We start from the raw sequence: 43,784 nt of genomic DNA, 5'->3' as shown, positions 1-43,784 counted from the left end.
GGGGGGGGGGGGAGCCTTTCCTCCCCCCAAAAAAAAAAACCCTGGAAAACATCCCCCCCCCCCCCCCCCCCCCCCCCCCCCCCCCCCCACCCCTCCCTCCTCCCCCCCCCCCCCCCCCCCCCCCCCCCCCCCCCCCCCCCCCCCACGTTTCTGCTGAGCTGTCCCTAGGGGATTCAGCCCTCGTCGTGGGCGACGGCGCGGCGCGCGTCCGCGTCCAGGACGCCCCAGCTGATGAGCTGCTCGGTCAGGACCGAGGGGGACTGGTCGTAGATCACGGCGAGGGTGCGCAGGTCGTCCTGGCGGATCGACAGCACCTTGCCGTTGTAGTCGCCGCGCTGCGACTGGATCGTCGCCGCGTAGCGCTGCAGCGGGCCCGCCTTCTCGGCCGGCACGTGCGCGAGCCGCTCAAGGTCGAGGACCAGCTTCGGCGGCGGCTCGGCGGCCCCGCCCGGAGTGGTGCCCGGCAGCAGCTCCTGGACCGGAACCCCGTAGAAGTCCGCCAGCTCGGCAAGACGCTGCACGGTGACGGCGCGGTCGCCGCGCTCGTACGAACCGACCACGACCGCCTTCCAGCGGCCCTGCGACTTCTCCTCCACGCCATGGAGGGAAAGGCCCTGCTGGGTGCGGATCGCGCGGAGCTTGGCCCCGAGCTGTTTGGCGTATTCGCTGGACATATAGCTCCCCGGACGCTGTATCAACGTGCGGCTCCGCCGCGCGGCTGGTGACTCACTGTGAGGTTACGCAGCGTTACTCTCCCCCGTCAAGCCGAAGGATTTTCGACCGCTCCCCGGCGGGCGTCACCGGGGGTGGCTCAAACCGATGTGATCAGCCGCGTTGCCGGGCTGGTACCGTTGATGGCGCAAATCCGACGTCCTTTAATGATCCGTCCCGTGAGGCGGAGAAGGAGGTCCGTTTCCCATGGACACCCAGCACGACCAGCAGCACGACGAAACCGATGCGCGGCCCGTTCTCGAGGCGCCCGACATCGCGCGGGTACTGACCCGCATCGCCCACGAGATCGTCGAACGCGCCAAGGGCGCCGACGACGTGGTGCTCCTCGGCATCCCGACGCGCGGCGTCTTCCTCGCCCGCAGGCTCGCCGACAAGCTCGAGGAGATCACCGACCGCAAGATCCCGGTCGGATCCCTCGACATCACGATGTACCGCGACGACCTGCGCATGCACCCGCCGCGCGCGCTGGCCCGCACCGAGATCCCCGGTGACGGCATCGACGGCCGCCTCGTCGTCCTCGTCGACGACGTGCTCTTCTCCGGCCGCACCATCCGCGCCGCCCTCGACGCGCTGAACGACATCGGACGCCCGCGCGCCGTGCAGCTCGCCGTCCTCGTCGACCGCGGCCACCGCGAACTGCCCATCCGCGCCGACTACGTCGGCAAGAACCTCCCCACGTCGTTGCGGGAGACGGTCAAGGTCCAGCTCGCCGAGGAGGACGGTCGCGACACCGTGCTGCTCGGTGCCAAGCGGACCTCCCCGGGCGAGCGCCAGTAGCACTCCGGCCCACGCCGCGATGTGCGCCCCCGCGCGCCCGCATGCCCGAATCCTCCCTGAACTTCCTTACGGAGCCTGACAGATGCAGCGTCATCTCATCTCGGCCGCCGACCTCACCCGCGACGACGCCGTCCTGATCCTCGACACCGCCGAGGAGATGGCCCGGGTCGCCGACCGGCCGATCAAGAAACTGCCGACCCTGCGCGGCCGCACCGTCGTCAACCTCTTCTTCGAGGACTCGACCCGCACCCGGATCTCCTTCGAGGCCGCCGAGAAGCGGCTGTCCGCGGACGTCATCAACTTCACCGCCAAGGGGTCGAGCGTCTCCAAGGGCGAGTCCCTCAAGGACACCGCCCAGACCCTGGAGGCGATGGGCGTCGACGCCGTCGTCATCCGGCACGGCGCCTCCGGAGCCCCCTACCGGCTCGCCACCTCCGGCTGGATCGACGCCGCCGTCATCAACGCGGGCGACGGCACCCACCAGCACCCCACGCAGGCCCTGCTCGACGCCTTCACCATGCGCCGCCGGCTCGTCGGCCGGGACGCCGGGCTCGGCCAGGACCTGTCCGGCAAGCGCATCACGATCGTCGGCGACGTCCTGCACAGCCGCGTCGCCCGCTCCAACGTCGACCTGCTGCACACCCTCGGGGCCGAGGTCACCCTCGTCGCGCCGCCCACCCTGGTGCCTGTCGGCGTCGAGAACTGGCCCTGCGAGATCTCGTACGACCTCGACAGCACCCTCTCCAAGTCCGACGCCGTGATGATGCTGCGCGTGCAGCGCGAGCGGATGAACGCGGCGTTCTTCCCGACCGAGCGCGAGTACTCGCGTCGCTACGGGCTCGACGGCGACCGCATGGCGAGAATGCCGGAGCACGCCATCGTGATGCACCCCGGCCCGATGGTCCGCGGCATGGAGATCACCGCCGAGGTCGCCGACTCCGAGCGCTGCACCGTCGTCGAGCAGGTCGCCAACGGTGTCTCCATCCGCATGGCCGTCCTGTACCTGCTCCTGGGCGGCAACGAGCCCGCCGTCACCCACACCCGTACCGAGGAGAAGTAAGACCATGAGCAAGATCCTTATCCGTGGTGCGCGGGTGCTCGGCGGCGAGCCGCAGGACGTCCTCATCGACGGCGAGGTCATCGAGGCCGTCGGCACCGGTCTGTCCGCCGAGGGCGCCGGTCGTGCCGGAGGCGCGCAGGACGTGACCATTGTGGAGGCCGACGGCAAGGTGCTGCTGCCGGGCCTGGTCGACCTGCACACGCATCTGCGCGAGCCGGGCCGCGAGGACTCCGAGACCGTGCTGACCGGCACCCGCGCGGCGGCGAGCGGCGGCTTCACGGCCGTGTTCGCCATGGCCAACACCTTCCCGGTCGCCGACACCGCCGGTGTGGTCGAGCAGGTCTACCGGCTGGGCCAGGAGCACGGCTACTGCGACGTGCAGCCCATCGGCGCCGTCACCGTCGGCCTGGAGGGCAAGAAGCTCGCCGAGCTCGGCGCCATGCACGAGTCCGCCGCCGGCGTCACCGTCTTCTCCGACGACGGCAAGTGCGTCGACGACGCGGTGATCATGCGCCGCGCGCTGGAGTACGTGAAGGCCTTCGGCGGAGTCGTCGCCCAGCACGCCCAGGAACCCCGCCTCACCGAGGGCGCCCAGATGAACGAGGGCGTCGTCTCCGCCGAGCTGGGTCTCGGCGGCTGGCCCGCGGTGGCCGAGGAGTCGATCATCGCCCGGGACGTCCTGCTCGCCGAGCACGTCGGCTCCCGCGTCCACATCTGCCACCTGTCGACCGCCGGCTCCGTCGAGATCGTCCGCTGGGCCAAGTCCCGCGGCATCGACGTCACCGCCGAGGTCACCCCGCACCACCTGCTCCTCACCGACGAGCTGGTGCGCTCGTACAACCCGGTCTACAAGGTCAACCCGCCGCTGCGCACCGAGCGGGACGTCATGGCGCTGCGCGAGGCGCTCGCCGACGGCACGATCGACATCGTCGCCACCGACCACGCGCCGCACCCGCACGAGGACAAGGACTGCGAGTGGGCGGCCGCGGCCATGGGCATGGTCGGTCTGGAGACCGCGCTGTCCGTCGTCCAGCAGACGATGGTCGAGACCGGACTGCTCGACTGGGCAGGCGTCGCCGACCGCATGTCCGTGAAGCCCGCCGCGATCGGCCGCGCCACCGGCCACGGACGTCCCGTCTCGGCAGGTGAGCCCGCCAACCTCACGCTCGTCGACACGGCATACCGTGGGACCGTGGACCCCGCCGGCTTCGCCTCGCGCAGCCGCAACACCCCCTACGAGGGCCGTGAGCTGCCGGGCCTGGTCACCCACACCTGGCTGCGGGGCAAGGCCACCCTCGTCGACGGGAAGCTCGCGTGACACCTCACCTCTCCATCGCCGCCGCCCAGAAGTCCGCGGAAGTGACCGACTGGTCCGCCCGGATCGGCTGGCTGGTCGGCCTCGCCCTCTTCGTCGCGCTCGTCTACTGGCTGATGCGCGAGGGCTGGAAGTGGCGCGGCACCCTCCAGGGCGACCTGCCCGAGCTTCCCACCGCGCCGGAAGACACCGGCCCGGCCAGACTGAGCATGAGCGGCCGCTACCACGGCTCCACCACCGCCGGGCAGTGGCTCGACCGCATCGTGGCGCACGGCCTGGGCACCCGCAGCCGGGCCGAGCTCACCCTGACGGACGCGGGACTGGACGTCGTACGCCCCGGAGCGGACGACTTCTTCATCCCGGCCGCGCAGCTCCGCGAAGCCCGGCTCGACAAGGGCATCGCGGGCAAGGTCCTCACCGAGGGCGGCCTCCTGATCGTGACCTGGGCGCACGGCGACCGGCTCCTCGACTCCGGATTCCGCTCGGACCGCGCGGCCGAGCACAACGAATGGGCCGACACCCTGAACGACATGATCAACAAGACGGAAACGGAAGGCGCACGATGACGACCTCCACTCAGGGGAACGCCTCACAGAAGGAAAAGGCGCTTCCCGCCGTACTCGTCCTGGAGGACGGCCGGGTCTTCCGCGGCCGTTCCTACGGGGCCGTGGGGGAGACCTTCGGCGAAGCGGTCTTCTCCACCGGCATGACCGGCTACCAGGAGACCCTCACCGACCCGTCGTACCACCGACAGGTCGTCGTCATGACCGCCCCGCACGTCGGCAACACCGGCGTCAACGACGAGGACCCCGAGTCGAAGCGGATCTGGGTCGCCGGATACGTCGTCCGCGACCCCGCGCGCGTGTCCTCCAACTGGCGCGCGCGCCGCTCGCTCGACGAGGAACTGCGCAACCAGGGCGTCGTCGGCATCAGCGGCATCGACACCCGCGCCCTGACCCGCCACCTGCGCGAGCGCGGCGCCATGCGCGTCGGCATCTTCTCCGGCAACGCGCTGCCCGACGCGGGCACCATGCTCGCCCAGGTGCGCCAGGCGCCCGAGATGCAGGGAGCGGACCTCGCCGCCGAGGTCGCCACCAAGGAGACGTACGTCGTCCCCGCCATCGGCACGAAGAAGTTCACCGTCGCCGCCGTCGACCTCGGCATCAAGGGCATGACCCCGCACCGGATGGCCGAACGCGGCATCGAGGTGCACGTCCTGCCCGCGACGGCCACCGCCGAGGACGTCTACGCCGTGAACCCCGACGGCGTGTTCTTCTCCAACGGCCCCGGCGACCCGGCGACCGCCGACGGTCCCGTCGCCGTCATGAAGGAAGTCCTCGCCCGCAAGACCCCGCTCTTCGGCATCTGCTTCGGCAACCAGATCCTCGGCCGCGCCCTCGGCTTCGGCACGTACAAGCTGAAGTACGGCCACCGCGGCATCAACCAGCCCGTGCAGGACCGTACGACCGGCAAGGTCGAGGTCACCGCGCACAACCACGGCTTCGCCGTCGACGCACCGCTCGACGAGGTCTCCCAGACCCCCTTCGGCCGCGCCGAGGTCTCCCACGTCTGCCTCAACGACAACGTGGTGGAGGGCCTCCACCTGCTCGACCAGCCGGCCTTCAGCGTCCAGTACCACCCCGAAGCGGCGGCAGGACCGCACGACGCCGCCTACCTGTTCGACCGCTTCGTTTCCCTGATGGAGGGCCAGCGTGCCTAAGCGCACCGATATCCAGTCCGTCCTGGTCATCGGCTCCGGCCCGATCGTCATCGGCCAGGCCGCCGAGTTCGACTACTCCGGCACCCAGGCGTGCCGCGTCCTGCGGGCCGAGGGCCTGCGGGTCATCCTCGTCAACTCCAACCCGGCGACGATCATGACCGACCCGGAGATCGCCGACGCCACCTACGTCGAGCCGATCACCCCCGAGTTCGTCGAGAAGATCATCGCCAAGGAGCGCCCCGACGTCCTGCTGCCGACGCTCGGCGGCCAGACGGCCCTCAACACCGCGATCTCCATGCACGAGCAGGGTGTGCTGGCCAAGTACGGCGTCGAGCTCATCGGCGCCAACGTCGAGGCCATCAACAAGGGCGAGGACCGCGACCTCTTCAAGGGTGTCGTCGAGGCCGTGCGCCAGAAGATCGGCCACGGCGAGTCCGCCCGCTCGGTCATCTGCCACTCCATGGACGACGTTCTCAAGGGCGTCGACACGCTCGGCGGCTACCCCGTCGTCGTGCGCCCCTCCTTCACCATGGGCGGCGCCGGCTCCGGCTTCGCCCACGACGAGGACGAGCTGCGCCGCATCGCCGGCCAGGGCCTCACGCTCTCCCCGACCACCGAGGTGCTCCTGGAGGAGTCCATCCTCGGCTGGAAGGAGTACGAGCTGGAGCTGATGCGCGACAAGAACGACAACGTCGTGGTCGTCTGCTCCATCGAGAACTTCGACCCGATGGGCGTCCACACCGGCGACTCCATCACCGTCGCCCCGGCCATGACGCTCACCGACCGCGAGTACCAGCGGCTGCGCGACATCGGCATCGCGATCATCCGCGAGGTCGGCGTCGACACCGGCGGCTGCAACATCCAGTTCGCGGTCAACCCCGAAGACGGCCGCATCATCGTCATCGAGATGAACCCGCGCGTCTCGCGGTCCTCGGCCCTCGCCTCCAAGGCGACCGGCTTCCCGATCGCCAAGATCGCGGCCAAGCTCGCCGTCGGCTACACGCTCGACGAGATCCCGAACGACATCACCGAGAAGACCCCGGCCTCCTTCGAGCCGACCCTCGACTACGTCGTCGTGAAGGCCCCGCGCTTCGCCTTCGAGAAGTTCCCCTCCGCCGACTCCACCCTCACGACCACCATGAAGTCGGTCGGCGAGGCCATGGCGATCGGCCGCAACTTCACCGAGGCACTCCAGAAGGCGCTGCGCTCGCTGGAGAAGAAGGGCAGCCAGTTCACCTTCGTGGGGGACCCCGGCGACAAGGCCGAGCTGCTGCGCGAGGCCGTCCGCCCCACCGACGGCCGCATCAACTCCGTCATGCAGGCCATCCGCGCGGGCGCCACGCCCGAGGAGGTCTTCGAGTCCACGAAGATCGACCCGTGGTTCGTCGACCAGCTCTTCCTGATCAAGGAGACCGCGGACGAGCTGGCCGCCGCCGACAAGCTCTACCCGGAGCTGCTCGCCGAGGCCAAGCGGCACGGCTTCTCCGACGTCCAGATCGCCGAGATCCGCGGGCTGCGCGAGGACGTCGTCCGCGAGGTGCGGCACGCGCTGGGCGTGCGCCCGGTCTACAAGACGGTCGACACCTGCGCCGCCGAGTTCGCCGCGAAGACCCCGTACTTCTACTCCTCCTACGACGAGGAGACCGAGGTCGCGTCCCGCGAGAAGCCCGCGGTGATCATCCTGGGCTCCGGCCCCAACCGCATCGGCCAGGGCATCGAGTTCGACTACTCCTGCGTCCACGCCTCCTTCGCGCTCAGCGACGCCGGCTACGAGACCGTGATGGTCAACTGCAACCCCGAGACCGTCTCCACGGACTACGACACCTCCGACCGCCTGTACTTCGAGCCGCTGACGCTGGAAGACGTGCTGGAGATCGTCCACGCGGAGCAGCAGGCGGGACCGGTCGCCGGTGTCGTCGTCCAGCTCGGCGGCCAGACCCCGCTCGGCCTGTCGCAGGCGCTCAAGGACAACGGCGTGCCGATCGTGGGCACCTCGCCCGAGGCGATCCACGCCGCCGAGGACCGCGGCGCCTTCGGACGGGTCCTCGCCGAGGCCGGCCTGCCGGCCCCCAAGCACGGCACCGCCACCACCTTCTCCGAGGCCAAGGCCATCGCCGACGAGATCGGCTACCCCGTCCTGGTCCGCCCCTCCTACGTCCTCGGCGGACGCGGCATGGAGATCGTCTACGACGAGACCCGGCTGTCCTCCTACATCGCCGAGTCGACCGAGATCAGCCCCTCCCGGCCGGTCCTCGTCGACCGCTTCCTCGACGACGCGATCGAGATCGACGTCGACGCGCTGTACGACGGCGAGGAGCTCTACCTCGGCGGCGTCATGGAGCACATCGAGGAGGCCGGCATCCACTCCGGCGACTCGGCCTGCGCCCTGCCCCCGATCACGCTCGGCGGCTTCGACATCAAGCGGCTGCGCGCCTCGACGGAGGCCATCGCCAAGGGCGTCGGCGTCCGCGGCCTGATCAACATCCAGTTCGCGATGGCCGGGGACATCCTCTACGTCCTCGAGGCCAACCCGCGCGCCTCGCGCACCGTCCCCTTCACCTCGAAGGCGACCGCGGTGCCGCTCGCCAAGGCCGCCGCCCGCATCTCGCTGGGCGCGACCGTCGCCGAGCTGCGCGCCGAGGGCCTGCTCCCGGCGAACGGCGACGGCGGCACCCTGCCGCTGGACGCGCCGATCTCCGTCAAGGAGGCCGTCATGCCGTGGTCGCGCTTCCGCGACATCCACGGCCGCGGCGTCGACACGGTGCTCGGCCCGGAGATGCGGTCCACCGGCGAGGTCATGGGCATCGACTCCGTCTTCGGCACGGCGTACGCCAAGTCGCAGGCCGGCGCGTACGGCCCGCTGCCCACCAAGGGCCGCGCGTTCATCTCGGTCGCCAACCGCGACAAGCGCTCGATGATCTTCCCGGCGCGTGAACTCGTCGCCCACGGCTTCGAGCTGATGGCCACCTCCGGCACGGCCGAGGTGCTCAAGCGCAACGGCATCCACGCCACGATCGTGCGCAAGCAGAGCGAGGGCGAGGGCCCGAACGGCGAGAAGACCATCGTCCAGCTCATCCACGACGGCGAGGTCGACCTCATCGTCAACACCCCGTACGGCACCGGCGGCCGCCTCGACGGCTACGAGATCCGCACGGCGGCCGTGGCCCGCTCGGTCCCGTGCCTGACGACGGTGCAGGCGCTCGCCGCGGCCGTCCAGGGCATCGACGCGCTCAACCACGGCGACGTGGGCGTGCGCTCGCTCCAGGAACACGCCGAGCATCTGACCGCGGCGCGCGACTAGCGGCCCCGAGGGGGACACCGGAAACGGTGTCCCCCTCTTCATGAGCCCCCCGCCCCTTCCAGAGGTGCCCTCACCGGGCTCTTCAGAGGACACGATCATGTACAAGCTGTTCTTCGACCTCGTCTTCAAGCGGATGGACCCGGAGCAGGCCCACCACCTCGCCTTCCGCTGGATCCGGCTCGTCGCCCGCGTCCCCGTCCTGCGCACCTTCGTCGCCGCCGTGCTCGCGCCCCGCCACAAGGAGCTGCGCACCGAGGCGTTCGGCCTGCGCATGCACGGGCCCTTCGGCCTCGCGGCGGGCTTCGACAAGAACGCGGTGGCCATCGACGGGATGTCGATGCTCGGCTTCGACCACATCGAGATCGGCACCGTCACCGGGGAGGCCCAGCCCGGCAACCCCAGGAAGCGTCTCTTCCGCCTCGTGCCGGACCGCGCGCTGATCAACCGCATGGGCTTCAACAACGAGGGCTCCGCGGCCGTCTCCGAGCGCCTGGCGGCCCGTACGCCCGTGTTCAGGACCGTCGTGGGCGTCAACATCGGCAAGACCAAGGCCGTCCCCGAGGAAGAGGCCGTCGGCGACTACGTGAAGTCGACCGAGCGCCTCGCCCGGCACGCCGACTACCTCGTCGTGAACGTGTCGTCCCCGAACACCCCCGGCCTGCGCAACCTCCAGGCCACCGAGGCGCTGCGGCCCCTGCTCAGCGCCGTGCGCGAGGCCGCCGACCGCTCCGTCACCGACCGGTGCGTCCCGCTGCTCGTCAAGATCGCCCCCGACCTCGCGGACGAGGACGTCGACGCGGTCGCCGACCTCGCCGTCGAACTCGGCCTGGACGGGATCATCGCCACGAACACCACCATCGCCCGTGAGGGACTCGGGCTGACCTCCGACCCCTCCGTGGTGAAGGAGACCGGCGGTCTCTCCGGCGCGCCGCTCAAGGCACGCTCCCTGGAGGTCCTCAGGCGCCTCTACGCGCGCGTGGGCGACCGGATCACCCTGGTGGGCGTCGGCGGCGTCGAGAACGCCGAGGACGCCTGGCAGCGCATCCTGGCCGGCGCCACGCTGGTCCAGGGCTACAGCGCCTTCGTCTACGAGGGTCCCTTCTGGGGCCGTGCCATCCACAAGGGTCTCGCCGCCCGCCTGCGGACGAGCCCGTACGCCACCCTCGCCGACGCGGTCGGCGCCGACGTGAGGAAGCCCGTATGAGCCTGGAACCCTTCGGCGCGCGCCTTCGCCGCGCCATGGACGAGCGCGGTCCCCTGTGCGTGGGCATCGACCCGCACGCCTCCCTGCTCGCCGACTGGGGGCTCGGCGACGACATCGCGGGCCTGGAGCGCTTCAGCCGCACGGTCGTCGAGGCGCTCTCCGAGCGCGTCGCCGTCCTCAAGCCCCAGAGCGCGTTCTTCGAGCGGTTCGGCTCGCGCGGGATCGCCGTCCTGGAGAAGTCCGTCGAACAGGCGCGGGCGGCCGGCGCGCTCGTCGTGATGGACGCCAAGCGCGGCGACATCGGCTCGACCATGGCCGCGTACGCCGAGACCTTCCTGCGCAAGGACGCGCCGCTCTTCTCGGACGCGCTGACGGTGTCGCCCTACCTCGGCTACGGCTCGCTGAAGCCGGCGGTCGAGCTGGCGCGCGAGAGCGGGGCCGGGCTCTTCGTGCTCGCGCTCACCTCCAACCCGGAGGGCGGCGAGGTGCAGCACGCCGTGCGCGCGGACGGGCGGAACGTCGGAGCGACGATGCTCGGGCATCTGGCCGCCGAGAACGCCGACGAGAGGCCGCTCGGATCCTTCGGGGCGGTCGTCGGCGCGACCCTGGGCGATCTCTCCTCGTACGACCTGGAGATCAACGGCCCGCTCCTCGCGCCCGGCATCGGCGCCCAGGGAGCGACCGCGGCCGATCTGGCGGGCGTGTTCGGGTCCGCGGTGCGCAACGTCGTCCCGAACGTGAGCCGGGGTGTCCTGCGTCACGGCCCCGACGTCATGGCCCTGCGGGAGTCGGCCGAGGGGTTCGCGGAGGAGATCAGGGCGGCCGTCGCGGCCGCCTGAGCCTTCCGACAGCCGTTCGAGAGTCCTCCGAGGGGTGCCTTCGGAGGACTCCGAGTCTGGATACACCCTCAAATCCGGGGAGGTATGTCGTAAATGTCGGGCTCCAGGGAGGCTGACCAGGACTTTTCCTCTGTTCTCGCTGACTCCGGCGCACTTGCCCGCTAGTCTCCGTCGAGTGGGAGCACCTCCCTGGCCGTCAAGGCAGCAGGGAGAACGGGCGAGCGTGTTGCCCGGGGCTCCCCAGGTGTGGGGCGACTAGGTTCCTCACCGGTCCGTATCCGACAGTTCGACATCCGAGGTGACGTAGGCGTGGCTCTTCCGCCCCTTACCCCTGAACAGCGCGCAGCCGCGCTCGAAAAGGCCGCCGCGGCTCGCCGGGAGCGGGCCGAGGTCAAGAATCGACTCAAGCACTCCGGCGCCTCTCTTCACGAGGTCATCAAGCAGGGTCAGGAGAACGACGTCATCGGCAAGATGAAGGTCTCCGCTCTCCTGGAGTCCCTGCCGGGCGTGGGCAAGGTCCGCGCCAAGCAGATCATGGAGCGACTCGGGATCTCCGAGAGCCGCCGCGTACGCGGTCTCGGCTCGAACCAGATCGCCTCTTTGGAGCGCGAGTTCGGTGGTTCCGGCGCCTGAGTCCTGGACACACCGGGATTGCTGGAATAATCGCTGCATGGCTGTAACACCCCGGGGGACGTCCCCCGTACCCCCGGACGCACGTCCGCGGCTGACCGTGCTCTCCGGCCCCTCGGGGGTCGGCAAGAGCACGGTCGTCGCTCATATGCGCAAGGCACACCCCGAACTCTGGCTCTCGGTGTCGGCGACGACCCGCAGGCCGCGTCCCGGTGAGAAGCACGGAGTCCACTACTTCTTCGTCTCCGACGACGAGATGGACAAGCTGATCGCCAACGGCGAGCTCCTGGAATGGGCCGAATTCGCCGGCAACCGCTACGGCACCCCGCGTGCCGCGGTCGCGGAGCACCTGGAGTCGGGCAAGCCGGTCCTCCTGGAGATCGACCTCCAGGGGGCCCGGCAGGTCCGCGAGTCCATGCGGGACGCGCTGCTCGTGTTCCTGGCCCCGCCCTCCTGGGAGGAACTGGTCCGCAGGCTCACCGGTCGGGGCACCGAACCGCCCGAGGTGATCGAGCGCCGCCTGGAGGCGGCCAAGGTCGAACTGGCCGCCGAGCCGGAGTTCGACGTCACCCTGGTCAACACCTCCGTCGAGGACGTGGCGCGCGAGCTGCTAGCCTTGGTGGAAGTTGTTTGATCTTTCAGGTCAATTTCCACCTTTCGGAAGGCAGAGCGTGTCCTCTTCCATCACTGCTCCCGAGGGCATCATCAACCCTCCGATCGACGAGCTCCTCGAGGCCACCGACTCGAAGTACAGCCTCGTGATCTACGCGGCCAAGCGAGCCCGCCAGATCAACGCGTACTACTCGCAGCTCGGCGAGGGCCTCCTCGAGTACGTCGGTCCGCTCGTCGACACCCACGTCCACGAGAAGCCGCTGTCGATCGCCCTGCGCGAGATCAACGCGGGTCTGCTGACCTCCGAGGCCGTCGAGGGCCCCGCTCAGTAGTCGTTTCAAAGCTCATCCCAGGCCCGGCGGCGCGACTGCCGGGCCTGTGGTGTGTCATGGAGTCGTACGTTTCCGAGCCCGGGGAGAGACGGTGTCCAAGCCGAAGGTCGTTCTGGGGGTCAGCGGTGGCATCGCCGCCTACAAGGCCTGTGAGCTGCTGCGACGACTGACCGAGTCCGGTCACGACGTACGGGTCGTGCCCACCGCCTCCGCGCTGAACTTCGTCGGCGCCGCCACCTGGTCCGCGCTCTCGGGCCACCCCGTGTCCACCGAGGTCTGGTCGGACGTCCACGAGGTGCCGCACGTCCGCATCGGGCAGCACGCCGACCTGGTCGTGGTCGCCCCCGCGACGGCCGACATGCTCGCCAAGGCCGCCCACGGGCTGGCCGACGACCTCCTCACCAACACCCTGCTCACGGCCCGCTGCCCGGTCGTCTTCGCGCCCGCCATGCACACCGAGATGTGGGAGCACCCCGCGACGCAGGAGAACGTGGCGACCCTGCGGCGCCGCGGCGCCGTCGTCGTCGAGCCCGCCGTGGGCCGCCTGACCGGCGTCGACACCGGCAAGGGGCGGCTGCCCGACCCGGGGGAGATCTTCGAGGTCTGCCGCCGTGTCCTCGCCCGCGGGGTCACCGAGCCGGATCTCGCCGGACGGCACGTCGTCGTCAGCGCCGGCGGCACCCGTGAGCCCCTCGACCCGGTCCGCTTCCTCGGCAACCGCTCCTCCGGCAAGCAGGGCTACGCGCTCGCCCGCACCGCCGCCGCGCGCGGCGCCAGGGTCACCCTGATCGCCGCGAACACGGGCCTGCCGGACCCGGCCGGAGTCGACGTGGTCCAGGTCGGCACCGCCGTGCAGATGCGCGAAGCCGTGCTGAAGGCGGCCCCGGACGCCGACGCCGTGGTCATGGCGGCCGCGGTGGCGGACTTCCGGCCCGGCACGTACGCGACCGGGAAGATCAAGAAGAAGGACGGCACGGAACCGGAACCCATCGTTCTGGTCCGTAATCCGGACATCCTCGCGGAGATCTCCGCGGACCGCGCCCGCCCCGGCCAGGTCGTGGTGGGATTCGCCGCCGAGACCGACGACGTCCTGTCCAACGGACGGACCAAGCTGGAGCGCAAGGGTTGCGATCTGCTGGTGGTGAACGAGGTGGGGGAGCGCAAGACCTTCGGTTCCGAGGAGAACGAGGCGGTCGTGCTCGGAGCCGACGGGAGTGAGACCCCGGTGCCCCATGGACCCAAGGAAGCCTTGGCCGAGACGGTGTGGGATCTGGTGACACGCCGACTGGTGTGAATCCTCTCGCGTCACACCTGTCACACAAATAGCGCAAAATCGGGCGTGGCGACCCTGGCGGAGACCCATGGCCATGGCGCAGAATGCCCGTGCCGCAGGTCACAGGCCTTCCGAGAGGCGAGACAGGGGTCCCGCGGCCGAGTGCGACCGATAAACTGTTCTCGGACGACGCCGGGCGCAGCCCCCGGCCGTCCACCAATGATCAGCCAGCAGCCGCTGCAACCACAGGGAGCGTTGTGTCCCGTCGCCTGTTCACCTCGGAGTCCGTGACCGAGGGTCACCCCGACAAGATCGCTGACCAGATCAGCGACACCATTCTCGATGCCCTCCTGCGCGAGGACCCGACGTCCCGGGTCGCCGTGGAGACGCTCATCACCACCGGCCTGGTGCACGTGGCCGGAGAGGTCACGACCAAGGCGTACGCGCCGATCGCCCAGCTCGTCCGCGACAAGATCCTGGAGATCGGCTACGACTCGTCGAAGAAGGGCTTCGACGGGGCGTCCTGCGGTGTGTCGGTGTCGATCGGCTCCCAGTCCCCGGACATCGCGCAGGGTGTCGACACGGCGTACGAGTCCCGTGTCGAGGGCGACGAGGACGAGCTGGACCGGCAGGGCGCGGGCGACCAGGGCCTGATGTTCGGGTACGCCACCGACGAGACCCCGAACCTGATGCCGCTCCCGATCCACCTCGCGCACCGGCTCTCGCGCCGGCTGTCCGACGTCCGCAAGAACGGGACCATCCCGTACCTGCGCCCCGACGGCAAGACCCAGGTCACCATCGAGTACGACGGCGACAAGGCGGTCCGTCTGGACACCGTCGTCGTGTCCTCTCAGCACGCCTCGGACATCGACCTGGACTCCCTGCTCGCTCCCGACATCCGCGAGTTCGTCGTGGAGCCGGAGCTGAAGGCCCTCCTGGACGACGGCATCAAGCTGGAGACCGAGGGCTACCGCCTGCTGGTGAACCCGACCGGCCGCTTCGAGATCGGCGGCCCGATGGGCGACGCCGGCCTCACCGGCCGCAAGATCATCATCGACACGTACGGCGGCATGGCCCGCCACGGCGGCGGTGCCTTCTCCGGCAAGGACCCGTCCAAGGTCGACCGCTCCGCCGCCTACGCGATGCGCTGGGTCGCGAAGAACGTCGTCGCCGCGGGCCTCGCCTCGCGCTGCGAGGTCCAGGTCGCGTACGCGATCGGCAAGGCCGAGCCGGTGGGTCTGTTCGTCGAGACCTTCGGTACGGCCAAGGTGGACGCCGAGAAGATCGAGACCGCCATCACGGACGTCTTCGACCTCCGCCCGGCGGCCATCATCCGCGACCTCGACCTGCTCCGCCCGATCTACTCCCAGACCGCCGCGTACGGCCACTTCGGCCGTGAGCTGCCCGACTTCACGTGGGAGCGCACGGACCGGGTGGACGCGCTGCGCAAGGCCGTCGGCCTGTAGTCCGCGAAGGCTTCGGCACCGCCGTGAGGCCCGGTACCCCTCGGGGTGCCGGGCCTCACGGCTGCCCGGAGGACGGTGGCCGGTCCGGGCGGGCCCTGGAGCGGCTAGGCCGTGCCGGGCAGGCCTTGGAAGAGCATCGGTCGTGCCGGGCAGGCCGCGGAAAAGCGGTGGCCCGTCCGGGTCCCGGTTCGTACGCTGATGATCTCCCGGTGCGAAGGCCGCGGTTACTTCGGTGGAGTACGCCCATGGCGTGCGGTGAATCTGGAAACACGTACCGCTGCCGTCCTGATCTCGGGAGAACTCCGTGCCGCCCCGCCGGGGCCGAAGCCTCGTCGAGGCGTTCACGATCCGAGGCGGGGCGGGCCCGATCCCGGCCGGGCGGCGCTGTCGGTGCCGTCTGGTAGGAATACTGCTGTGAGCAGCGCGAACGGGCGATCCGACGACAGCGCGGGCGGCGCGGACGGCGCACCGCCCGAGCAGCTCGCGCTGATCCGGGAGGCCGTGCGGCAGGCCAAGGCGCCGAAGGCCAAGCCGCGGACCTGGCGGGGCGCCCCGCTGGCGAAGGACCTTCCCGTCGCGCGGGTGCTCGTCGACAAGGGCGTGCTGCACCTCGACCGCTACTTCGACTACGCCGTGCCCGAGGACCTGGACGAGGCCGCTCAGCCGGGCGTGCGGGTGCGGGTCCGCTTCGGCGCCGGCGGACGCAACGTACGGGAGGGGCGGCGCGAGGGCGGCGGTCTCATCGACGGCTACCTCGTCGAGCGGGTCGCCGAGTCCGACTACTCCGGGCCCTTGGCCGCCCTCGCCCAGGTGGTCTCGCCCGAACCCGTCCTCGGACCCGAACTGCTGGGTCTGGCCCGTGCCGTCGCCGACCGGTACGCGGGATCACTGGCCGACGTGCTCCAGCTCGCCGTGCCGCCCCGGCACGCCCGCGCCGAGGCGCGGGAGTCGCCCGCGCCCCCGCCGCCGCCCGCCGCACCCGAGCCCGGTACCTGGCGGAGGTACGGACGAGGGGCCGACTTCCTCGCCTCGCTCGCCTCCGGCGGCGCCCCGCGCGCCGTGTGGACGGCGCTGCCAGGGCCCGAGTGGGCCGAGGAGATCGCCCGCGCGGTGCAGGCGACACTCGCCTCCGGGCGCGGAGCGCTCGTCGTCGTCCCGGCCGGCCGGCCCGCCTCCCGCGTCGACGCGGCCCTCAAGGCCCTGCTGGGGGAGGGGCAGCACGCCGTGCTGACCGCCGACGCCGGACCGGAGCGGCGCTATCGCGACTGGCTCGCCGTACGCCGCGGGTCGGTACGCGCGGTGGTGGGCACCCGGGCCGCCATGTTCGCTCCCGTACGGAATCTGGGCCTCGTCGCCGTCTGGGACGACGGGGACGAGGCGCACAGCGACGACAACGCTCCCTTCCCGCACGTCCGGGAAGTGCTGGAGCTGCGTGCCTCGCGCGACAAGTGCGGCTTCCTGCTGGGGAGTTGGACGTGCACGGTGGAGGCCGCGCAACTGGTCGAGAGCGGCTGGGCGCTGCCGCTGGCCGCCGACCGGGACCAGGTGCGCGCCACCGCGCCGCTCGTGCGGACCGTCTCGGACGGCGATCTCGCCCGCGATGAGGCCGCCCGGGCGGCCCGGCTGCCGACGCTCGCCTGGCAGGCCGTCAGGGAGGGGCTGAAGCTGGGGCCCGTGCTGGTCCAGGTGCCCCGGCGGGGCTATGTGCCCCGGATGGCCTGTGCGCGGTGCCGGGAGCCCGCGCGCTGCCGGCACTGCGCGGGACCGCTGGAGGCGCAGGACGCCCAGGCGCTGCGCTGCGGCTGGTGCGGGCGGGACGAGGCCGCGTGGCACTGCCAGGAGTGCGGCGGGTTCCGGCTGCGGGCGCAGGTCGTGGGCGCCCGGCGGACCGCCGAGGAGCTGGGGCGGGCCTTCCCGGCCGTTCCCGTGCGCACGTCCGGGCGGGAGCAGGTGCTGGACACGGTGCCCGCGACGCCCGCCCTGGTGGTCAGCACGCCGGGGGCCGAACCGGTCGCCGAGGGCGGGTACGCGGCGGCCCTGCTGCTCGACGGCTGGGCCATGCTCGGACGGCCCGATCTGCGGGCCGGTGAGGACGCGCTGCGCCGGTGGACGGCGGCCGCCGCGCTGGTCCGCCCGCAGGGGGCGGGCGGCACGGTGGTCGTCGTGGCGGAACCGACCCTGCGGCCCGTCCAGGCGCTCGTGCGGTGGGATCCGGTCGGGCACGCGGTGCGTGAACTCGCCGAGCGGGCCGAACTGGGCTTTCCGCCCGTGTCCCGGATGGCGGCGGTGTCCGGGGCCCCTGAGGCGCTCGCCGGCTTCCTCGCCGCGGCCGAACTGCCGCGTGACGCCGAGGTGCTGGGGCCCGTGCCGCTGCCGGCCGCCGAGGCGGGGCGGCCCCGGCGGCCCGGTGGGCCGCCTTCCTCGGAGCCCGGGGAGCGGGTGCTCGTCCGGGTGCCCCCGGGCAGTGGCGCCGCGCTGGCCGCCGCGCTGAAGAGCGCGCAGGCGGCGCGCATGGCCCGCGGAGGCGGCGAGCCCGTACGCATCCGGATCGATCCGCCCGACATCGGATGACCCGCGGGCGGTGCGGCCCGGTGCGGGTCGGCCCGGTGCGGGGCGCGCGGTGCGGTTCGTGACGCACGGGTGCGCCCCGCGACCCGTGGGAGTGACGGGGTGTCAGGGTCCGGTCTCCACGCAGTCGGTGGGGCCGGGGGCGAGGGCCGGGCGGTGACCCGACCGGCCGCCCGCACCGGGCGCCGCCCTCCCGGGACCCCGGCACCGGGAAATGGGGACTGCCCCCCGGGGCCTGGCGCCGGGAGGCAGTTGTCTTCTACGGGATCGGTCAGCCGTTGCGCGGGCCGGGGAAGGCCGTCGGCCTGGCTTCGTCACGGAGTGTCGGACTGCCGGCCGTCGGCTGGGTCGGCATGGAACGGGCGGCGGGGACGGTCGGCACCGCGGGGATGGTGGTGTTGACGTTGACCGCGTGGGTGTCGACCGTGTCCGTGGCGCGCTCCGCCTCGGCCGCGGCCTGGGCGGCGGCGCGACGGGCGCCGTAACGCCGGTGCACGGCCTGCTTGGTGACCCCGAGCGCCGAGCCCACCGCGTCCCAGGAGAAGCCGAGGGAGCGGTCGAAGTCCACGGCGGCGGTGACCAGCGTCTCGACGCTGTCCCGCAGCTCCTGGGCGAGACGGACGGTCGGGGCGGGAGCGCGGCCGTAGACGACGAAGCCCGTGGAGGGGCCGGCGCGGCGCGGGCGGTAGACGTTGCCCAACTGGGCGGTGAGCGTGCGCAGTGCGTCCACCTGCCGACGGACCCGCTCGATGTCCCGCACCAGCAAGTGCAGGCTGGCCCGAGCCTGGGCGTCGTGGGTTGCATGGTCGGCCATGAACAAGCCTCTCGAACCGGCGTTGAAAGGGATCGGACCGCTGGTGAGCGGCCCGCTGTGGTCAACTCTTTCTTGACCAACGCGTGGACGGGTGAGTGGTCACGGGTGCAAGGGCGCAAGAGCATATGAACGGGGCGCGTCCCGAGAAGTACGCCCCCCGTCGTGCCGTGGACGCGCCCCGTGCGCGGCCCGCCGGACACGGCCACGGGGGCCGACGGACGCTCCGGTCCTCCGTGCGGGCCCGGGGGAAAGGGCCCCTTGGACAACCCCCGAGCCCCCGGGCCCCGGGCGGCATAGACTGGTGCGCTGCCCCGTGCTTCGCCTGAACCGGTACGCGCGCGGGGGATGGAAGTGCTCCCGCCCGAGAGGCCAACCGCCACCCATGAAGCTCGTCTTCGCAGGCACCCCCGAGGTCGCCGTTCCCGCCCTGGACGCCCTGATCGCCTCCGGGCGGCACGAGGTGGCCGCCGTCGTGACCCGGCCGGACGCGCCGGCCGGACGGGGCCGACGGCTCGTCGCGAGTCCGGTCGCCGAGCGGGCGGAGCAGGCCGGGATCGAGGTGCTCAAGCCCGCGAAGCCCCGGGACGAGGAATTCCTGGCCCGGCTGCGGGAGATCGGCCCGGACTGCTGTCCCGTGGTCGCGTACGGGGCGCTGCTGCCCCGCGTCGCCCTCGACATCCCCGCCCAGGGCTGGGTCAACCTGCACTTCTCGCTGCTGCCCGCCTGGCGCGGCGCCGCCCCCGTCCAGCACGCGATCATGGCCGGTGACGAGATCACCGGCGCCTCCACCTTCCTGATCGAGGAGGGTCTCGACTCCGGACCGGTGTACGGGACCGTCACCGAGGAGATCCGGCCCACCGACACCAGTGGGGACCTGCTCACGCGGCTCGCCTTCGCCGGGTCCGGGCTGCTCGCCGCGACGATGGACGGGATCGAGGACGGCACGCTCAAGGCCGTTCCGCAGCCCCCCGACGGCGTCAGCACCGCGTCGAAGATCAGCGTCGAGGACGCCCACATCGACTGGGCCGCCCCGGCGCTCCGCGTCGACCGCGTGGTGCGCGGGTGCACGCCCGCCCCCGGCGCCTGGACCGTCTTCCGCGGCGAGCGCCTCAAGCTCATCCAGGTCGCGACGGTGCCCGACCGTACGGACCTCGCCCCCGGAGAGCTGTCCGTCGCCAAGAACAACGTGTACGTGGGCACCGGCTCGTACGCCGTCGAGCTGCTCTGGGTGCAGGCCCAGGGCAAGAAGCCGATGCGCGCCGCGGACTGGGCCCGCGGGGTCCGGATCCCCTCCGGGGAGCACCTCGGAGTCTGACCGCCCCGCGCCGAGCGCCACCGGGGCCGCCGAGGGCCCTTCCGCGAGCACCGCGGGGCCCGGCGGTGCTCCCGGCGCGCGCCTCCCAGCGCGGTGCTCCCGGCGCGCGCCCTCCCGCGCGGCGCCCCCGACACGCGCCGCCGGTGCCGGACCGCCCCCGGGCGTGCGTGCGCCGGGATCTTCGCCGAACGGCCGGCGGCGTGCGGCGCAGGCCCCGCGGCGTACGCTGATAGACGCACCTTTTTCCTGGATCCGGAGCACCTTTTTCGTGAGTGAGCAGCCCCGTCGGCCGCAGAAGACCGGCAAGCCCTACCGCCGCCCCCAGAAGGACCCGGTCCGCATGCTCGCCTTCGAGGCGCTGCGGGCCGTGGACGAGCGGGACGCGTACGCGAACCTCGTCCTGCCGCCGCTCCTGCGCAAGGCGAAGCAGAAGGGCGACTTCGACGCACGGGACGCCGCGCTCGCCACCGAGCTGGTGTACGGCACGCTGCGCCGCCAGGGGACGTACGACGCCGTCATCGCGACGTGCGTCGACCGGCCGCTGCGGGAGGTCGACCCGCCGGTCCTCGACGTGCTCAGCCTCGGCGTCCACCAGCTCCTGGGCACCCGCATCCCGACGCACGCGGCCGTCTCCGCCTCGGTCGAGCTGGCCCGGGTGGTGCTCGGCGACGGGCGCGCCAAGTTCGTGAACGCCGTGCTGCGCAAGGTCGCGCGGCAGGACCTCGACGCCTGGCTGGAGCAGGTCGCGCCGCCCTACGACGAGGACCCCGAGGACCACCTCGCCATCGTGCACTCGCACCCGCGCTGGGTCGTCTCCGCGCTGTGGGACTCGCTGGGCGGCGGCCGGGCCGGCATCGAGGACCTGCTGGAGGCCGACAACGAACGGCCCGAGGTGACCCTCGTCGCCCGGCCGGGCCGCTCCACCGCCGACGAACTCCTCGACGCCCTCGACGAGGACACGGCGCTCCCCGGGCGCTGGTCCCCGTACGCCGTGCGGCTCACCGAGGGCGGTGAGCCCGGCGCCGTGGACGCCGTGCGCGAGGGCCGCGCCGGCGTCCAGGACGAGGGCAGCCAGCTCGTGGCGATCGCCCTGGCGAACGCGCCGCTCGACGGGCCCGACCGGGCCTGGCTGGACGGCTGCGCCGGACCCGGCGGAAAGGCCGCGATGCTGGCCGGGCTCGCCGCCCAGCGGGGCGCGACGCTGCTCGCCTCCGAGAAGCAGCCGCACCGCGCGGGCCTCGTCGCCAAGGCACTCGCCGGGAACCCGGGCCCCTACCAGGTCATCGCCGCCGACGGCACCCGCCCGCCGTGGCGGCCCGGCACGTTCGACCGGGTGCTCATGGACGTGCCCTGCACCGGCCTGGGCGCGCTGCGCCGCCGTCCCGAGGCCCGCTGGCGGCGCCGCCCCGAGGACCTCGACGGCTTCGGGCCGCTCCAGCGGGGACTGCTGCGCACGGCGCTCGCCTCCGTGCGGGTCGGCGGTGTCGTCGGCTACGCGACCTGTTCGCCGCACCTCGCCGAGACCCGCGCGGTCGTCGACGACGTCCTCAAGCACTTCGACGGGGGCTCCGCCGAACTGCTCGACGCCCGCCCGCTGCTGCCCGGCGTACCGGCGCTCGGGGACGGCCCCGACGTCCAGCTCTGGCCGCACCTGCACGGGACGGACGCGATGTACCTGGCCCTGATCCGCCGGACGGCCTGACCCGGCGCTCCCGGTCCGCCCCGTCAGTCCGGTGGCCGGGCCGGTCCCGTGGTGTCGCCCGCGTCCTCCGCGTCCGGGGCTCCCGCGGGCCCGGGGGAGGCCGCGAGCTCCCCGGCCCCGGCCGTCTCCGGCGCCCCGGCGGCGCGGGAGCCGCCGTCCTCGTGCGCGAGCCGTGCGGGCCACCACACCTTCGGGCCGACGTCGAGGAAGAGCGCGGTGACCAGCACCGAGCGCACCACGAAGGTGTCCAGGAGGACGCCGAGCGCGACCGCGAAGCCGATCTCCGCGAACCCGACGATCGGCAGGGTGCCCAGTGCCGCGAACGTGCCCGCGAGGACCAGACCGGCCGAGGTGATCACCGCCCCGGTCGTGGCCAGGCCCGTCACCACGCCCTGCCGGGTGCCGTGCCGGACCGCCTCCTCGCGGATGCGGGTGGTCAGGAAGATGTTGTAGTCGATGCCGAGCGCCACCAGGAACACGAAGACGAACAGCGGGAAGGCCACGTCCTCGCCCGCGTAGTCGAAGACGTGCCGGAAGGCCAGCGCGCTCACGCCGAGCGCGGTCGCCAGCGACAGCACCACGGTCCCGATCAGCAGGAGCGGGGCGATCAGCGCGCGCAGCAGGACGCTCAGGACCAGCAGGACCACGACCAGGACGAGCGGGATGACGAGATAGTTGTCGTGCGTCTGGGCGTTCTCCATGTCCAGCAGGGCCGCCGAGCCCCCGCCCACCTTCGCGTCGGCGTCCGGCACGGCGTGCACCGCGTCGCGTACCCGCTCCACGGTGTCCTTCGCCGCCGTGCTGTCTGCGGGGGCGCGGGTGGTCGCCTCGAACAGCACCTTGCCGTCGTGCACGGGCGCGGTGCCCGGTGGCACCCCGATGCTCGACGTGACCACGCCCGGGTCCGCCGCCACGGCCTCGCCGACCTGTCTGCCCTGGGCCGTGTTGGACACGATGACCAGCGGATCACCGTCGCCCGCGGGGAAGTAGCGCGCCGACACCTCCTGGCCGACGATCGAGTCCGGTTTCCCGGTGAACTGGTCGGCGTTGGGGATGCCCGCGGCGCGGAGCTGGATGAGGCCGAGGGACAGCAGCCCGAGCGCCAGCGCGGTGGCGACCCAGAAGGTCCGGGGGCGGCGGGCGATCCGCCCGCCCATGCGCGCCCAGACACCGCTCCTGGTCGGATCGGCCGAGCCGAGGTGGGGGACGGCGGGCCAGAAGATCCAGCGCCCGAAGACGATCAGCAGCGCCGGGAACAACGTGAGCATGGCGATCAGGGCGACGGCCACGCCGATGGCCGCGACCGGACCGAGGCCCCGCGTCGAGTTCATCTCGGCGACCAGGAGCACCAGCATGCTGAGCACGACCGTCGCGCCCGAGGCGAGGATGGCGGGACCGGCCCGGTTCATCGCGAGCTTCATCGCCTCGTGCCGGTCCTCGTGCCGGCGCAGTTCCTCGCGGTAGCGGGCGACCAGCAGCAGGGCGTAGTCGGTCCCCGCGCCGAAGACGAGCACGGTGAGGATGCCCGCGCTCTGGCCGTTGACGGTCAGACCGGCGTGCTTCGCCAGCAGATAGATCAGCGCCTGGGCCGTGAACAGGGCGACGACCACGCCGAGCAGCGGGACGAACAGCAGGATCGGGCTGCGGAAGGTGATCAGCAGCATCACGATGACGACGGCCATCGCGGCGAACAGGAGCGTGGAGTCGATGCCCTCGAAGGCCTTGGAGGAGTCGGCCGCCGTGCCGCCGGGCCCGGTGATGTGCACCGAGAGCCCGTCGCCGCCCTTGCCGACCTGGTCACGGATGGAGTCGACGGCGGGGGCGATGCGCTGCCAGCCGGCCGCGTCCATGGTGATCGGGACGTAGATCTGCGCGGCGCGCGGGTCGCCCTGCCGGTCGAAGACCGGACCGCGGGTCTCGGCGCCCCGGATGCCGTGGTCCCGCAGCGTCTTGAGCTGCTGTACGTCCTCGGAGATCTGGCGCCGGTCCTGGACCGTCAGACCGTCGGGGCGCGCGTAGACGACGACCGCGGGGATCTGCTCGGGCCTGAACCCGTTCGAGATGTCGAGGACCTGGGTGGATTCGGCGGAGCCCGGCAGCCAGGACTGCGCGTCGTTGTCCTGGGCGTCGCTGAGCTTCGATCCGAGGGGTGCCACGAAGAGGAGCACCAGCAGCCACAGGGCGAGAACCAGCCACTTGGACCGCCGGCCGCACACGACTCCGATGGCTCCCTGCTTCCAGGCGTCGAGCCGCTTCATGCCCACCCCCGAGACCGGACGCAGCGCCGCTGGGCCGTCCAGGATGGCACGGCGGAGGGCCGTACGGCAGTCGCGGGACGATCCAGGTCCGGACCGGGGCGGGCAACGGGCCCGGGGCATGGCAGTCTTGGGGCATGGCCGCGCAGATCAACCCCAGCATCCTGTCCGCCGACTTCGCCCGCCTTGCCGAGGAGGCAAGGGCGGTGGAAGGCGCGGACTGGCTCCATGTCGACGTCATGGACAACCATTTCGTACCGAACCTCACCCTCGGGGTGCCGGTCGTAGAGTCTTTGGCCCGTGCGACGGACACTCCGCTGGACTGCCATCTGATGATCGAGGACGCCGATCGGTGGGCGCCCCAGTACGTGGAAGCCGGTGCCGGCTCCGTCACCTTCCATGTCGAGGCGGCCGCCGCGCCCGTCCGGCTCGCCCGGGAGATCCGGGCCAAGGGGGCCCGCGCCTCCATGGCGCTCAAGCCGGCGACCCCCATCGAGCCGTACGAGGATCTGCTGCCCGAGCTCGACATGCTGCTGATCATGACCGTCGAGCCCGGATTCGGGGGCCAGGCCTTTCTTGACATCATGCTCCCCAAGATCCGCCGCACGCGCGAGTTGATCAGCAAGCACGGCCTGGAACTGTGGCTCCAGGTCGACGGCGGCGTCTCGGCCTCGACCATCGAGCGCTGCGCGGAGGCGGGCGCCGACGTGTTCGTCGCCGGTTCGGCGGTGTACGGGGCGGCGGACCCCGCCCAGGCGGTACGTGCACTGCGCACCCAGGCCGAGGAGGCGACGACCCGTGCGTCGTGGGCGTGCGACCACTGAGCCAAGGGAACGTGAACGCCGCCCATCAGGGCGGATCAAGTGCGCCGGATCTGCAAGGATGAACGGCGAATCCAGAGTGTGAACAGAAGTGAGGAGATCGCCGTGTCGGGTATGTCGGCGGGCCGGTCAGCCATGCGGATGGGACCCGCTGAGCTGGTCCAGGCGGCGGCCATGGCCCGCCGCTTCTACCTCGAGGGCAAATCCAAGATCCAGATCGCCGAGGAGTTCGGCGTCAGCCGCTTCAAGGTGGCCCGGGTCCTGGAGACCGCTCTCGAACGGGATCTCGTGAGGATCGAGATCCGCGTCCCCGCCGAGCTCGACGCGGAGCGCTCGGACGCGCTGCGGGCCCGCTACGGCCTGCGGCACGCCGTGGTCGTCGAGTCCCCGGCCGAGGCCGAGGAGTCGCCCGACCCGGAGAACCTCGGCGAGGTGGCCGCCGACCTGCTCGGCGAGCTCGTCAACGAGGGCGACGTGCTGGGTCTGGCCTGGGGCCGCTCCACGATCCACATGGCGGCCGCGCTGGACCGGCTCCCGCCGTGCACCGTCGTGCAGCTGACGGGTGTGTACGACGCCGGGACCGCCGAACGCGGCTCCGTCGAGGCCGTACGGCGTGCGGCGCAGGTGTCGGGCGGCGACGCCCACCCCATCTACGCGCCGATGCTGCTGCCCGACGCGGCCACCGCGGCGGCGCTGCGCAACCAGACGGGGATCGCCCGCGCCTTCGAGTACTTCGACAAGGTCACGGTCGCCTGCGTCTCCATCGGCTCCTGGGAGCCCGGCATCTCCACGGTGCACGACATGCTCAGCGACGAGGAGCGCGCGCACTACGCCTCGCTCGGTGTCGCCGCCGAGATGTCCGCGCACCTCTTCGACGCCGAGGGCCGCCGGGTCGGGCGCGACCTGGGCGAACGCTGCATCACGGTCGAGGCCGACCGGCTGCGCCGTATCCCCGAGGTCGTCGCCATAGCGGGCGGACACCGCAAGGCGGCCGCCATCGACGCGGTGCTGCGGTCCGGGCTGGTCACCAGCCTGGTCACGGACACCGCGGCCGCTGACGCGCTGATGACGGCGGGCCCGCCCCCGCGTCCGGCGCTGAACCGGGCGGACCCGGACGGGCCCTGAGGACGCCACGCGAAGCGCGCCCCGAGGGGGCGGCCGTGGCAGCATCGACGTCATGCTGCTGCGGTCGCCCCCTCGGGCGTTCACGGTCCGCCTGTTCGCGGGACTGCTGGTCTGTCTGACCGTCCTGCTGACGGGCTGCTCGGCGTCGGGCCGGACCGGTCCCGCGGACTCCGCCGCCCCCGCCGTGAGCCGTTCCGGGGCGGCCCCGTCCTGGGCCGGCGGTCTGCCGGCCGTCTCCGTGGCCGCGCTGCCCGCCGAGGCACGGTCCACCCTCGCCCGCATCGACCGGGGCGGTCCCTTCCCGTACGCCAAGGACGGCACCGTCTTCGGCAACTTCGAGCGCGAACTGCCCGGGCACGCCCGGGGCTACTACCACGAGTACACGGTGCCGACCCCGGGGGAGAGCGACCGGGGGGCCCGGCGCATCGTCACCGGGCGGGGCGGGGAGATCTTCTACACCGACGATCACTACAACTCCTTCAAGGCGGTTCTGAGATGACGCACGGTCCGCTCGCGGTGGTGTGCCGTTCGGCCGGGTGGCAGGTCACCGAACTCGACCTCACCGGGGTGCTCGACAAGAGCGCCTTCATGGAGCGCTGTGTCCGCGCCCTCGACCTGCCGGAGTGGTTCGGACGGAACTGGGACGCGCTCGGCGACCTCCTGGGCGACCCCGACTGGGGACCGGCCACTCCGGGCAGACTCATCGTGGTGACGGGCTGGCGCCCCTACGCGCGGACCCGGCCCGACGAGTGGGAGACCGTGCAGGCGGTCCTGGCGACGGCCAGCGGCTACTACCAGGAGGCCGACGCGGCGCTCTCGGTCGTCCTCTCCCTTGGAGGATCCGACCAATTGCCCCCTGACCAGCCTGGATGATCCGCCTGGGGACCTCGTGCCGGCCGACATGGGACAATGAAGTACGTGCTCTTCCCCCTGGCTGACCTGTCCGGGGGCCACCTCTGATCGACTGGGATGTGCAGCACGTGCGTTTCCTCAACGACATCCAGCCCCCGTACGACCTGACGTACGACGACGTCTTCATGGTGCCCAGCCGCTCGGCCGTCGGCTCGCGTCAGGCGGTGGACCTCACCTCTCCGGACGGCACCGGCACCACGATCCCGCTCGTCGTCGCCAACATGACGGCGATCGCCGGCCGCCGGATGGCCGAGACCGTCGCCCGCCGCGGTGGCCTTGTCGTCATTCCGCAGGACATTCCGATCGAGGTGATCACCGAGGTCGTCTCCTGGGTCAAGGGACGCCATCTGGTGCTCGACACCCCGATCGTCCTCGCGCCCCACCAGACCGTCGCCGACGCGCTGTCGCTGCTGCCCAAGCGCGCGCACAACGCGGGCGTCGTCGTCGACGAGGACGGCCGCCCCGTCGGCGTGGTGACCGACACCGACCTCACCGGCGTGGACCGCTTCAGCCAGCTCTCCGAGGTCATGTCCAAGGACCTGCTGCTCCTCGACGCGGACATCGAGCCGCGTGAGGCGTTCAACCGCCTCGACGCCGCCAACCGCCGCTACGCCCCCGCCGTGGACGCGGACGGCAAGCTGGCCGGCATCCTGACCCGCAAGGGCGCCCTGCGCGCCACGCTGTACTCGCCCGCCACCGACGCGAACGGCCGGCTGCGCATCGCCGCCGCCGTCGGCATCAACGGCGACGTGGAGGGCAAGGCCAAGCAGCTGCTGGACGCGGGCGTCGACACGCTCGTCATCGACACGGCGCACGGCCACCAGGAGTCGATGATCAGCGCCGTCAGGACCGTGCGCGCGCTGGACCCGCGGGTGCCGATCGTCGCGGGCAACATCGTCGCCGCCGAGGGCGTCAAGGACCTGATCGACGCGGGCGCCGACATCATCAAGGTCGGTGTGGGCCCCGGTGCCATGTGCACGACCCGCATGATGACCGGCGTCGGCCGGCCGCAGTTCTCCGCCGTCATGGAGTGCGCGGCCGAGGCCAAGAAGTACGGCAAGCACGTGTGGGCGGACGGCGGTGTCCGCCACCCCCGTGACGTCGCGATGGCGCTGGCCGCCGGCGCGTCCAACGTCATGATCGGCTCCTGGTTCGCGGGCACGTACGAGTCCCCGGGCGACCTGCACCAGGACGCGAGCGGACGTCTGTACAAGGAGTCGTTCGGCATGGCGTCCGCGCGGGCCGTCAAGAACCGCACCAGCGAGGAGTCCGCGTACGACCGGGCCCGCAAGGCGCTGTTCGAGGAGGGCATCTCCACCTCGCGGATGTTCCTCGACCCGTCCCGTCCGGGCGTCGAGGACCTGATCGACTCGATCATCGCGGGCGTCCGTTCCTCCTGCACCTACGCGGGCGCCAACTCCCTGGAGGAGTTCGCGCAGAACGCGATCGTGGGCATCCAGAGCGCCGCCGGCTACGCCGAGGGCAAGCCGCTGCACGCGAGCTGGAGCTGATCCACCGCCCTTCCCGTACGGCCCCCGCTCCCCTGCCGGGAGCGGGGGCCGTACGCGTGGGAGGGCCCCCGTTCCCGGCCGGAAGTCGCCTCGCGCAACCATCGAAAAGGCCCGCGCAACGAACACGCGCCGGGATGGGATGAACGCAACGATCTTGCGGAGATGCGCAAGGTTGCTGCATTACGCCCGGGAAGCCCGAACTCATAGGGTCGGGCGCTGTACACAGGCGTGGCGGGAACCCCGCTCGGCGGGTCCCGGCTGTCAGGGGTGCCGCCGGTTCCCGTCCTCTTCGACCGGCAGCGATGAAGGAGCCAGCGCGTGCTCGATCAAGGCGCACCCCCGCAGTCCCCACCCACGTCCGCCCCGCCCGCCGCGGGTCTCGGCGCGCGCCTCATGCGCCGCAAGCCGGTGGAACGCCTGGTGCAGGAGGGCGGACACGGCGAGGGCGGCTCGCTGCGGCGCTCCCTCGGAATGTGGCAGCTCACCATGATCAGCATCGGTGCCACGCTCGGCACCGGCATCTTCGTGGTCCTCGGCGAGGCCGTCCCCAAGGCCGGACCCGCGGTCACCCTGTCCTTCGTCATCGCGGGTCTCACGGCCCTCTTCTCCGCCCTCTCCTACGCGGAGCTCGCCGGCACGATCCCGGTCGCCGGATCCTCGTACTCGTACACGTACGCCACGATGGGCGAGCTGATCGCCTGGATCTGCGGCTGGTGTCTGGTCCTGGAGTACGGCGTCTCGGTCGCGGCCGTCGCGGTCGGCTGGGGCGAGTACCTGAACGAGCTGCTCGACGGCACCATCGGCGTCACCATCCCGGACGCCCTCTCCGCGCCGCCCGGCGACGGCGGCATCTTCAACCTGCCCGCGCTGATCGTCGTCCTGCTCGCGATGGCGTTCCTGCTCGGCGGAGCCCGCGAGTCGGCGCGCGCCAACACGATCATGGTGGCCGTGAAGATCGCCGCGCTGGTGCTGTTCTGCGCGATCGGCGTCCAGGGTCTGCGCTCCGGCAACTACGAGCACTTCATGCCGCTCGGCATGGCGGGCGTCAGCGCCGCCGGCGCCACCCTGTTCTTCTCCTACATCGGCTTCGACGCCGCCTCCACCGCCGGTGAGGAGGCCAAGGACCCGCAGCGCGACCTGCCGCGCGCGATCATGCTCTCGCTGGTCATCGTGACCGCCCTGTACGTCCTCGTCGCCGCCGTCGCCGTCGGCGCGAAGCCCTGGCGGCAGTTCGGCGACTCGGAGGCCGCGCTCGCCGAGATCATGAAGGACGTCACCGGGCAGACCTTCTGGGGCACCCTGCTGGCGGCCTGCGCCGTCATCGCCATCGCCAGTGTCGTGCTGACCGTGCTGTACGGCCAGACGCGCATCCTGTTCGCGATGGCCCGGGACGGTCTGGTGCCCAAGGTGTTCGCCCGGGTCCACCCGAAGACCGGCACGCCCCGCGCGAACACGGTCATCGTCTCGCTGTTCTGCGGTGTCCTGGCTGCCGCGATCCCGCTCGGCCAGCTCGCCGACGCCACCAGCATCGGCACGCTGTTCGCGTTCGCGCTGGTGAACGTCGCCGTCGTGGTGCTGCGCCGGACGCGCCCGGCCATGCGCCGTACTTTCCGGGTTCCGCTCGCGCCGGTGCTGCCCGCGATCGGCTTCCTGCTGTGCGTGTGGATGATGGCCAGTCTCTCGGCCGTCACCTGGGTGGTCTTCGGCGTCTGGATGGCCGTCGGGCTCGTGTTCTACTTCAGTTACGGCTACCGCAAGTCCCGGATGGCGACCGCGGAAGCCGTCGCCGAGCAGCCGTAGGACCCGTAGCGGAACCGTCTCAGGAACCCCTCGCAGAAAAGTGAACCACCCGCAGTGCTGAACGATCTCGACGAACGCATCGTGCACGCCCTCGCCGAGGACGCCCGCCGCTCCTACGCGGACATCGGGCAACTGGTCGGCCTGTCCGCGCCCGCCGTGAAGCGGCGGGTCGACCGGCTGCGGGCCACCGGGGCCATCACCGGGTTCACCGTACGGGTGGACCCGGCGGCGCTCGGCTGGGAGACCGAGGGGTTCGTCGAGATCTACTGCCGCCGGAACACCTCTCCCGAGACCATCCAGCGAGGTCTGGAGCGGTATCAGGAGGTCGTGGCCGCCTCCACCGTCACCGGGGAGGCGGACGCGGTGGTCCAGGTGTTCGCCTCCGACATGCGGCACTTCGAGCGGGTGCTCGAACGGATCGCGGGGGAGCCGTTCGTGGAACGGACGAAGTCCGTTCTGGTGCTTTCGCCGCTGCTGCGGAGGTTCTCCTCGGGGTCACCCACGTAGTCGGCGTCCCCACAACTGCTCTCACGCCCGCCGCGGGTGGGGTTCTCGCCGTCGGCGGGCGCGGGCGGTGTGTGGCCGGGCGCGCAGTTCCCCGCGCCCCTTACGGGCGCCCCCCGTGGCCCTGACGGGCGCTCCCCTGGCCGGCGTTGGTCATTCCGCCGTCTTTCTCGCCAGGGCGTTGTTGCCGATCGAGTTGTGGACGCTGAAGCTCACCGCGTCCGAGCGGTAGCGGTCGTCGGACCATTCCACCGGGCGGCCCTCGCGGGTGGTGGTGACCCGGCGGACACGCAGCAGGGGGCTGGTGCGGCGGACGCCGAGGAGGTCGGCGTCCTGGGCGCTCGCCGCGACGGCGTCGATGACGTGCTCGCCGTACGCGAAGACCAGACCGGTGTCCTCCAGGAGCCGCTGGGTGACGGAGGGGCAGTCCGGTTCGATCGCCGCGACGGCGGGGGAGATCCAGTCCGCGTACACCGTGCGTTCGACGAGCACCGGTTCGCCGTCCAGGCCGCGCACCCGCAGCACGTGCAACACGGGCGTCTTTTCGGGGAGTTGGAGGCGCACCGCGTCCTCCGCGGTCGCCGGGCGGTACTCCTGCGCCACCACGTGGCCCGTGGCCTCGCGCCCCATCGCCCGCGCCCACTGGGCGAAGCTGCGCAATTCGGCGAAGCTCTGGCTGCGACGGCCGGCGAGGACCACGCGCCGGGCGCCCTGGCGCGACCCGATGAGCCCCTCGGCGGTCAGGGCCGCGACGGCCTGGCGGACCGTGCCGCGCGAGACGCCGTAGTGGGCCGCGAGGTCGGTCTCCGCCGGCAGCAGACTGCCCACGGTGTACTCCTCGCGGTCGATCGCCCGCCGCAGCTCCTCGGCGATCTCCTCGTGTCGCGCCGTCATTCTTCCCCTCTGGTTCAACCGCTGTGCACAGCCTGATCAGCCTAATCGACAGCGGACGGTGATCCGCCCGGGCTGGAATTGTGCAGGGAATAGGGGGTCGCGGTTTCACCGACGTTCACGAACAGGACACCATCGGCGGGCCTACTGAGGCCAACTTGTTCAGACAAGTTCTCCGCTCATCCCACCCTCGTGCGTCACCCTGGAGAGACCGTGACCGTGTTCCTGCCGAGGACCGCCCTCCTCACCGGCGGCCTCGCCGTCGCCGCTGCGCTCACCCTGAGCGCCTGCGGCGCCGCTCCCGACGACAAGGCGACCACCGCCGACGGCAAGAGCGCGGCCACCGCGACCTCCGCCGCGGACTTCGGCGGTCTCGACGCCCTCACCAAGGCCGCGAAGAAGGAGGGCACGCTGCACGCGATCGCCCTTCCCCGCGACTGGGCCAACTACGGCGCGCTCATCGACGGCTTCACCAAGAAGTACGGCATCAAGATCCAGGTCGAGACCCCCGACGGCTCCAGCCAGGACGAGATCAACGCCGTCACCTCGCGCAAGGGCCAGGACCGCGCCCCCGACGTCCTCGACCTCGGCAGCTCCTTCGCGCTGAGCGCGGCCCAGCAGGGCCTGCTCGCCCCGTACAAGGTCGCTGCGTTCGGTGACCTCCCCGAGGGACAGAAGGACACCGCGGGCCGCTGGTTCAACGACTACGGCGGCTACATCTCGATCGGCTGCGACGCCAAGAAGGTCAAGGAGTGCCCGACGACCTTCAAGGACCTGCTCAAGCCGCAGTACAAGGGCCAGGTCGCGCTCAACGGCAACCCCACCAAGTCCGGTTCGGCGTTCGGCGGCGTGTACGCGGCCGCGCTGGCGAACGGCGGCTCCTTCGACGACATCCAGCCCGGCCTCGACTTCTTCGCCGAGCTGAAGAAGAACGGCAACTACACGCCCGTCGAGTCGACCCCGGCCACCGTCGAGAAGGGCGAGACGCCCATCAGCATCGACTGGGACTACCTCAACGCCGGATACGCCGACGAGTTCAAGGCCAAGGGCCTCGACTGGAAGGTCGCCATCCCCTCCGACGGCCAGTACGCCCAGTACTACTCCCAGGCCATCAACAAGGACGCCCCGCACCCCGCGGCCGCCCGCCTGTGGCAGGAGTACCTCTACAGCGCCGAGGGCCAGAACCTGTGGCTCAAGGGATACGCCCGCCCGGCCCTGATGACCGCGATGGACAAGGCCGGCACGCTCGACAAGACCGCCGCCGCCAAGCTCCCCGCCGTCTCGGGCACCCCGAGCTTCCCGACCGAGGACCAGCAGAGCAAGGCCAAGACCGTGCTCGCCCAGGGCTGGGGCAAGGCCGTCTCCGGATGACCACCGCTCTCACCGAGGCCCCGGCCGACGTGACGCCCGCCGCTGCCCCCGGGCAGCGGCGGCGCCGCGCCACCGGCCCGCTCGCCGTCCTCCCGCTGCTCGCCTTCGTGGCGATCTCCTTCGGCGTCCCCGCGCTCGCCATGCTGAACGGCGCCTTCACCGTCAAGGACCAGGCCACCGGCGCCACTTCGTACACCACGGCGAACCTGACCGGGTCGTTCCAGGGCGCCTACCTGACCGCGCTCGTGGGCAGCGTCAAACTGTCCGCCGTCTCCGCCGGACTCGCGACCCTGCTCGGACTGCCGCTCGCGCAGGCCGTGGTGACCTCCCGCTTCCGCGCGCTGCGCGAGGCCGTGCTCACCGCCTCCGGCGTCCTCGCCAACTTCGGCGGCGTCCCGCTCGCCTTCGCCTTCGTCGCCACCCTCGGCAACTCCGGTGTACTCACGAGCCGTCTGAACCTCACCGAACATGGCTGGAACCTCTACAGCTTCTGGGGCCTGGTCGTCGTCTACCTGTACTTCCTGATCCCGCTCATGGTCCTCACCATCACGCCCGCCCTCGACGGCCTGCGCTCCCAGTGGCGCGAGGCGGCACGGAACAACGGCGCGACCTCGGCGCAGTACTGGCGGCACGTGGCCCTGCCGGTCCTCGCGCCCTCGCTCCTCGGCGGGCTCGTGCTCCTCTTCGGCAGCGCCTTCGCCGCGTACGCCACGGCCGCCGCCATGGTGGGCAGCGCGGTGCCGCTGGTCACCCTGCAGATCGCCGACGCCATCTCCGGCAACGTGCTGGTCGGCCAGGAGAACGTGGCACTCGCCCTCAGCCTCGACATGGTCCTCATCGCGGGTCTGGTCATGGCCGTGTACCTGCCCCTGCAACGACGGAGCGCGCGATGGCTCGCCTGAACCCGTGGCGCTGGGTGGTCCTCGCCCTCGCCGCGCTGTACTTCCTGGTGCCCCTGGCCGCCTCCGTGGTCTTCACGGTCGACGTGCCGGGACAGGGCGTCACCCTCGACGCCTACACCTCGATCGTGTCCGCCGACGGCTTCGTCCCCAGCCTGCTGCTCTCGCTGGAACTCGCCGCCGCGACCATCGCCGTCGTGCTGCTCCTGATGGTGCCCGCCATGGTCGCGCTGCGGCTCGGCTCGCCCCGGCTGCGGCCCGTGGTCGAGGTGGTGTGCTCCCTGCCCCTCGTGGTGCCGCCGATCGCGTTCGTCGCCGGCATCTCCACCGTCCTCAAGTGGGGGCCCGAACACCTCTCGCGCACCCCGCTGTTCCAGACCTTCGTGGCGATCCAGGACCCGGGCTTTCCCGTCGTCCTCGTCCTCGCGTACGTCGTGATGGCGCTGCCGTTCGTGTACCGGGCCCTGGACGCGGGACTGCGCGCCATGGACGTGCGCACCCTCGTCGAGGCCGCCCGGAGCTGCGGCGCGAGCATGCCGCAGGCGCTCGTGCGGGCGGTGCTGCCCAATCTGCGCGGCGCGCTGCTCAACGCCTCCTTCCTCACCCTGGCCCTGGTGCTCGGTGAGTTCACGGTCGCGAGCCTGCTCGGCTACCAGCCGTTCGCCGTGTGGATCTACAGCGTCGGCGGCTCGCAGGCCCAGATGTCCGTCGCCGTCTCCGTGCTCAGCCTGTTCCTCACCTGGGCACTCCTTCTCGCGCTCGCCGTCCTCGGCGGCCGCTCCCGTACCGCTTCCGCCTCCCGGGGATGAACATGACCGTCGCCACGCTCGACAAGGCCGCCACCGTCGAATTCCGCGGACTCAGGCGGGAGTTCGGTCCGACCGTCGCTCTCGACGGCCTCGACCTCACCGTCCGGCCCGGTGAACTGCTCGCCCTGCTCGGCCCCTCCGGCTGCGGCAAGACCACCGCGCTGCGGATGCTCGCCGGCTTCGAGCACCCCGACTCCGGCGAGGTGCTGGTCGACGGCCAGGACATCACCCGGGTCCCGGCGCACCGCCGCGACGCCGGGATGGTCTTCCAGTCGTACAGCCTCTTCCCGCATCTCAGCGCGCTGGACAACGTGGCCTTCGGGCTGCGGATGCGCAAGGTGCGCACGGCCGAACGCCGCTCCCGCGCGGCCGAGTTGCTCGACCTCGTGGGCCTCGGGGACAAGGGCGAGCGGTTCCCGCACCAGCTCTCCGGCGGCCAGCAGCAGCGGGTCGCGCTGGCCCGCGCGCTCGCGCTGCGGCCACGTGTCCTGCTGCTCGACGAGCCGCTGTCGGCGCTGGACGCCAAGGTGCGGCTGTCGCTGCGCGAGGAGATCCGCCGGCTCCAGCTCGAACTCGGCATCACCACCCTGTTCGTGACCCACGACCAGGAAGAGGCCTTGTCCATGGCGGACCGGGTCGCGGTGATGCGGGCCGGGCGGCTGGAGCAGTGCGCGTCGCCCGCCGAGCTGTACGGGCGTCCCGCCACCGCCTTCGTCGCCGAGTTCGTGGGCACGATGAGCCGGATCCCCGGGACTCTCGGCGGCGACGGGGTCGACGTCCTCGGCCGGCGGCTGCCGGTGGACGGGGACGCGCCCGCCCCGGGGGCGGTGGACGTGCTGGTGCGGCCCGAGGCGGTCCGGGTGAGCGCCGACGCCTCGGGGGACGCCCGGGTCGTCGCCACCGCGTTCCTCGGGGCGGCCACGCGGGTGACCGTGCGGCTCGCCGACGGCACCGAGGTCAAGGCCGATGTGGCCACGCACGAGGCCGCGGCGCTCGCGTCCGGCGCCGCCGTGACGGTCACCCTCCCGGACCGGCCCGTTCTGGTCGCCGCGCGTCGCGACTGAGACGCGTCCGGACCGAGGCGTCCGGCGCCGCCCGAACCGCGGGTGCCCGCTCGGGGCCCACAAGCGACGATCGCCCCCTCCGCCCCTGCCCGTCCCTTCCTGGGGCTCCGCCCCGGACCCCGCTCCTCAAACGCCGGAGGGGCTGGATCTTGCCCCGCACCGGAGAAGCAACCCGAGGGGCTGGATCCTGCCCCGCACCGGGGAAGCAGCCCGAGGGGCTGAACTCTGCCCTGCGTCCGCGAAAGTGGCCGGAGGGGCTGGAAGCTCGATCCCCCCAACCGAGAAAGAGATCACCGTGACCCATCGCACCACCGCCCGGTCCTCCCTCCAAGCCGTTCTGTTCGACATGGACGGCACGCTCGTGGACACCGAGCGGCTCTGGTGGGAGGCGGTGGAGGAGGTGGCCGGCGGGCTCGGGCACGTCCTGACGGGGGCCGATCAGCCGCATGTCCTCGGCCGGCCCGTCGAGCACACCGCCGCCTGGCTGGCCGGGGTCACCGGCGCAGCGGGGGAGGAGACCGCAAGCGAACTGCACCGGCAGTTCGCCGACCGGGTCCGTACGGGCATCGTGCCGCGCCCCGGAGCGAGGGAACTGCTCGACGCGCTCGCCCGTGAGGGCGTGCCCACGGCTCTGGTGACCGCCTCCCCGCGGGCGGTCGCCGACACCGTGCTGGAGGCGCTCGGCGCCGGACGCTTCGCCGTCTCCGTCACCGCCGACGACACCGGGCGCACCAAGCCCGCCCCCGACCCCTACCTCGCCGCCTGCCGCGCCCTGGGGGTCGACCCCGCCGCCTGTGTCGCCGTCGAGGACACCCAGACCGGCGTCACCTCGGCCGAGGCGGCGGGCTGCGCCGTCCTCGCGGTGCCCTCCCTCGCGCCAATCGCGCCCGCCGCCGGCCGCACCGTGCTCGGCAGCCTGGAGGAGGTCTCCCCGGCCCGGCTGCGGGCCATGGTCGCCCCGGGCGAGCTGCGGGTGATGAGCTGGAACCTCTGGTTCGGCGGCACCCGGGTCGACGGGTACCGCGAGAAGCAGCTCAAGGTCATCACGGAGACCGGGGCGGACGTGGTCGGCCTCCAGGAGACGTACGGGGACGCGGCGCGCGAACTCGCCGAGGCCCTCGGCTGGTACCACCACCGGGCCGGCGACAACCTCGGCGTCATCAGCCGCCACCCGATCACCGCCGCGCTCGGCGACCCCGACGTCGGCTTCTACGGGGGAGCCGGGGTCCGGATCGAACTGCCCGGCGGCCGGCGGGTGGACGTCTGGAGCGTCCACCTCGACTGTGACCCCTACGGTCCCTACGAGGCCCGTTTCGACGGCCTTCCCGCGGCCGCACTGATCGCGCACGAGAGCGGCCGGCTCGCCCGGATGCGGGAGATCCTGCGGCGCGTCACCGACACCGGCGACGCGTCCGTGCCGGTCGTCCTGACCGGCGACTTCAACGTGCCCTCGCACCTGGACTGGCCGGACGTCGCCTGGCCGGTGACACGGGCCACCGAGGAGGCGGGCCTGCGCGACTCCTACCGGGAGGCGCACCCCGACCCGGTCCGGGACCCGGGACACACCTGGTCGCCCGTCCACACCGAGCACGAGGACGGCAGCGGGCGCCCGGAGCCGCAGGACCGGATCGACTTCGTCCTGCACCGGGGCCTGACGGTCCTCGACTCCCGCACGCTGGTCGCCGGAACCCCCCGGGCCTGGCCGGATGTGGCGGGCAACGACTGGCCCTCCGACCACGCGGCGGTCGTCACCGTGTTCGCCCTGCCCGGCTAGGACGGTCGCGGGACCGGGGACGGAGCGGGTCACTAGTTGAACGTTGAGTCAGTCCGGGCCATTGCGGTCCGGGCGGGCCATCCATTACTTTGAGCCGCGATCGCTACCAGCGAGTAACAGCCGATGGGTTACCAAACGTCACCCGGCCATCCGACCGTCCTGTCGCCCTGGGGAGACCATGCGCTGGCCCATCGGCCGTACGCCCACGGTCCGTTCGCGGATCGTGGCGCTCTCGATCGCTCCCGTGATCGCCCTGATGACCCTGTGGAGCTTCGCCATGGTGTCGGTCACCGGCGAACTGCGCGCCCTCGTCCGCCTCCAGGACGTCTACGAAGGCTTCGGCACCCCCGTCGACACGGCGGTCGGCCAGATCCAGATCGAACGGCGCCTCGCCGCCGCGTACCTCGGCTCGCGGCACGAGACGCAGCCGGGCGTCGACCTGCTGGCCCAGGAACGCCGCACCGACCGCGCCGTGACCGCCCTGCGCGCGGCGGTCCGCGACGGGGACCGCGGCCTGCTCTCCGGCGGCCAGCGGCACGCGCTCGACACCATGCTCGACTCCGTCGACCGGCTGGAGGGACTGCGCGGCCGGGTACTGGCGCACCGCGTCACCTGGGACCGGGCCGTGGCCGAATACAGCGCCCTGGTCGAACCGGGCTTCGACGTCGAGTCCGCGCTCACCGCGCTCCAGGCGGGACAGCTCGCCCGTGAGGCGCAGGTCGTCGTCGAACTGGTGCGGGTACGGGAGTTCGTCTCGCGCGAGGACGCGCTCGTCGCCGGGGCACGGGCCGCCGGAACGCTCACCGACCGCCAGTACGACACCCTCACCGCGACCATCGAGGACCGCCGGGTCTTCGAGCAGACCTACGTCCCCGACCTGCCGGCCGACTCGCGCGCCCTCTTCGAGACCTTCCAGCGCGACGGCCTCCACCAGGAGCTGACCCGGGACGAGGACGCCCTGCTGCGCGCGGGCGCCCACCGGGCCGGCGAGGCCGTCGCGGCCGGCTCCTGGCGCACCACCACCGACCGTGCCGTCAAGCGGTACATGCGGCTGTGCACCCAGTCCGCGATCAACTCCGCGGCCCGCGGAAAGGCCTTCGCCTACCGGGAGCTCGCCAAGGCCGCGATCGTCGGCGTGCTGGGACTGGCCGCCGTCGCCCTGTCCCTCTGGCTCGCGGTGCGCGGAGCCCGGCGCATCTCACGCCGTCTGGAGTCGCTGCGCGACGCCGCCGACCTGCTGACCAATCGCCAACTGCCGCAGGTCATGGCACGGTTGAGCGCGGGTGAGGAGGTCGACGCGGCGGCCGAGGCGCCCCCGCTCGCGGACGTCGAGGCGGTGGCCGACGAGATCGGCCAGGTCGGCCGGTCCTTCAACACCGCCCGGCTCGCCGCCGTCGAGGCCGCCGTCAAGCAGGCCACCCTGCGCCGCGGGCTGTTCGCGGTCCTCCTGAACATCGCCCGCCGCAACCAGGCGCTCGTCCACCGCCAGCTCAAGCTCGTCGACACGCTGGAACGCCGTACGGACGACCCCGACGTCCTGGACGACCTGTTCCGGATCGACCACCTCACCACCCGCATGCGGCGCCACGCCGAAAGCCTCATCATCCTCTCCGGCTCCGCCCCGGGCCGCCGTTGGCGACGGCCGGTGCCCGTCGCCGAGGTGGTGTCCTCCGCGGTGAGCGAGATCGAGCAGTACACCCGCGTCGTGGTCCCCCCGATGCCCGAGGTGGGTGTCGCGGCGGACGCCGTCGCCGACGTCGTGCACCTGATCGCCGAACTCGTCGAGAACGCCACGGTGTTCTCACCGCCCCGCACCCAGGTCACCCTGCGCACCGGGCGGGCCGAGAGCGGGTTCGTCCTGGAGATCGACGACCGGGGTCTCGGTCTCGCGCCCGACCAGATCGACGAGGCCCACCGCACCCTGACCACACCGGAGGACTTCGACCCGACCCGGCACGACCGGCTCGGGCTGTACGTGGTGGGCCGGCTCGCCGCACGGCACGGCATCAAGGTCACGCTGTGCCGCTCCCCGTACGGCGGCACGACGGCCGTGGTGCTGCTCCCGGAGAGCGTGCTCGCACCCGTGGACACCGATCGTCCGGCGCCGGGCCCGGCGCCGGCGGCGCTTCCCACGCGCACCGCCACCGCGGTCCTCCCGGCGCAGCGCACGGCGTCCGAGGAGCGGGAGGACGGCTCCGTACCGCCCGGTGAACCGGCTCCGGAACCCCCCGGGCTGCCCACCCGGGTCCGTCAGCGGGCCCTCGCCCCGGAGCTGCGCACCGCGGCCCCGGCGGCCGACGGGACACCGGAACGCGAGATCACGCCGGAGGAGATGCGCGCGGTCTTCGGAGCCTTCCAGCGCGGCCTCGACCGAGGCCGCAAGGGCCTGCCCACCCGGCCGGGGACCGGCGAGCCCGGTTCCGCGCCGTCCGGCCCCGCCCAGAGAACCGACACCGAGGAAGGGACGGACGCCGACGATGCGCCCTGACCAGCTCCCAGAGCAGCCCGCCCGGACCGCTCCGGCCCGGCACCAGGATCCGGCGGTCGGCCACCTCGGGTCCGAGGACGCCGACGAACGGCCCGGCACCGATCTCGGATGGCTGCTCGACGATCTCGTGGCCCGGACCGACCACGTCCGCCAGGCCGTGCTGCTCACCGCCGACGGCCTCCCGCTGAGCTGCTCGGACGGGATGCGCAGACGGGACATCGAGCACCTCGCCGCGGTGTGCTCGGGCTTCCACAGCCTCGCCCTCTCGGTCGGCGACCGCTTCGCCGCGGGCGGGGTCCGCCAGACCATGGTGATGCTGGACGACGCCTACCTCTTCATCACCCCGGCGGGTGACGGGAGCCGGCTCGCCGTGCTCAGCGAGGTGCAGACGGACGTCGGTCAGCTCGCCCACGAGATGGAACTGCTCGTCCGCCGCGTCGGCCGCCACATGGCCGCCGCCGTACGTTCGGCGGCCGACCCCGCGGGCCGCTGACCCGGCCGTGACCGACGAGCACTGGTACGAGGACGAGACCGGGCCGATGGTGCGGCCCTACACCGTCACCGGGGGCCGCACCCGGCCCTCGGACCGGCACGTCATCGATCTGATGTCGCGGGTCACGGTCCTGGAGACGGGCGCCGGGCAGCCCGGGGTCGACCACGCGGCGGCGGCGCTGCTCGACCTGGCCCGCCGCGGCCCCCGGCCGGTCGTCGAGCTCGCCGCGGACGCCGACCTGCCGCTGACCGTCGTACGGGTCCTGCTCGGCGACCTGGCCGAGGCCGGTCTGCTGACCATCGACGAGCCCTACCGTCCGCCGGACGGAGCGCCCGCGGCCGACCCGGAACTGCTGCGCGAGATCGTGGAGCGACTGCGCGACCTGTGACGCGCGGTCCGCAGCCGGGACCCCGGCCACGGGAGACCCCGGGCCGCCGACCCGGGCCGGAGCGGGGCAGACCGCGGCCAGGCCGGGCCCGGCCGGGGCCGCGTCCGTGGCGCACCGGGACCGATCCCGCCTGTGACCTGCGTCTCCAGGCGCTCGGGACCTTCGGGGCCTTGACCTCGGGGGCGCGTCGAGGTGCGCAACGAATCGCCGCCGGAGGCGGGGGGCACGCAACGAATCGTTCGGTGGCGCGCAACAGGTCCTTCTTGTCCCCCCGAGCCGGCCGACCGTACCGTCTATCTGACCCCCCGAACCCCCTCGTACCGGTGGAGAACCCGCATGCGCACAGCCCTGCTCCAGAGCTCCGGCCGCCCCGGCTCGGTCGTCGAGAACCTCAAGGTCCTCGACGAGGCCGCGGGCCGTGCCGCCGCCGCGGGCGCCGGGCTGATCGTGACGTCGGAGATGTTCCTGACCGGCTACGCCATCGGCGACGACATAGCGCGCCTCGCCGAGCCCGCCGACGGCGACTCCGCCGACGCGGTGGCCGAGATCGCCACTCGGCACGGTGTCGCCGTGGCCTACGGCTACCCCGAGCGCGAGGCCCCCGGGACCGACGCCGGGGGGCCGGTCTTCAACTCCGTGCAGCTCATCTCCGCGGAGGGCACCCGGCTCGCCAACTACCGCAAGACCCACCTCTTCGGCTGCTTCGAGCACGAGCACTTCACGCCCGGCGAGCAGTCCGTCGTCCAGGCGGACCTGGACGGTCTGCGGGTCGGCCTCATGATCTGCTACGACGTCGAGTTCCCGGAGAACGTCCGCGCGCACGCCCTCGCCGGCACCGACCTGCTGCTCGTGCCGACGGCGCAGATGCACCCGTTCCAGTTCGTCGCCGAGTCCGTCGTCCCGGTGCGCGCCTTCGAGAACCAGATGTACGTCGCCTACGTCAACCGCACCGGTCCGGAAGGGGAGTTCGAGTTCGTCGGACTGTCCACCCTGGCCGGCCCCGACGGCATCGCCCGGGTGCGCGCGGGCCGGGGTGAGGAACTGGTCGTGGCCGACGCCGACCCGGTCCTCCTGGCCGCCTCGCGCGAGACGAACCCGTATCTGAAGGACCGCCGCCCCGGCCTCTACGGGTCCCTCGTCTGATCCTCCGCCCCGGCCCGCCCCCGGCCGGTCCGACAGCCCTCCCCTCACCAGCCTTCGCGCAAGGAGTCCGTACCCCATGACGTCCACCGTGCCCAACGCCGTCCAGCACGCCGACGTGCAGCAGCCGCCGATCACCATGTTCGGCCCGGACTTCCCCTACGCCTACGACGACTTCCTCGCGCACCCCGCGGGCCTCGGGCAGATACCCGCGACCGAGCACGGCACCGAGATCGCGGTGATCGGCGGCGGACTGTCCGGCATCGTGGCCGCGTACGAGCTGATGAAGATGGGTCTCAAGCCCGTCGTGTACGAGGCCGACGAGATCGGCGGCCGGCTGCGCACGGTCGGCTTCGAGGGCTGCGACCCCTCGCTGACCGCCGAGATGGGCGCGATGCGCTTCCCGCCCTCCTCCACCGCCCTCCAGCACTACATCGACCTGGTCGGCCTCCGGACCACCCCGTTCCCCAACCCGCTCGCCGAGTCGACGCCCTCGACGGTCGTCGACCTCAAGGGCGAGTCGCACTACGCGACGTCCGTCGACGACCTCCCGCAGGTCTACCGCGACGTGATGAACGCCTGGAACGCGTGCCTGGAGGACGGCGCCGACTTCTCCGACATGAACCAGGCCATGCGCGAGCGCGACGTCCCGCGCATCCGCGAGATCTGGTCGAAGCTCGTCGAGAAGCTCGACAACCAGACCTTCTACGGCTTCCTGTGCGACTCGGAGTCCTTCAAGTCCTTCCGGCACCGCGAGATCTTCGGCCAGGTCGGCTTCGGCACCGGCGGCTGGGACACCGACTTCCCGAACTCCATCCTGGAGATCCTGCGGGTCGTCTACACCGAGGCAGACGACCACCACCGCGGCATCGTCGGCGGTTCCCAGCAGCTCCCGCTGCGTCTGTGGGAGCGCGAGCCGGAGAAGATCGTCCACTGGGCGTACGGCACCTCGCTGTCGACCCTGCACGACGGCGCCCCGCGTCCGGCCGTCACCCGGCTGAACCGCACCGCGGGCAACGGCATCACCGTGACGGACGCGAACGGCGACATCCGCACCTACAAGGCGGCCATCTTCACCGCCCAGTCCTGGATGCTCCTCTCCAAGGTCGCCTGCGACGACTCGCTCTTCCCGATCGACCACTGGACGGCGATCGAGCGCACGCACTACATGGAGTCGAGCAAGCTCTTCGTGCCCGTCGACCGGCCGTTCTGGCTGGACAAGGACGAGGAGACCGGCCGTGACGTCATGTCGATGACGCTCACCGACCGGATGACGCGCGGCACCTACCTCCTCGACGACGGCCCGGACAAGCCCGCCGTCATCTGCCTCTCGTACACGTGGTGCGACGACAGCCTCAAGTGGCTGCCGCTGTCCGCGAGCGAGCGCATGGAGGTCATGCTGAAGTCGCTCGGCGAGATCTACCCGAAGGTCGACATCAGGAAGCACATCATCGGCAACCCGGTGACCGTGTCCTGGGAGAACGAGCCCTACTTCATGGGCGCGTTCAAGGCCAACCTGCCGGGTCACTACCGCTACCAGCGCCGCCTGTTCACGCACTTCATGCAGGACACGCTGCCCGAGGACAAGCGGGGCATCTTCCTCGCGGGCGACGACATCTCCTGGACGGCCGGCTGGGCCGAGGGCGCCGTCCAGACCGCGCTGAACGCGGTCTGGGGCGTCATGCACCAGCTCGGCGGGACGACCGACCCGACCAACCCCGGGCCCGGCGACGTCTACGACGAGATCGCGCCGGTGGAGCTGCCCGAGGACTGATCCTCGCCCCGGGGGGGGGGGGGGGGGGGGGGGGGGGGGGGGGGGGGGGGGGGGGGGGGGGGGGGGGGGGGGGGGGGGGGGGGGTGGGGGGGGGGGGGGGGGGGG

The 43,784-nt window shown here is 72.1% G+C and carries 37 protein-coding genes; 33 read left to right on the top strand and 4 right to left on the bottom strand.

What is annotated here, in order from left to right; genetic code table 11:
- Positions 1-173 precede the first annotated feature (173 nt).
- Positions 174-674, bottom strand: a complete 501-nt coding sequence (gene bldD, locus ACZ4TO_RS32975; protein ID WP_037621142.1) for a transcriptional regulator BldD — start codon at positions 672-674, stop codon at positions 174-176.
- Positions 675-918: 244 nt separating this feature from the next.
- Here bldD and pyrR point away from each other — a divergent pair, with 244 nt between their 5' ends.
- The 14 genes from pyrR to ACZ4TO_RS32905 all read left to right on the top strand — a co-directional run bounded on the left by pyrR (position 919) and on the right by ACZ4TO_RS32905 (position 17,832).
- Positions 919-1,509: a bifunctional pyr operon transcriptional regulator/uracil phosphoribosyltransferase PyrR gene (gene pyrR, locus ACZ4TO_RS32970; RefSeq protein ID WP_467845955.1), complete on the top strand. Its 591-nt coding sequence runs from the start codon at positions 919-921 to the stop codon at positions 1,507-1,509.
- A gap of 82 nt (positions 1,510-1,591) precedes the next feature.
- Positions 1,592-2,569, top strand: a complete 978-nt coding sequence (locus tag ACZ4TO_RS32965) for an aspartate carbamoyltransferase catalytic subunit (RefSeq protein WP_382795698.1) — start codon at positions 1,592-1,594, stop codon at positions 2,567-2,569.
- Positions 2,570-2,573: 4 nt separating this feature from the next.
- A complete protein-coding gene (locus tag ACZ4TO_RS32960; protein WP_382795696.1) occupies positions 2,574-3,887 on the top strand; it encodes a dihydroorotase in 1,314 nt (437 codons plus the stop codon).
- Complete coding sequence (locus ACZ4TO_RS32955; RefSeq protein WP_382795693.1) at positions 3,884-4,450, top strand: PH-like domain-containing protein; 567 nt, start codon at positions 3,884-3,886, stop codon at positions 4,448-4,450. Before ACZ4TO_RS32960 ends, ACZ4TO_RS32955 begins: the two co-directional genes overlap by 4 nt.
- The gene (gene carA / locus ACZ4TO_RS32950) at positions 4,447-5,604 is read left to right on the top strand and encodes a glutamine-hydrolyzing carbamoyl-phosphate synthase small subunit (RefSeq protein WP_382795690.1); all 1,158 of its coding nucleotides are present in this window, start codon (positions 4,447-4,449) and stop codon (positions 5,602-5,604) included. Before ACZ4TO_RS32955 ends, carA begins: the two co-directional genes overlap by 4 nt.
- Entirely contained in the window at positions 5,597-8,905 is a 3,309-nt protein-coding gene (gene carB, locus ACZ4TO_RS32945) for a carbamoyl-phosphate synthase large subunit (protein WP_382795688.1), read from the top strand. Before carA ends, carB begins: the two co-directional genes overlap by 8 nt.
- A gap of 97 nt (positions 8,906-9,002) precedes the next feature.
- A complete protein-coding gene (locus ACZ4TO_RS32940) occupies positions 9,003-10,109 on the top strand; it encodes a quinone-dependent dihydroorotate dehydrogenase (protein WP_468026163.1) in 1,107 nt (368 codons plus the stop codon).
- On the top strand, positions 10,106-10,948 hold the full coding sequence (gene pyrF, locus ACZ4TO_RS32935) for an orotidine-5'-phosphate decarboxylase (RefSeq protein WP_382795682.1): 843 nt from the start codon (positions 10,106-10,108) through the stop codon (positions 10,946-10,948). Before ACZ4TO_RS32940 ends, pyrF begins: the two co-directional genes overlap by 4 nt.
- A 309-nt stretch (positions 10,949-11,257) precedes the next feature.
- Positions 11,258-11,581, top strand: a complete 324-nt coding sequence (locus tag ACZ4TO_RS32930; RefSeq protein ID WP_016638838.1) for an integration host factor — start codon at positions 11,258-11,260, stop codon at positions 11,579-11,581.
- Between the two features lie 37 nt (positions 11,582-11,618).
- Entirely contained in the window at positions 11,619-12,212 is a 594-nt protein-coding gene (gene gmk / locus ACZ4TO_RS32925) for a guanylate kinase (RefSeq protein ID WP_382795679.1), read from the top strand.
- 37 nt (positions 12,213-12,249) lie between these two features.
- A complete protein-coding gene (gene rpoZ, locus ACZ4TO_RS32920) occupies positions 12,250-12,522 on the top strand; it encodes a DNA-directed RNA polymerase subunit omega (protein ID WP_003982715.1) in 273 nt (90 codons plus the stop codon).
- Between the two features lie 91 nt (positions 12,523-12,613).
- On the top strand, positions 12,614-13,816 hold the full coding sequence (coaBC, locus tag ACZ4TO_RS32915) for a bifunctional phosphopantothenoylcysteine decarboxylase/phosphopantothenate--cysteine ligase CoaBC (protein WP_382795676.1): 1,203 nt from the start codon (positions 12,614-12,616) through the stop codon (positions 13,814-13,816).
- A gap of 236 nt (positions 13,817-14,052) precedes the next feature.
- A complete protein-coding gene (metK, locus tag ACZ4TO_RS32910; RefSeq protein ID WP_382795674.1) occupies positions 14,053-15,261 on the top strand; it encodes a methionine adenosyltransferase in 1,209 nt (402 codons plus the stop codon).
- Between the two features lie 414 nt (positions 15,262-15,675).
- Positions 15,676-17,832 (top strand): primosomal protein N', encoded by a 2,157-nt coding sequence (locus tag ACZ4TO_RS32905; RefSeq protein ID WP_468026162.1) that lies wholly within the window; start codon positions 15,676-15,678, stop codon positions 17,830-17,832.
- A gap of 268 nt (positions 17,833-18,100) precedes the next feature.
- Here the strand turns inward: ACZ4TO_RS32905 and ACZ4TO_RS32900 are convergent, their stop codons facing one another.
- Entirely contained in the window at positions 18,101-18,643 is a 543-nt protein-coding gene (locus tag ACZ4TO_RS32900) for a hypothetical protein (RefSeq protein WP_382795668.1), read from the bottom strand.
- Between the two features lie 382 nt (positions 18,644-19,025).
- On the opposite strand from ACZ4TO_RS32900, the gene fmt reads away from it, so the two are divergent.
- Both fmt and ACZ4TO_RS32890 read left to right on the top strand, forming a co-directional pair.
- The gene (gene fmt / locus ACZ4TO_RS32895; RefSeq protein ID WP_382795665.1) at positions 19,026-19,958 is read left to right on the top strand and encodes a methionyl-tRNA formyltransferase; all 933 of its coding nucleotides are present in this window, start codon (positions 19,026-19,028) and stop codon (positions 19,956-19,958) included.
- A gap of 268 nt (positions 19,959-20,226) precedes the next feature.
- Complete coding sequence (locus tag ACZ4TO_RS32890; protein WP_468026161.1) at positions 20,227-21,660, top strand: RsmB/NOP family class I SAM-dependent RNA methyltransferase; 1,434 nt, start codon at positions 20,227-20,229, stop codon at positions 21,658-21,660.
- A 23-nt stretch (positions 21,661-21,683) separates the two neighbouring features.
- Here ACZ4TO_RS32890 and ACZ4TO_RS32885 read toward each other — a convergent pair whose 3' ends face one another.
- The gene (locus ACZ4TO_RS32885; RefSeq protein WP_468026160.1) at positions 21,684-23,918 is read right to left on the bottom strand and encodes an MMPL family transporter; all 2,235 of its coding nucleotides are present in this window, start codon (positions 23,916-23,918) and stop codon (positions 21,684-21,686) included.
- 134 nt (positions 23,919-24,052) lie between these two features.
- Between ACZ4TO_RS32885 and rpe the strand changes: the two genes are divergently transcribed.
- The 7 genes from rpe (at position 24,053) to ACZ4TO_RS32850 (ending at position 30,591) form a co-directional block, all read left to right on the top strand.
- The gene (gene rpe / locus ACZ4TO_RS32880) at positions 24,053-24,739 is read left to right on the top strand and encodes a ribulose-phosphate 3-epimerase (RefSeq protein ID WP_382795657.1); all 687 of its coding nucleotides are present in this window, start codon (positions 24,053-24,055) and stop codon (positions 24,737-24,739) included.
- 78 nt (positions 24,740-24,817) lie between these two features.
- Positions 24,818-25,861 (top strand): sugar-binding transcriptional regulator, encoded by a 1,044-nt coding sequence (locus ACZ4TO_RS32875; RefSeq protein ID WP_382795654.1) that lies wholly within the window; start codon positions 24,818-24,820, stop codon positions 25,859-25,861.
- Between the two features lie 52 nt (positions 25,862-25,913).
- Positions 25,914-26,360 carry a guanyl-specific ribonuclease gene (locus ACZ4TO_RS32870; protein ID WP_468026159.1) on the top strand — a complete coding sequence of 149 codons (447 nt, stop codon included), beginning with the start codon at positions 25,914-25,916 and terminating at the stop codon, positions 26,358-26,360.
- The gene (locus ACZ4TO_RS32865; RefSeq protein WP_382795649.1) at positions 26,357-26,734 is read left to right on the top strand and encodes a barstar family protein; all 378 of its coding nucleotides are present in this window, start codon (positions 26,357-26,359) and stop codon (positions 26,732-26,734) included. The genes ACZ4TO_RS32870 and ACZ4TO_RS32865 overlap by 4 nt, the downstream gene beginning before the upstream one ends.
- 107 nt (positions 26,735-26,841) lie before the next feature.
- Positions 26,842-28,284 carry a GuaB1 family IMP dehydrogenase-related protein gene (locus ACZ4TO_RS32860; RefSeq protein WP_382795716.1) on the top strand — a complete coding sequence of 481 codons (1,443 nt, stop codon included), beginning with the start codon at positions 26,842-26,844 and terminating at the stop codon, positions 28,282-28,284.
- 318 nt (positions 28,285-28,602) lie between these two features.
- Positions 28,603-30,084, top strand: coding sequence for an amino acid permease (locus ACZ4TO_RS32855; protein WP_382795646.1), 1,482 nt, complete (start codon positions 28,603-28,605; stop codon positions 30,082-30,084).
- 54 nt (positions 30,085-30,138) lie between these two features.
- Entirely contained in the window at positions 30,139-30,591 is a 453-nt protein-coding gene (locus ACZ4TO_RS32850; protein ID WP_015661832.1) for an Lrp/AsnC family transcriptional regulator, read from the top strand.
- Between the two features lie 150 nt (positions 30,592-30,741).
- On the opposite strand, the gene ACZ4TO_RS32845 is transcribed toward ACZ4TO_RS32850, so the two are convergent.
- Complete coding sequence (locus tag ACZ4TO_RS32845; protein ID WP_468026158.1) at positions 30,742-31,482, bottom strand: GntR family transcriptional regulator; 741 nt, start codon at positions 31,480-31,482, stop codon at positions 30,742-30,744.
- Between the two features lie 210 nt (positions 31,483-31,692).
- Here ACZ4TO_RS32845 and ACZ4TO_RS32840 point away from each other — a divergent pair, with 210 nt between their 5' ends.
- The 10 genes from ACZ4TO_RS32840 to ACZ4TO_RS32795 all read left to right on the top strand — a co-directional run bounded on the left by ACZ4TO_RS32840 (position 31,693) and on the right by ACZ4TO_RS32795 (position 43,679).
- Positions 31,693-32,850 carry an ABC transporter substrate-binding protein gene (locus tag ACZ4TO_RS32840; protein WP_382795639.1) on the top strand — a complete coding sequence of 386 codons (1,158 nt, stop codon included), beginning with the start codon at positions 31,693-31,695 and terminating at the stop codon, positions 32,848-32,850.
- On the top strand, positions 32,847-33,752 hold the full coding sequence (locus ACZ4TO_RS32835; protein ID WP_468026157.1) for an ABC transporter permease: 906 nt from the start codon (positions 32,847-32,849) through the stop codon (positions 33,750-33,752). Before ACZ4TO_RS32840 ends, ACZ4TO_RS32835 begins: the two co-directional genes overlap by 4 nt.
- Positions 33,740-34,558 carry an ABC transporter permease gene (locus tag ACZ4TO_RS32830; RefSeq protein ID WP_382795633.1) on the top strand — a complete coding sequence of 273 codons (819 nt, stop codon included), beginning with the start codon at positions 33,740-33,742 and terminating at the stop codon, positions 34,556-34,558. Before ACZ4TO_RS32835 ends, ACZ4TO_RS32830 begins: the two co-directional genes overlap by 13 nt.
- Positions 34,559-34,560: 2 nt before the next feature.
- Entirely contained in the window at positions 34,561-35,622 is a 1,062-nt protein-coding gene (locus ACZ4TO_RS32825) for an ABC transporter ATP-binding protein (protein ID WP_468026156.1), read from the top strand.
- Between the two features lie 289 nt (positions 35,623-35,911).
- A complete protein-coding gene (locus ACZ4TO_RS32820) occupies positions 35,912-37,396 on the top strand; it encodes an HAD-IA family hydrolase (RefSeq protein ID WP_468026282.1) in 1,485 nt (494 codons plus the stop codon).
- A gap of 178 nt (positions 37,397-37,574) precedes the next feature.
- Positions 37,575-39,884: a sensor histidine kinase gene (locus ACZ4TO_RS32815; RefSeq protein WP_468026155.1), complete on the top strand. Its 2,310-nt coding sequence runs from the start codon at positions 37,575-37,577 to the stop codon at positions 39,882-39,884.
- Positions 39,874-40,377: a roadblock/LC7 domain-containing protein gene (locus ACZ4TO_RS32810; protein ID WP_382795624.1), complete on the top strand. Its 504-nt coding sequence runs from the start codon at positions 39,874-39,876 to the stop codon at positions 40,375-40,377. The genes ACZ4TO_RS32815 and ACZ4TO_RS32810 overlap by 11 nt, the downstream gene beginning before the upstream one ends.
- Positions 40,378-40,384: 7 nt before the next feature.
- On the top strand, positions 40,385-40,765 hold the full coding sequence (locus tag ACZ4TO_RS32805; RefSeq protein WP_468026154.1) for a DUF742 domain-containing protein: 381 nt from the start codon (positions 40,385-40,387) through the stop codon (positions 40,763-40,765).
- 336 nt (positions 40,766-41,101) lie between these two features.
- Positions 41,102-41,908, top strand: a complete 807-nt coding sequence (locus tag ACZ4TO_RS32800) for a carbon-nitrogen hydrolase family protein (RefSeq protein ID WP_382795619.1) — start codon at positions 41,102-41,104, stop codon at positions 41,906-41,908.
- Positions 41,909-41,984: 76 nt separating this feature from the next.
- Entirely contained in the window at positions 41,985-43,679 is a 1,695-nt protein-coding gene (locus ACZ4TO_RS32795) for a flavin monoamine oxidase family protein (RefSeq protein WP_382795616.1), read from the top strand.
- The last annotated feature ends 105 nt before the right edge of the window (positions 43,680-43,784 follow it).

It is taken from the genome of Streptomyces sp. NPDC028298 (genome assembly GCF_055565895.1).
Note: the sequence above shows the minus strand (reverse complement) of the source record. Positions and strands in the feature narration are given on the sequence as shown.

Coding starts and splice junctions, on each gene's coding strand:
- ACZ4TO_RS32870 (WP_468026159.1), top strand. CDS start 25,914: ATGCTGCTGCGGTCGCCCCCTCGGGCGTTCACGGTCCGCCTGTTCGCG.
- ACZ4TO_RS32965 (WP_382795698.1), top strand. CDS start 1,592: ATGCAGCGTCATCTCATCTCGGCCGCCGACCTCACCCGCGACGACGCC.
- ACZ4TO_RS32835 (WP_468026157.1), top strand. CDS start 32,847: ATGACCACCGCTCTCACCGAGGCCCCGGCCGACGTGACGCCCGCCGCT.
- gmk (WP_382795679.1), top strand. CDS start 11,619: ATGGCTGTAACACCCCGGGGGACGTCCCCCGTACCCCCGGACGCACGT.
- ACZ4TO_RS32865 (WP_382795649.1), top strand. CDS start 26,357: ATGACGCACGGTCCGCTCGCGGTGGTGTGCCGTTCGGCCGGGTGGCAG.
- ACZ4TO_RS32825 (WP_468026156.1), top strand. CDS start 34,561: ATGACCGTCGCCACGCTCGACAAGGCCGCCACCGTCGAATTCCGCGGA.
- ACZ4TO_RS32845 (WP_468026158.1), bottom strand. CDS start 31,482: ATGACGGCGCGACACGAGGAGATCGCCGAGGAGCTGCGGCGGGCGATC.
- fmt (WP_382795665.1), top strand. CDS start 19,026: ATGAAGCTCGTCTTCGCAGGCACCCCCGAGGTCGCCGTTCCCGCCCTG.
- ACZ4TO_RS32940 (WP_468026163.1), top strand. CDS start 9,003: ATGTACAAGCTGTTCTTCGACCTCGTCTTCAAGCGGATGGACCCGGAG.
- pyrF (WP_382795682.1), top strand. CDS start 10,106: ATGAGCCTGGAACCCTTCGGCGCGCGCCTTCGCCGCGCCATGGACGAG.
- ACZ4TO_RS32885 (WP_468026160.1), bottom strand. CDS start 23,918: ATGAAGCGGCTCGACGCCTGGAAGCAGGGAGCCATCGGAGTCGTGTGC.
- bldD (WP_037621142.1), bottom strand. CDS start 674: ATGTCCAGCGAATACGCCAAACAGCTCGGGGCCAAGCTCCGCGCGATC.
- ACZ4TO_RS32810 (WP_382795624.1), top strand. CDS start 39,874: ATGCGCCCTGACCAGCTCCCAGAGCAGCCCGCCCGGACCGCTCCGGCC.
- ACZ4TO_RS32800 (WP_382795619.1), top strand. CDS start 41,102: ATGCGCACAGCCCTGCTCCAGAGCTCCGGCCGCCCCGGCTCGGTCGTC.
- carA (WP_382795690.1), top strand. CDS start 4,447: ATGACGACCTCCACTCAGGGGAACGCCTCACAGAAGGAAAAGGCGCTT.
- ACZ4TO_RS32815 (WP_468026155.1), top strand. CDS start 37,575: ATGCGCTGGCCCATCGGCCGTACGCCCACGGTCCGTTCGCGGATCGTG.
- pyrR (WP_467845955.1), top strand. CDS start 919: ATGGACACCCAGCACGACCAGCAGCACGACGAAACCGATGCGCGGCCC.
- ACZ4TO_RS32960 (WP_382795696.1), top strand. CDS start 2,574: ATGAGCAAGATCCTTATCCGTGGTGCGCGGGTGCTCGGCGGCGAGCCG.
- ACZ4TO_RS32795 (WP_382795616.1), top strand. CDS start 41,985: ATGACGTCCACCGTGCCCAACGCCGTCCAGCACGCCGACGTGCAGCAG.
- rpe (WP_382795657.1), top strand. CDS start 24,053: ATGGCCGCGCAGATCAACCCCAGCATCCTGTCCGCCGACTTCGCCCGC.
- ACZ4TO_RS32830 (WP_382795633.1), top strand. CDS start 33,740: ATGGCTCGCCTGAACCCGTGGCGCTGGGTGGTCCTCGCCCTCGCCGCG.
- ACZ4TO_RS32900 (WP_382795668.1), bottom strand. CDS start 18,643: ATGGCCGACCATGCAACCCACGACGCCCAGGCTCGGGCCAGCCTGCAC.